The following is a 55,180-nucleotide window of genomic DNA, read 5'->3' as shown; positions in this document are numbered from 1 at the left end:
GACGGCCGCGCGGGCGCGTTGCGGAGGGGCCTCACCCCATACCCGATCCAGTATCTGGTCGGCCGACACGACACGATTGGCCTCGATCAGGAGCACCGCCAGGACGCGGCGTTGCCGTGCGTGGCCGAGATCCACGAGCCGGCCGTCGGCCGCCGCCTCGACCTCGCCGAGCAGCCGGAACTCCACCGGCGGCCCGGCCGGTATCGTGCCCGTCGAGTCCGCCGGAGCGTGCTTCATGGCCATCGGGACCCCCATAGAGCCCCTTCCGACCGGCGGGATCGCGCGTACATTCCCGATCTTCAGGGGACATGGCAACTGACTCCCTGATGATCGCCTCCGGCCCGGCATCGATCCACGTCTATTTACCGGCTGCACCGGACTCGGCGTCGAACCCGGTGGCCCACCGGCCGGGCACTTGACCTGGAGCGCACTCGAGCTTCTAGCGTCATGACACGGGCGCGCCACGGGGGCCGCCGGGATCGCGGGCGTCATCGCCACGAGATCGAGGAAGGACGCGAATCACATGAAGACCGTGCAGCTCGGCCGTACCGGTGAACAGGTCAGCCAACTCGCCCTGGGTTGCATGATCATGGGCACCGCCACGCCGGAGGACGAGGCCGTCGCGATCCTGGACCGGTACGCCGAGGCGGGCGGCGGCTTCCTGGACACCGCCGACTGCTACGCCTGGTGGGAGCGCCGGGGCAGCCGCGGCGGCGAGAGCGAGGAGCTGATCGGCCGCTGGCTGGCCAGGACCGGACGGCGCGAGGACGTGTTCCTGGCCACCAAGGGCAGCGCCGTCCCCCGTGACCTGGACGCGGTCTGGGCCGGCGGCCGGCCGGACTGGGAGGTGGCCTACAGGACGTTCGCCGGGGCCGGGGCGAAGACCCTGCGGGAGGCGATCGACGGCAGCCTGCGCCGGCTCGGCACCGACCACGTCGACCTGTACTACGTCCACGTCGACGACCGGGCCACGCCTCTGGAGGAGACGCTGGAGGCGCTCGCCGGGATCGTCAGGGCCGGCAAGGCCCGCCACATCGGCTGGTCCAACGCGCGGACCTGGCGGCTGGAGCGCATCCGGCAGCTGTGCGCCCGGCATGGCTGGCCGGCGCCGGTCGCGCTCCAGCAGCAGCACTCGTACCTGCGCCGCCGCGCCGGGCTCCGGCACGCGTCGATCGTGGACGACGAGCAGCTGGACTACCTGGAGGCGCATGACGACCTGACCCTGGTGGCGTACTCCCCCATCCTCAAGGGCATCTACGACGACCCGGCCAAGCGCGAGGGCCACGGGGCGATGGAGCCGTACGGCGGCCCGGACGCCGAGGCCCGGCTCGCCGCCGTCGCCGAGGTGGCCGCCGAGGCGGGCGTGACGCCGAACGCGCTGGTCCTCGCGTGGCTGCTGCGCCAGACCTCGCCCACGGTCGTGCCGCTGATCGGGCCGCGCACGCTCCAGCAGTACGAGGCGGCCCTGCCGGCGCTCGACGTCAAGCTCACCGACGAGCAGTTCGCCCGCCTCGACACGGCCGGCGCCTGAGACGAGATCCGCGCCGTCTCCCGCCGCGCCGCCACCCGGGACACCGAGCTCGCCGCCGTCCACCTCGGCGACCACACCGTGGACCTGGTCCGCAAGACCGTGTCAGGCGGCCTGCGGCTGACGCCCACCGAGTGGCACATCCTGGAGATCCTGCTGCGCGACCCCGGCACCTCATCACCGAACCCGGCATGGGCTACCGCTACACCCCGTGAAGGCGGCGCGAAGGCCGCATGAATGTGCGCGGGAATAGCCTGCCCGCTGTTCCCCAGCAGATTTGAAACGGAGGATATAGGTGCGTATCGCCATTATCGGCACCGCGCTCGCGGTCGGTCTCACGCTCTTCACCGGCAGCGCCGCGACAGCCACGGTCGCGAAATGCAACTGGACCCAGGCGAAGCTCAACGTCAGCAAGACGTTGTATCGCACGGCGACGGGATGGACCCCCAAGGGGTCGATTCCCAGCGGCACGGTGATCATTTTTTATTACACGAAATACTCCCGGTTGTCCGTCCCGTCGCGCAACGGCTATATAGCGCCTGGGGGGATGACGGTCATCGACGGGGGCACCTGCCCGTCCTGACGCGCTCGCTTCGCCACCGCCGCCGGCCTCGTCCGCGCGGCGGTCCGCTTTTCCGGGGGTGACGCCTCATGGGCGACTATTAGTCCCTGTTCGAAAGGTTCGAGCGGGCTCGCCGTCCGCTCTAGCGTGTGCCGCGGCTGTTCTCCGGCACTCGCACGAAGGTGATCGTCATGGTGGCGTCGCGTTTCTCGATCTTGGGGTCTCTGTCGGTCACGACCGAGGAGGGCATCCGGACGTCCGTGCCGGGTCAGAAGAACCGGGTCCTGCTCGCCACGCTGCTCCTGCACGCCGACCAGTGCGTCTCCGTGGACCAGCTGGCCAGGCGCCTCTGGGGTGACGGCCTCCCGCGTGACCCGCGCCGCGTGGTGCAGACGTACGTCGTCCGCCTGCGTCGATGGCTGGGCGACGGCGGCCTGGTCCAGACGCGGGACGGCGGCTACGTCATGGAGCTCGACCACGAGCGGCTGGACCTGCTCGAGTTCCGGCGGCTGCTGCGTCTCGCGGCTAAGGCCGGCCGCCCGGAGGACGAGGTGGCGCTCCTGCGCCGGGCGGTGAGCCTCTGGCGCGGCCCGGCGTGCGAGAACGTGGAGTCGGACGTGCTGCACCACCTGGATGTGCCCATCCTCACCGAGCAGTATCAGCACGCCGTCGAGCGGCGCGTCGACCTGGAACTCCGGGCAGGTCCGCCAGGTGAGCTGATCGCGGAGCTGCGGGCTCTCACCCGGGAGCATCCGCTGCGTGAGCGCCACTGGGCCCAGCTGATGACGGCGCTGCGCGGGTGCGGGCGCAGGGCGGAAGCGCTGGACGTCTACAGCTCGGTGTTCCGTACGTTACGTGACGAGCTGGGGATCGAGCCGGGCCGCGAACTGCGCGAGCTGCACGAGGCGATCCTGTCCGGCGACGACGTCACCTTCCCGGGGGTGACGCCGCCACGGGAGCTCCCTCCTGACGTCAGGCACTTCGTGGGCCGCGCCAGGGAACTCCGGCTCCTGGACGACGCCCTGGCCGAGGAGGGTTCCGCGGCCAGGACCGCCGTCGTCGTCGGTCGTGGCGGCGTCGGCAAGACGGCCATGGCGATACGGTGGTGCACCTCCGTGGCCGGGGACTTCCCGGACGGGCAGCTGTATCTCGATCTCCGAGGCTTCGACGCGCGGCCGGCGCTCGAACCCGCCGACGCGCTGCGCGCCCTGCTCCGCGGCCTCGGCGTCGCCCCCGGCGACATACCGGCCGACGAGACGGCGGCGTCCGCCCTCTTCCGGACGCGCACCACCGGCCGCCGCCTGCTCATCCTGCTCGACAACGCTCTCGACACCCGGCAGGTGCGGCCTCTCCTGCCGGGCCGCGGGCCGGTGGTCGTCGTCACCAGCCGCAACCAGCTACGAGGGCTCGTCGCGAGCGGCGCCGCCACACGGGTCGTCCTGCGCCCCCTGTCAGACGACGAGTCGGCCGCCCTGCTCGCGGCCCTGCTCGCCAAGGACCCGGCCTGGCGGGAGACGGACCAGGCGCGCCGCCTCGCGGCCCTGTCCGACGGCCTGCCCCTGGCCCTGCGCGTCATCGGCGAGAGACTCGCGCGTCAGCCCGAGCTGCCGCTCACGGACCTCGTACGGGACATCGACGCCGATCCGGACGCCGTCGCCTCCGGTGACGACGCGGTGCACGCCATGCTGTCCTCCTCCTACGAGCGGCTCGACACGACGACGAAGCGCGTCCTGCGCCTCACCGGCGGTCTCCATCCGGGCCCGGTGCTCGACCCGCGCCCGGTCGCCGCACTCGTCGGGATGCCGGTCGACCGGGTACGGGCCCACCTCGACCACCTGGTGGCGAACCACCTCGCCGAGCAGACCGGCCCCCACCGCTATGAGCTGCACCGCCTGGTCAGGTCGTACGCGGCCGCGGAAATGCGACGCCAGGACACGGCACCGCAGCAGAACGCGGCCCGTGCCGCCCTGCTGCTTCTGCGCGAATACAGACCATCCGCGATCGACGCGGAGGCCCCCGTCCGGTTCTAGCCCTCGGGCGGCGCCGGAGCTGGGGCCATCGGGGCGAGTCCGAGGTCGCGTAGCGTGGCGGCGCCGCGTGAGGCGTGGGCGCCGCCGGCGAGCACCAGGGTTCGCGCGGACTGGTAGCGGCAGCCGGCGGCGTCGAAGGCGGCCGCCAGGGCGGGCAGCGCCTCCCGGTCGCCGTCGAGCAGGGCTCCGGCTCGCTCCACGATGGCGCCGGCGACCGGGTTGCCGGCCACGACGGCCCGCGCCCCGGCCACGCGGTCGCGGGCGTCGGGGCTCCCGGCCAGCACGGCGGCTTCGGCGCGCAGCGCCACGTACCAGTGGAGCCAGATCCAGGTGACCCACTGCCACACCTCGCCCGGCTCGGGCGCCAGCCGCTCCAGCGCCTCCGCCGCCTGCCCGCGGTGGAGGAGCGGCAGCGCGTCGAAGACCGCCCCGTAGCCGCGGGTGTTCCCCGGGGAGTCGTCGAGCCGGCCCAGCACCGCGCTCCACTCGCGCGAGGCGTCCAGGTCGCCGCGCAGGGCGTGCGTCATCGCCACCGCGGCCGCCGGCGGGCCGAGGACCGACCTGGCGGGCCGGCCGGCCCGCTGCCACGCGTCGAGGAACCGCACGCCGCCGCTGAGCACGTCCTCGACGTCGCCCGCCAGCGCGTCGGCCACCAGGAGCCAGCCCGTGGCGCGGTGGCCGACCTCCGCCAGCAACGGATGCTCCGCGAGCCGCCGCGCCCACCGGCGGGCACCCGGCAGGTCGCCGGTGCCGATGCCGGCCTCGGCCGCCTCCCCCAGCGCCTCGATCAGCTCGTGGGTGCCGGCCGGGGTCTCCGGCGCGGACGAGAGCAGCGTGATCCGCCGCCGGGCCGTGCCCGCGGCGGCGAACGTGTCACCGGCCCAGCTCCGGGCGCAGGTGAGCGTGTCGAGCGCGGCGGACTCGGCGAGCGGGTCGCCCGTGCGGCGGGCGAGCTCGACCGCTCGTTCCGCGCGGGCGATCGTCGCCTGGACCGCGTCGTCCAGGCCCTCCTCCGCACCGACCTCGGTGAGCGCCCGCCCGGCCTCGGCCAGCGCCACGGCGGCCTCGGCGGCCGCGTCGCCGCCGGCCAGCTCCCGTGCCCGGGTGATGAGCGCGTCCGTCTCCTCCGGTGGCAGTTCCCGTACGAACTTGCCGGAGAACCGGCAGGCGTTGGCGGCGGCGGTCGCCAGGTCACAGGCGGCGCCGGCGAGGTCGCCTGACCGGCGGGCGGCGTCCGCGGCGGCGCGCTGCAGGCGGTACATGTCGTCGCCGCGCATCCTGCACCCGGCCACGGCGGCGGCCTGCCGGAGCATCGGCGCGGCGGCGTCGTCGGCGAGCGCCGCGGCCTGCTCGTAGCGCTCCTGGGACTCGCCGATCAGGTTGCGGGTGAAGGTCAGCTCCGCCAGGGATCGGGCGAGGCGGTACGCCTCCGCGCGCCGTTCCGGCCGGTCGGCCGCCCACGTCAGGGCCGCGCGCAGGTCGTCCGCCACCGCGTCGAACCCGGCCCGCCAGCCCTCCCGCGCCACCGCCAGCCCGTCGGCCCGCTCCAGGCACCAGCGGACGTGGCGGGATCGGGTGACGGCCAGCTCATCGGCCTCGGACAGCCGTTCCATCCCGTACTGGCGGATGGTCTCCAGCGCCCGGTACCCGGTCCCGCCCGGGGCGGCCGTCACCACGAGCAGGCTCTGTTCGGCCAGCCGGGCCAGCCCTTCGGCGACGATGCCCGCCTCATCGCCCTCTTCGTCCCCGGCCACCTCCGCCGCCGCGGCGGCGGTGAACGGCGCGACGAACACCGACACCCGGCGCAGCAGCGCCCGGTCGGCCGGCTCCAGCAGCGCGTGGCTCCAGTCCAGCGCCCCCCGCACCGAACGATGCCGCTCGTCGGCGCGGGAGCCGCCCGTCAGCATCCGCAGCGGGTGGGACAGGGCGGCGGCGATGCCGTCCAGCCCGAGCGTGGAACACCGGGCGGCGGCCAGCTCGATCGCCAGCGCCATCCCGTCCAGCCGCTCGCAGACGGAGGCGACCTGGTCGCGCAGCGCGGGATCCAGCGGCCGGCCCGCCGCCGCGGCCCGCTCCATGAACAGCGCGACCGCGTCGGACCCTCCGTCGGCGGACAGCGACAGCGGCGGAACCGTGTACACGCGTTCGAACGGCACCATGAGCCGTGCCCGGCTGGTCGCCAGCACCGTCACGCGCGGGCACGCCGCCAGCAGCCGCTCGGTGAACAGCGCCACCCCGTCCAGCACGTGCTCGCAGTTGTCCAGCACCAGCAGCGCGTGGCGGTCGGCCAGCGCGGCGGCCACCGACTCGGTCAGGTCGCGGCCGGGCTCCTCGCCGAGGCCGACGGCCCCGGCGACGGCGGTTGCGACCAGGCCGGGATCGGTGACCGGGACGAGGTCGGCGAACCACACGCCGTCGGCGTACTCGCCGGCCGCCCGCGCGGCCACGGCCAGCGACAGCCGGGTCTTGCCGACTCCGCCTGGACCGACCGCGGTCACCTGGCGGTTCGCCTTGATCAGCTCGGCCAGCTCGGCCCGCTCGCTCGCCCGTCCGACGAACGAGGTCAGCGGGGCCGGCAGGACCGGCGCCGGCGACGGGGCGGCGCCGGCCGGCTCGGGCGCGCGCCGAGCCAGCGCCCGGCGGTCCGGCACCTCCAGCTTGCGCAGCAGCGAGGAGACGTGACTCTCCACCGTGCGCACCGAGATGCACAGCCGTGCCGCGATCTCGGCGTTGCTGAGATGGGCCCCGACCAGGTTCAGCACCTCGGCTTCCCGAGCCGAGATATCCACTTCTGTCGCCACTGTCCCAGTTTGGCGCATCCGCTCCGTACGTGGTCCGTGCCGTCGATCCGTGGCCGGATTCCGTGGTGAGCACGGATGTGGACCGGACGGGCCGGGCGGCAGGCTTTACCCAGCGACGAACCACGAGGAGCGACCATGACCATCTCCATCAAGACCGTGCTGCACCCGGTGACCGACCTGGCCAAGGCCAAGGCCGTGTACGCGGCCCTGCTCGGTGTCGAGCCGCAGACCGACTCGTCCTACTACGTCGGCTTCGAGGCCGGGGGCCAGCACATCGGGCTGGTGCCCGGCGGCGGGCCGCAGGGCATGACCTCGCCGGTGGCGTACTGGCACATGCCCGACATCGAGGCGAAGGTGGCCGAGATGACGGCCGCGGGGGCCACCGTGCGGGAGGCCGCGCACGAGGTCGGCGCCGGCCGCCTGGTGGCCACCGTCACCGACCCCGACGGCAACGTCCTCGGACTGATCCAGGACCGATGAGCCCCCTGATCGACCACGACCCCGACTCTCCCAAAGGAACCGCCATGACCTCCTTCGCATCCGTCACCCTGGAAGTCCCCGACCCCGCCGCCGCGGACGCCTTCTACCGGGCCTTCGGCCTGGACCCGTACGTGCACGTCCGTGCCTCCGACGCGCCGGCGACCGGCTTCCGCGGCTTCGCGCTGTCACTCGTGGCGGCCCAGCCGGGTGACGTCGACGCCCTCATCGGCGCCGCGCTCGACGCCGGCGCCACGACGCTCAAGCCGGCCGCGAAGGGGTTCTGGGGCTACGGCGGCGTCGTACGCGCCCCGGACGGGACGATCTGCAAGATCGCGACCTCGAAGAAGAAGGACACCGGCCCCGCCGCCCGGCGCATCGAGCAGGTCGCCCTCCTGCTGGGAGTGGCGGACGTCAAGGCGAGCAAGCGGTTCTACGTCGAGCGCGGCCTGGCCGTGGCCAAGAGCTTCGGCGGCAAGTACGTCGAGTTCGACACCCCGTCGTCGGCCGTCACGCTGGCGCTCTACCCGCGCCGCGCGCTGGCCAAGGACACCGGAGTCGCCCAGGAGGGCGCCGGGTCGCACCGGCTCGTGATCGGCGGCGACGCCGGGCCCTTCACCGACCCGGACGGGTTCGTCTGGGAGCCCGCGTCCGTCTGAGCCGTTCCGCACATCTTCGAAAGATTCGAAAGAGAGGTCCTGTCATGAGCAGCACGTACGAGGGATTCACGGCCGAGGAGCGGGCCGCGATGAAGGAGCACGCCACCGAGCGGAAGAAGGCGGCACGGCGCGGCACGCACGCGGACAAGGCGGCGGAAGCGGCGCGAGACGTGCTCGCCAAGATCGCCGAGATGCCGGACCAGGACCGGATCATGGCCGAGCGCGTGCACGCCGCCGTCATGACCGGCGCTCCGGCCCTGGCGCCGAGGCTCTGGTACGGCATGCCCGCCTACGCGCTGGACGGCAAGATCGTCTGCCACTTCCAGCCCTCGGGGAAGTTCAAGACCCGCTACGCGACGCTCGGGTTCAGCGACCGGGCGAACCTGGACGACGGCCCCATGTGGCCGGTCGCGTTCGCCCTGACCGAGGTGACGCCCGAGGTCGAGGCGCGGATCAGCGCACTGGTGAAGCAGGCGGCGAGCTGAGGCCCGGCGCACGGTGGCGGTCAGTCTCCGATGTCGGTGGTCACCTTCCCGGGATCGGGCGCCTTGATGGACACCTTGGCGCCCCACCCGGTGAAGCGGCTGTCGATCACGATCGTCTTGCCTTCGTGCTGGTTGGTGTCGAACACGCCCGTGGCCGCGTACGACGACTTCACCCTGCTCACGAGCCCGGCCGAGGTCAGCGTGAGCGTGTAGGAGACCTTCGTGTCGTTGTGCATGCGCAGCGGGATCGACGCGTCGAACCAGCGTGACACCTTCTCCAGCTCCTTGAAGGTGATCTTCCCGGTGAGGCTGCTCCCGCGCAGTCTGCCTTTCTTGACCAGCGCCGCGAGGGTCTTCGGCTCGGCCGGGTTGATGACCTGCCCGTAGAAGCCGCTGCCGCCGCCGAGGATGGCGTTGCCCTTGAGCCAGGTCTTGCCCTCCGGGAAGCGGCCTTCCCACATGCCGCCCGAGGTGTAGCTGACCTTGCCGACGCTGATCGTACGCTCGCGGGGGCGGGTCGGGGAGGTCGCGGTGATGTCGGAGGCCGCCACGCCCCTGGCGTCGAACTGGAAGGTCCCCTTGCGGCTCTGGATCTTCTTCTTGCCGCCGCCGTAGAGCGTGGTCGTCTCGGTGAACCGCACGCCGTGGCCGGAGGCGAGCTTGCTCTTGAGCGCGCGTACGGGGTCCTTGGGGGCGGCCTGAGCGGGCGCGCCCGCCGCCAGCAGGCAGCCGCAGGCCACCAGTGCGGTGATCGTGGTCTTCTTCATGATCGGTGATCTTGCCGCGGGCGGATCACGGCCGAGGATCGGCGGACGATCGGAAGGGCAACGGCTCTCCGGCGCACGCGGGGCCCGGATCGTGGTTCCATGGGGACGGACCCGTTTCGATCGCTCCTCCGATGAGTCCGCCCTCGCCCTCCGAGGCGTACGAACGATCAGGAGTGCCGCGTGTCCCCTTCCTTCTCCCTGACCGGCGCCGATGTGACCACCGAGCGGCTCGTGCTGCGTCCGTGGCCTCCCGGCGACGTCGCCGCCGTCCTCGGCGGCCACCGGCTCGCGCACTGGGCGCCGGACTTCCCCTCCGCCGCCGACCGGCGCATCTCCGGCTTCGTCGCCGAGCGCCCCGAGGCCATGAACGTGTACGGCCAGCGCCAGATCGTCGAGCGGGAGAGCGGTCTCGCGGTCGGCGCGATCGGGCTGTTCTGGCCGCCCGACGACGGTGTCATCGAGATCGGGTACGGGATCGTGGAGTCCCGGCGTGGGCGCGGATACGCCACGGAGGCCACCCGGGCGATGACCGCCTTCGGGCTCACCGCTCCGGGCGTGGACGAGGTGTTCGCCGACGTGGAGCTCGCGAACGCGGCCTCCGTCCGCGTCCTGGAGAAGGCCGGGCTGCGACGCGTGCGCGGCGACGGCGCGACGGCGAGGTTCACCGCCAGGAGGCCGTGAGCCGGGAATCTTGGCACGGACGGGCAACAGGCGTGGCACGCACGGAAAACCGGCGGCTGCGCGCCCGTGCCATGCTCGACCCGGAGCTATCGAACGGGGGAACGAATCGGGTGCCCTCATCCCCTCTGCTTCTTCGTACACAGGCACGCTATCGCGTCGGCACACACGAGATCCGAAGGGAGGTGAACATCCATGACCGAAACGATCATGAGGTTCGGCGACAGACTGCTGGAACGGCTCGTTCCCAGGATGACGGTCCTCGCGTCAGGTCCCTGCCAGTGCGTGCGCACGTGCTGCATCGTCTACAGCGACGGGACCCGCAGGAAGGGAACCTACATCGAGCACTGTTTCAGCGGCTCGGCGTGCACAAGCTGCACGCAGACCTCCGGCACCTGCTAGCGGCGCCGCGGACCCCGGCGCCCGATCCCCCGCACCTGTCCGTACGACACGCGACCGCATCGGCGGCACGCGATCCGGAGGGAGGTGAACACCGGTGACACAAGCGATCATGAGGCTCGGCGACAGGCTGCTGGAGCGGCTCGTCCCCAGGATGACGGCCCTCGCGTCGGGTCCCTGCCAGTGCGTCCGCACATGCTGCATGAAGGACGGCGGGCTGCCCGCCCTGCGCGGAACGTACATCGAACACTGTTTCAGCGGCTCGGCGTGCACGGGCTGCAGACTGACCGGCGGTTACTGCTGACCGGCGGAAGGCACGCGGCCGCCGTGCCCCGCCACGGGCACGGCGGTCCCGGAATCACCGTCCGGCCGGATTCGCGCTGGGAGTACGCGTGGAGTACCTCGCTTTCGGATGTCACTGGCTCGTCGCCCTCGTCTTCGCCGTCTCCTTCGTGAGCAAGCTCAAGGGGAACCGGCGGGAGTTCGCGGAGTCGACGCGGAAACTGCTGGGCGCCCTCCTTCCGTCGGGGAGCGCCCCGGCCGCCGCCGCCAGGCTCGTCGCCCCCCTCGTCGTGGCGGCCGAGGCCGCCGTGGTGGTGCTGATGATCCCGGCGCCCACCGCGGCTCTGGCTCTCGCGGGCGTCCTGGTCACCGCCTTCGGCCTGGCCATCGCGCTGGCGCTGCGCCGGGGCGTGGCCACCGCCTGCCGGTGCTTCGGCGGGTCGGCGCCGCTGAGCGGGTGGCATCTCGTGCGCAACGCGCTGCTCCTCGGCGCGGTGGCCGCGGGGCTGACGTTCGACCCCGGCCCGCTCGGCGCGGCCGGGACCGCGGGGCTGGCGGTCACCGCGGGCGCGGCGCTCGCGGCCGCCCTGGTCGTCGTACGTCTTGAGGAGATCGGCGAACTGTTCGGCCCGAGGCTGTCGTAGCCGCCGGGACGCTCGAAGGGAGCACGCAATGGCTGTGATGTGGGCCGCCATCGTCCTGGTCGGGGCGGTGTGCGCACTGGATCTCGTCCTGACGCTCGGAGTCGTCCGCCGCCTGAAGGAGCACACCGCCCATCTCGAAGGCCTGCTGCGGGCCGGACCGGCGGGGGCGTTCCCCGGCGGGCTGCCGGAGGTGGGGGCCACCGTCGGGGAGTTCACGGCGACCACCCTCGACGGGGAGGAGATCGGCAGGAGTTCCCTGTCGGGTGAGACGCTGGTGGCGTTCTTCAGCTCCGGCTGCGCGCCCTGCGTGGAGAAGCTGCCGGGTTTCCTCGCCCATGCCCGCGAGCGCATCGGGGGCCGGCGGCTGATCCTCGCGGTCGTGGCGCCCGGGGAGCGGGCCGAGACGGCGAAGATGACCGCCGAGCTGCGGCAGGTGGCGACGGTCGTCGTGGACGAGAACTACGCCGGCGGGGTCGCCAGGGCCTTCTCCGTCACCGAGTACCCCGCGTTCTGCCTGGTCGACAGCGAGGGGACGGTCCTCGCGGTCGAGCGTGAGGTCACCAGGCTCGCGGCGCCCGCCGAGAGATGACGACGCCCGACCGCCGCCCGCTGGCGGCCGGGCTGGTCCGGGCGATCGGCCTCGCCTGCCGGTCGGCTCCCTCCGCCATGGCCTGCTACCTGGCCGTCACCGTGCTGACGGCCGCGTTCCCCGTGGCGATCGCCTGGCTGACCAAGCTGACGCTCGACACGGTCGTGACGGCCGGATCCGTCGCGGCGGTCGCCGGGCTGGTGGCCGGTCTCGCGGCGGCCGGCCTGGCGAACGCGGCCGTGCCGTACGCGACGCAGTACCTGCGGGGCGAGATCGACCGCAAGGTGGGGCTCGCGGCCCAGGACGAACTGTTCACCGCGCTCGACCGGGCCGTGGGCGTGAGCCGGCTGGAGGACCCCGCCTTCCTGGACCGGTTGCGGCTCGCCACGCAGAGCGCGAGCTCCCCCGGGCGGCTGGTCGACTGCGTGCTCGGCTTCGTCCGCGGCGTGCTCACCCTCGCCGGGTTCGTCGGGTCGCTCCTGGTGATGAACACGCTGGTCACCGTCATCGTGCTGGCGGCCGCGGTGCCCGCGCTGATGATGTCCGTGCGGCTCTCGCGGCTCAGGGCGGCGGTGCTGCTGTCGATCGGCCCGACCGAGCGCCGCGAGTTCTTCTACGCCGACCTCCTGACCAGCGCGAACGCGGCCAGGGAGGTCCGGCTGTTCGGGCTCGGCGGTTTCCTGCGCGGGCGGATGCTCGCCGACCGCGTGGCCGCCAACGACGCCCGCCGCCGACTCGACCGGCGCGAGCAGCTGGTGCAGGCGGCGCTCGCGACGCTGTCGGCGGCGGTTTCCGGCGCCGGGCTGGCCTGGACCGTGTTCGAGGCGGTCCAGGGGCGGCTCACCGTGGGCGACGTGTCCATGTTCGTGGCCGCCGTGATGGGCGTGCAGGGCGCGCTGGATTCCGTGGTGGACGCGATCGCCGGCGGCCACCAGCAGCTCATGATGTTCGGCCACTACGCGGCGGTGGTGGACGACGGGCCCGACCTGCCCGCCCCGGCCGAACCCCTCGGCAGCCCGGAGCTGCGCCACGGCATCGAGCTGCGCGACGTGTGGTTCCGCTACAGCGACGGGCATCCGTGGGTGCTGCGCGGCGTGGACCTGTTCCTCCCCGCGGGGACGACGCTCGCGCTCGTCGGCCACAACGGCTCGGGCAAGAGCACGATCGTGAAGCTGCTCTGCCGCTTCTACGACCCCACGAAGGGCGCCATCCTGTGGGACGGCGTCGACATCAGGGACATGGACCCCGCCGCGCTGCGCGCCCGCATCGGCGCGGTGTTCCAGGACTTCATGGCCTACGACTTCAGCGCCGCCGACAACGTCGCACTCGGCGACCTATCCGCGCTCGGCGACCGCGGCCGCGTCGAGACGGCGGCCCGCACGGCGGGCGTGCACGAGACCCTCCGCGAGCTGCCCCTCGGCTACGACACTCTGCTGACGCGGATGTTCTTCGGCGACTCAGGCGACGACGACACGCGGACGGGGGTCGTGCTGTCCGGCGGCCAGTGGCAGCGCGTGGCCCTGGCCAGGGCCTTCCTCCGCCGGTCGCGCGACCTCATGATCCTCGACGAGCCGAGCGCGGGCCTCGACGCGGAGGCCGAGCACGACATCCACACCCGGCTCAGGACGATCAGGTCGGGCCGCACCAGCCTGCTCATCTCCCACCGGCTCGGGGCCATCCGCGACGCCGACCGCATCGTCATGCTCGACAGCGGCACCGTGAAGGAGCAGGGCACCCACGGAGAGCTCCTCGCGGCCGGCGGGACGTACGCGCGGATGTTCCGGCTCCAGGCCCAGGGCTACTCCGACACCGCGACGCGCCAGCCGGAGGGATTTCCGCAGTGACCGTCATCGTCGTGGCCCTGGCCGTGTGCGCGGGAGCCGTCCTGTGGCTGCGCCGCCGCTACGTCATGGTCTCCGTCTCCGGCGCGAGCATGGAACCCGCCTATCGATCGGGCGACCGGGTCTGGGTCCGCCGCGCCCCGGTCGGCTCGGTGCGGGCCGGCCAGGTGGTGGTGGTCAGGCTCAGCTATCCCCCGGACTGGCAGCTCGCGGTCAGGGAACCCTGGAGCATCAAACGCGTGACCGCCGCCCCCGGCGACCCGGTGCCCAGGAGCGGCTTCGACGCCCTCGCCCACGTCCCCGAGACGACCGTCCCCGCGGACCGCCTGGTCGTCTGCGGCGACAACACCGCCGACTCCTACGACTCCCGCCACTGCGGTTACGTCCCCGGCGACCGGTTGCTCGGCGTGGTGGTCCGCCGCGCGGCCGGCTGAACGCCTGTCAGCGGCTGTCGGCCGAGCCGTCCGCCCGGGCCTGCCACCGGTAGGCGGCCGGGGTGACGCCGAACGCCGCGCGGAAGGTCCGGCTGAAGTGCGAGTCGTTCGGGAAACCCCACCGGGCGGCGATGGCGTTGATCGGTACGCCCTCCAGCCGGGGGTCGGCCAGGGCGCGGCGGCAGCGTTCCAGCCGCCGCTGCCGGATCCAGCCGCCGACGGTCTGCCCCTCCTGCTGGAACATCCGGTACAGCTGGCGCAGGGAGATGTGGTGGGCGGCGGCGATGACGGCGGGCGACAGGTCGGCCTGTCCCAGCCGCTGCTCGATGAACGCCCGGATCTCCAGGACGAGCGTCCCGCCGGGGTCGGTCAGGGACGGGGTGGGGTCGACCTCCAGCTCGTGGGCGAGCACGGCGATGACGAAGTCCACGATGACGGTGGACAGCCGGCCCACGTCGGCGGCCGACAGCTCGCCGGACCGGATCACGACGCCGCGAAGCAGGTCACCGAGCAGCGCGGCGACGCCCTGCCGGCCCGCGATCCTGGCGGCCAGCAGCCGCCGGATCTCCGGCTCCGGGAACGGCAGGGCGGCGTGCGGGACCTGCAGGATGAGGCCGTCCGAGCCGGCCCCGTGCCGCCCCGTCGCGCTGTCGCGCGGATCGCTCCTCGTCCACGCCTTGAAGGGCAGGGAGGTGTCGGAGAGCATCAGGTCGGTCGGCGTCAGGAGCGTCTCACGGCCCTCCTGCCACATCCCCGAAGTGCCGCGCAAGGTGAGGGAGATCTGGTACGCCTCGGGATCCGAACTCCGGATCCTGCTCATGCTCCGGTGCGCCTCGAAACCGGCGCACCTGACCCGGGACATCTGCACCGAGCGGAGGTCGATCGTCGTCATCTCGGCCCAGAAGTCGGCTGCCCGATCGCTGGCGGCGCTGACCGAGACCACCGACCTGGCCACGGCCTGCCACCAGTAGTCGAACCGTTCGCCTACCGGCACGTCGTCGAGTCGCACCATCGAAGTGATCACCGTCGTTCCCCATTCCGAACGGTCGCCGCCGGGTCTGCCGCGCTACCCCTTGGCACGTACGAAACACGGATATCCGGCCATGTCCACCACCGTCCACCGCCGTGGGTGTCAGGTGAGGGCCGCGCCGTAGCGGTCGACGAGACCGGCCAGCCGGGCGACCTGGCCGGCCTCGGGCGACCAGCAGTAGAGGATGACCTCGTCCGCCCCGAGTTCCTCGAAGCCGCGCAGCGCCGTGCGGATCTGGTCCTCGGTGGTGAGCATGCCCTCGACCATCCAGTGGGAGGCCCCCACGATCGCGTAGCACTCGCTGATCGCCGCCTTGGCCGTGGCCACGGTCTCCGCCGAGCCGAAGGCCACGTTGAGCTGGCCGACGTTGCGCGGGCGCCCGGCCCGGCCGGCCTGCGACCACTCCTTGTCCACGGCGCGGAAGAGGTCGCCGGCCCACGGCGGAGGAGCGGCGCACAGCAGCCCGTGGCCGAACCGGGCCACCCGGGCCAGCGCGGCCGGCGCGAACGCGCCGAACAGGATCTCCGGGCCGCCGGGGGTCAGCGGCGCGGGCCCCACCGGCCCGAGCCCGCCCGCCGTGCGCTCGCCGGCCCACAACTGGCGCATCTCGGACAGCTGGTCGTCGAGCCGTCGTCCTCGCCCCTTGAGCGGCATTCCGGCCGCGGCGAAGTCATCGGTCCGGCTGCCGACCCCCATTCCCAGCGTGAACCGGCCCTGTGCGAGCCGATCGAGGGTGGCCACCTGCTTGGCCAGCAGGGCGGTGTCACGCAGCGGGCCGATCAGCACTTCGGTCTGGACGCGGATCCGGCGGGTGACGGCGGCGATGGCCGCCAGCATCACCAGCGGCTCGGGGTTGCGCCAGATGAAGCGGTCGAGCAGTCCCAGCGTGCTGAACGGTCCCGCGTCCGCCTGCCGGGCCCAGTCGAGCAGGAGGTCCGGTTCGTCACCCGGCAACCCTATTCCGATCTTCATCGGTGTCTCCTTCGCAAGTGCGCCTTCTTATCTGCGGCGATAGACTCGCTCTGGTTCTTCAGTCGCTGATCGAGAGCTGACACACATGACGGACGACCCCCGCGCGATCAGGCTGGACGAGTTCGTGCCCTACCCTCCCGACCGCGTGTGGCGGGCGTTCGTGGAGCCCCGGCTGGTGACGAAATGGCTGGGGCCGGAGGATTTCCAGCCGGTCGTCGGCCACCGGTTCACCATCGTGACGCAGGCCGTGCCGACGACGAAGTTCGACGGTGTGATCCACTGCCAGGTGCTGGCCATCGAGCCCGAGCGGATGCTGCGCATCAGCTGGGACGACCACGGCCCGAGCGGAGCGCGGTGCACGGCGACCTGGCGGCTGGTCGCCGAGGGCCACGGCACCCGCCTGTTCTTCGACCACGAGGGCTTCGACCCGGACGACGAGCTGCAGCAGCGAGCGCGCCGGATCATGGGCGGCGGCTGGCGCTCGTGGTTGTTCAGCCGGTTGGAGACGGTCCTCGCCGGCGACACGGCCGGGCAGGACGCGACCGGCGAAGGGCTCCCCTACCGCCCCCGCTGATCGGCCTCCTCCTCCACCACCGTGTCGCGCAGGAGCCTCAGCCGGTCCTGCCAGTAGACCTCGTACGGGTGCAGCCAGTTGGAGATCTCCTCCAGAGGCGCCCGGCACAGCGAGTAGTGGCGTTCCCTGCCCACTCTCCGCTCGGTCACCAGGCCGGCGTCGCGCAGCACCTTCAGGTGCTCCGACACACTCGGGCGGGCCATGTCGAAGTGCGCCGCGAGGTTGTTGACCGAATGCGGCCCGGCGAGCAGGAGCTGGAGTATGCGGCGCCTGACCGGGTTGGCCAGCGCCGGGAACACGTCGTCGAGCAGGGTGGGGACGCCGTCTGGCGTCGTCGTCTTCCCGCTCCGCGGCATGATGAGCAACCCTTGATCGCACTGTCGCCGGCGGCCCGGTATGCGCCGACCCGCCTACATTATCAGTAGGCGCTATCCTACCTGTCAATGCGGCCGGCGGGAGCGAGGACACGACGGGCGCGCCGGGCCAGGCGAATCCTCCCGCCGGACCGCTCACCACGTCACCGGGAGCGCCTCGGGCCCTCGCACCAGCCGGTCGGCTTTCCAGACGATCTCCTCGGGCTCGACGGCGAGCCGCAGGCCCGGGACCCTGCGCAGCAGACCGCCGACGGCCGCCTCGATCTCCATCTTCGCCAGCGCCGCGCCCATGCACCGGTGCGGGCCGAACCCGAACGTCAGGTGCGGCTCCCGCTCGGCCTCGGCGTCGATCTCGTCCGGCTCGGTGAAGACCTCCGGGTCGCGGTTGGCCGACGACAGCTGGGTGTACACGGCCTCGCCCTTGGCGATGAGGGTTCCGCCGACGACGACGTCCTCGGTGGCGACGCGGGCGAATCCGCCGGGGCTCTCCAGCGGGACGAAGCGCAGCAGCTCCTCGACGAGGCGGGGCAGCGGCGGACCATCGCCCCGCGCCAGCTCGGCGTAGAGGCCGTCGCGGAGCATGACGAACATCATGTCGGCGATCTCGTTGACGGTCGTCTCGTGACCGACCACGAGCAGGGTGACGCCGAACGTGATCAGCTCCTCCTCGCTCATCACCGCCTCGACGTCCCGCGCCCGTACCATGACGCTGAACAGGTCGGCCGCCGGCGCGACGCGGCGCTGCCCGACCAGCCACCGCAGGTATTCGGTGAGGCTCAGGAACGCCGCCTGGATCTCGTCCGGGGTGAACGCCGTGACCGACATGACGATGTCCGACCAGTCGCGGAACTTCTCCCGGTCGGCGAACGGAACGCCCAGGATCTCGCAGATCACCGAAACGGGCAGCGGCAGCGCGAGATCCCGCACGAGGTCCGCGGGCGGCCCCTGCCCGGTCATCCGGTCGAGCAGGCCGTCGACCTGCTCGTCGATCCACGGCCGCAGCTTCTCCACCCTGCGGGGGGTGAACGCGCGGGCGGCCACCTGGCGGACCCGCGTGTGGTCGGGCGGGTCCATGCTCATGATCATGCCGGGGTTCTGGACGATGTGCGGCTGCAGCCGGGGCAGGTCCATCGTCAGGGTGACCGCACGGCTGAACCTCGGGTCGGAGAGCACGAACTTGGTGTCCTCGTACCCGGTGACCAGCCACGCGTCCCCGCCGAAGGGCATGCGGACGCGGGCGACGCGCTCGGATTCCTGCAGCTTGCGGTACTTCCCGTCCAGCTCCAGCCCGGTGGTGGGGCCGAACGGGAATCGGTGCACGGTGCGCTCGTCCATCACGCGCTCCCGGCGGGCGTCGTCCCGGCCGGGGCCAGTTCCAGGATGGCCAGGCCGAAGGAGGTCGGGTGCGAGCCGGTGATGGTCAGCCCGGCCCGCGCGGCGAGCTCGTCGTACTGCGGGCGGCTGCGTTCCTTTCCTCCGCAGAACAGCAGCATCATCATGTCCAGCCGGGCCAGGCTCCGCTGGTCGCCCGCGCCGCCGACGACCGTCTCGACGACCAGGAGGCGGCCGGTGGGCCCGAGGGCTTCGGCGCCGCGCCGCAGCACCCGCACCACCTGGTCGTCGGGCCAGTTGTGCAGCACGTTCATCAGGACATAGGTGTCGGCGCCTGCGGGCCACGGGCCGAAGAAGTCCCCCTCGGCGAAGGCGATGCGGCCGGCGACCGGCGAGCCGGCCAGGTGGGCCCGTGCCGTGGCGACGCCCGCCGGCGTGTCGAACACCGTTCCGCGGGCTTGCGGGGAGATCTTCAGGATGGCCTGCAGCAGCAGCCCATGGCCGCCGCCCACGTCCACCACGTCTCCGCGGGTCCGCCAGTCGACGGCCGCGATGACGCTGTCCAGGGATATGCGGGTCTTGTGGGCCATCGCCTGCTCGAACGACGCCGCCAGCGGCGGGTGCTGGGCGAGGTCCGCCCAGACGTCCCTGCCGAAGATCCGCTCGTACACCGGCTCGCCGGTCCTGATCGCCTCCATCATGAGGGTGGGCGTCTGGTCGAGCCGGCACATCGCGCTGTCCATGCGCCACCAGTCGCGCATGCTGACGGGGCTGTCCTCCGTCATCAGCTCCGACAGCCGCGTCGGGCGGTACAGCTCGGAAGCCGCGTCGTACTCGAAGACACCCAGGGACGCGAGGTAGCGCAGCAGGCGGCGCACCGCTTCCTGATCCACCCTCTCGCCCGCGGCCTCGAGTCCTTTGAGTATCGCGTCAGCAGGGGCGCCGCCGGGCGCGACCAGGTCGGCCAGGCGCAGCGTCGCCGCCACGCGGACGGCCCAGGGCGCGACCGTGTCGGTCAGGGCCAGCATGGTGCCGAACGCGTCGTCGGCCTGGATGTCGGGCATGGCATCGGACACCTTTACTCCGTTCGGGAGCGCGCGGCGGTCAGTTGAGGAACTCGCGTGCCGGATTGGCACGGGGATAGGTGCGCATGTAGTCCAGGAACATCGCCAGGGTCTTGTCACGGGCGGTGAGCAGGCCGGGCTGGAAGTGGATGGTGTCGAAGATGTCGGAGTCATCGGAGTAGAACTGCATCTGCGCCTTGAACACCCGCTGCAGCGCTTCTTCCGCGGCTTCCTCAGTCTCCGACCCGTCCTTGCGGATCCCGTACACGAAGAACGAGTCCGTCCGGCCGGGAGCGGGCAGGCTGGGCGAGGTCATCCAGAAGTACCAGCGCCCGTTGAGCAACCCTGTCTGCAGGAACAGGTTGGGGCCGTGGATGTCGATCCGGACGTCGTACGCGGTGCCGTCGGGCAGCGAGCCCACGAGGTCGTAGCCGTGGCTGTGCTCGGTGCGCCGCACGGTGTCGGCGGGCGGCACCTTCAGGTCGAAGCCGTGCGGCAGGGACAGGTGCTGCAGGTCGAGGGTGTGGGCCGAGACCATCCAGGGCTCCATGGCCAGGTGCCCGAAGCGTCCGCGCCGGGCCCTGATCTCCTCCTCGGGGCAGGGCAGCCCGGGGATCCGGAAGATCGGGTCGGTGCCGTTGAAGGCCCACACGACGCCGAACCTCTCCTCGGTGGGGAACCTGAACAGCCGCGCGCCCTCGGGCACCGCGTCGCCGCTGCCGGTCCGGCGGCACACCCCCTGCTCGTCGTAGGTCCAGCCGTGGAAGCGGCACCTCAGCAGCCCGTCGGCGGCCGTCCCCACGCTGAGGTCGGCCCCGAGGTGCATGCAGTACGCGGACAGCACCGACGGCCGCCCTGACCGGTCGCGGAACGCCACCACGCGCCCGCCCAGGAACTCCGCGCCGACGACCGCGCCCGGCGTCAGATCCTCGGCCATGCAGATGGGGTACCAGCTCTGTGTGTAGAGTCCGTCGTCGCCTTCGTGGGGAAGGTGCGGGCTCGTCGGCCGGGGCACCGGGGCGTCGAGACTGGTCACGGTCACCTCCGCTGGGGGAATAACGCGGTGGCCCAAACGCTAGGTCAGGCCGGTCGCCGGTACTTCTTCGAGCCTGCGCAACGGCCGTCAGGTGCCGACCGTCGAGTCCAGCAGGCTTTCCTGCGCCGCCAGCAGCGGGGAGACGAAGACGATGGGGGGATCGCTCGGCCGGCGCGGGCGCAGGTCGATGACGATGCTGCTCTGGGTGACGTGCCCGCCTCTGACCTGTATGTGCCCGTACGAGCCGACCAGGCAGAGGCCGGGCACGTCGCTGGTCATCAGGTCCTCGACGTCGACGTCCGGCGGGAAGCTCATCGCCAGGGCCATGTAGGAGCCGTCGGGTCCGACCGCCAGATCGGCCTCGCTGGTGCCCCGCGCCATGGCGCAGGCCGCCGGCCAGCCCTGGGGGATGCCGGACTCGAAGAGCCCGATCAGCGCGAAGTCGCCCGGCCGCAGGTTGTTGAGCCGCACCCGGAGCGTCCGGGCCGGCTCCGGCTCCGGTGGCGGGGGCGCCGCGGCGTCGAGCACCGCTTCCCAGGACTGGTCGGCCATCTCGCTGATCAGCCGCCGGAACTTGCGCGGGGACACCCCGACGTGCCGCGCGAACTGGTGGGAGAACGTGCCGAGGCTCGTGTACCCCACCTGCATGCAGATCGTGGTGATGTCCAGGTTCGTGACGGCGAGCAGCCGTTTCGCCTCGGCGATCCGCAGCGCCGCCAGGAACCGCGCGGGGGTGGTGGCGGTGATGCCGCGGAACACGCGCAGGAAGTGGAACGGGCTGAAGCACGCGGTCTGCGCCAGGTCGTCGAGCGAGTGGGTGCGTGACAGGTCACGCCGGATCTTGCTGAGGACCTGTTCGACGGCCCGGAGCCGATGATCGTCTGACATGCCGGGCTTGTCCGTTGCGCTGCTTCCGCGGATCCGCACGCTTACCTCCAGCTCCCAGTAGCATCCGCTGACGGGGTCGGGGTTGTCCACGCCGCCCGGCCGTCGTTCAGGCCGGCCTGGAGGGCTCCGGCCACATCGACGCCCAGCCGCCCTGGGCGCCGTGCGTCTCCCGCAGCAGATCCGGGATCTTGGCGACGTCGAAGACCCCCCAGTGCTCCACGATCTGCCTGCCGTCGAAGCGGAACGTGTTCGATCCGCCGATCGCGAAGGACCGGCCCGTGGCCGGGATGCCCATGAACTCGCCGGTGTGCGCGAAATGCAGCTCGATGGCCTGGGACAGGAACTCCCCCTCGCACACCGAGACCAGGACCTCCACCTTGGTCGTGGTCAGGGCGTCGGCGGCCTGGCCGAACCGGTGCGCGACGCCGTCGCGGCCCGGCGGATCCCACGGAGGCGCGAAGTGGTCCACGAACTCCGGGGCCAGCACCTCCTCTATCGCCGACAGATCCCTGGAGAAGAGGACGGCCCCGCGGAAACGCCGGACGACCTCTTCCCGTTCGGCCTTGACTGTCGCCAGTTCGTCGTTCACACGCCCTCCCAGGTCATGCGGTCGCCTCCAGCAGCTCGCCGTCGATGAGCCCGAGCTGCTCCAGGAGATGGACGGTGTCGGCGACCCCCCAGTGCTCGACCACCTTGCCGCCGACGATGCGCAGCTGGCCCATCAGGGCGCAGCGGACGGACCGGCCGGTGGGTTCGATGTTCAGATAGGGGCCGGAATGGGTGGCCGAGACCGTGAGCCGGGTGCTGACGAGGTCACGCTCGGCGATCATCTCCTCGACGTGGATGTGGATGTCCGGGAACGCGGCGATGAAGCGCTGCATCTCCCCGCCCACCTCACTGGCGGGCATGGCCCCGTCCCGCCCGTGGTGCACCATGTCGGGCGACCAGTACTGCATCATCTGCGAGACGTCGCGGACGTTCCACGCGTCGACGAGCTTCCCCACGACGGCCTTGTTCGCGGCGAGCTGGTCCGTATCGACGTGCACGGTTCCTCCCAGTCGGATGACACCTCCTTAGGCAAACACATGGACGTATGCCGGGTTTCTTCGAGATTGTCGTTCTGACGGGCTCGATTGACCCCGCCGTCAGGCGGCGGTGAGACTGAACGCGATTCAGCTCCCCCGCCAGGAAGGTCGGAACCCGTCATGACGATCACGGACGACGTACGACACCGGCCCCGCTCCGAGCCGATCCCCTCCGAGGGCGAGGACGGGTTGTTCACCCAGACCTGGCACCCGGTGTGCCTGAGCGACGCCCTGCCCGAGACCGGGGGCATCGTGGGCGCCGACCTGCTGGGCGGCAGGGTGGTGGCCGTGCGCTGGCCCTCCGGTGAGGTGGCGGTGTTCAGCTCCTACTGCGTCCACCTCGGCGCCGACCTCGCGGTGGGCAGCCTTGAGAGCGACGCCATCCGCTGCGCCTTCCACGGCTGGCGGTACGGGATGGACGGGCGGTGCGTCTCCGCCGGCGGCACCCCGGTCGATCCGCGGGCGCGGTTGTTCCGCTTCCCCACCGTCGAGGCCCACGGCATCGTCTGGGCGTTCAACGGGTCCGCGCCGCTGTTCGAGCTGCCCCGTGCGGACCCGCCCGTGCCCGGGGCGCGCGTCGCGACCCGGTCCATGGCCTTCGACCAGCAGCTCGCGGTGGATCCGTGGGTGGTCGCGGCGCAGACCATGGATCTGCAGCACTTCGCGCTCCCGCACGAGGGGAAGTTCGTCGAGGACCCCAACGAGTCGGTCACCTGGGACGAGTTCTCCGTGGGCTACCGCTACCACGCGCTGATGCCGGGCGGCGAGGAGTACCGGGTGTGGGCGTCGATCCACGGCAGCAACATCTTCTGGCAGCAGGGCACGCTCGACGGCCGCTGGTTCTACTGGATCACCGGCATGGCGGCGCCCCGGGCGCGGACGACCGCCTCGTTCTTCAGCTGGGGCACCCACGTGCTGCCCGGCGAGCCAGCGGAGAAGGCCGAGGAGTTCCTCACGAAGGCGCAGGCCTTCATGTTCAACCTCCTGGCGGAGGACGCGCCGGTGCTGATGACGATTCACTACACGCCCGGGTTGCTGACCCGCGGCGACGCCGCGCTCGCCGACTTCTTCGCGTACCTGCGCAGGTATCCGCGGGCCAACCCGGCTCGGCACTATCTGCGGTGACCCGTCGTGCCGGGGCCGGGAATCAGGCGTTCTGCTCGTACGCCTGCCGCAACAGCGCCCTGACCTCGTCGTCGACCTGTTCGACGGCGGTCAGGCCGAGCTTGTGGGTGGACTGGCCCGGCGCCGTGGCCTGCTTGAGCCGCTGGTCCGCCGGCGGGTCGGTGAAGCGCAGGCCGAGATCCATCCGGCTGGCGGTGGCCGGCTGGATGGCGGCGAACTGCCGCTTGCGGTTCACCGCGACGAAGCCGGCGCGCACCTCCAGGGTCACGTCACCGCCGAGCCCGGTGGCCGCTTCCACCAGCGCTTCGTAGATCGGCTTCAGCGCCTGCCTGGATCCGTCGTACTGCGCGGCGAGATGATCGTCGGCGGTGGGCTCGGACCAGCCGGCTTCCTTGGCCGCGGCTGTGGCGACCGCCTCCTGCTGCGGTTTGGTCAGCCCGTGCTCGGACTTCAGCCACTGCCGCACGGCGCGCTGGTCGAGCGGGTCGAGTCCGGACTCGCCTACCGAGGCGACCCACTCCTCAAGCGACTTGCCGGTCTTGTCGGATAGAGAGGCCGCCACGCGGACCAGCATCTCCGCTCCTGAGAGCGCCATGGCCAGGTTTCCTTTCACTGGATTGCGGAAGTCAGCCCCAGGCTCCGCCCGGGTCCTGCTCGGGCGCCCGCACGCGGCTCGCGACCACGGCGGCCACCACCATCAGGACGGCGCCCACGATCAGCGCGGTGTTCAGGCCGCTGGTGAAGCTCTGCCCCACCGCCATCTCGATCCGGGCGCCGACCTCGGGTGTCACCTCGCCGACCTGCGGCAGAACGCCCTGGGCCGCCACCGAGGTCTGCTCCACCGCCTTGCCTGCGGCGTCCTGCGGGACCCCGGCCGCCGTGAGGCGCCCGGGAAGGTCGGCGGCGACGCGCAGGCTGATGACGGTGCCGATGATGGCCGTGCCGAGAACCGCGCCCAGCATGAGGGCGGTCTGCTGCATGCCCGACGCCGTCCCCGCGAGGTTGGCGGGGCTGTGGCCGAGGATCACCCCGACGGCCACCGGCACGATCGCGCCGATCCCGACGCCCATCAGCCCCAGCGACGGGCCGAGCAGCGCGTACGAGGAATCGGCCTGCAGCAGCGCGATCCCCACCGAGCCGAGGGCGACCAGGACGGCGCCGAGCATCATTGGCACGCGCGGGCCCCGGTCGCTGCCCAGCTTGCCGCCGACCGCGGCGCCGACGCCGAACAGGACCGTCTGCGGAAGCAGCAGCAATCCGGCGGTCAACGGCGCGTGGCCCTGCACCTGTTCGAGGTAGAGGCCGAAGTAGAAGTAGCTGCCGAAGGCGACGAAGGCGGCCATCGCGATGACCACGACGGCGGCCGAGAGCGACGTGGAGTGGAACAGGCGCAACGGCAGCACCGCGTTCGCCGAGGTCTGCTGCCGCCACAGGAACAGCCCGCCGAACAGCGCGAAGGCCACGAAGAGCAGCCCGGTGAACAGGTCGAGGCCGTCCACGGGGATGCGGACGATCCCCCACACCAGCGCCAGCAGCGCGCCCGACAGCAGGATCACGCCCGGGATGTCGATCGGTGCGACGAGCCGCCGCTCGCGCCCCTTGTCGATCAGCAGCAGGCCGGCGATCACGACGACCACGCAGATCGGCACGTTGAGGAAGAAGATCCCCCGCCAGCCGAACTGACCGACCACCAGGCCTCCGACGAAGGGGCCCGCCGCCATGGCCAGCGCGCCGAACCCGGCCCAGATCCCGATGGCGGTCTTCATGCGATCGTACGGGAACAGGTTCCGGATGATCGCCAGGGAGTTGGGCGCGAGCACCGCGCCGAACAGGCCCTGCGCGACGCGGGCGGCGATGAGCACTTCCACGGAGCCGGCGAGTCCGGCCGCGACGGAGCTGGCGGCGAAGCCGACCATGCCGACGAGGAAGGTGTTGCGGTGGCCGAACCGGTCACCGATCTTCCCGGCCGTGATCAGGAAGACGACCACCGCGAACATGTAGCCGTTGCTGACCCATTGGAGCTGGGTGAGCCGGGTGCCGAGTTCGACGGCGATCATTGGGTTCCCGATCGCCATCACGGTGGAGTCCAGCGCCTCCATCATGGCTCCGAGAGAGACCAGCACCAGGGTGATCCACATCCGGGTCGAGACGGTGCCTGCGGGCGCGTGGTCGTCCGCATCGGATGGTGACCACGTTTCGTCGCGGGGTGGTTGCGTCATGGTTTCTCCCACCTCAGTACGCCCTTCGGGCGAGGCGCGTACCGGGCGCTAGACGATGGGCGGGCCACCACGCGGGCCGGGCCGCGCGGTGGTGACGGTCGGGTCAGGCGCCGCCGCCGTCGGTGATGATGAACGTGTTGCCGTCAGGGTCGGTGATCGTCGCCTGCTTGCCCCAGGGCGTCGGGGTCGGGTCGTCGATGGAGAGACCGGCCCCGCGGAGGGCGGCCACGGCCTCGTCGGTGTTCTTGGTCTCGAGCATGGCGTTCTGGACCTGCGGCGTGTTCGGGATCCAGTTGCACAGCACCAGCGTGGTCTGCCCGCCCTTGGGCGCCACCTCGATCCAGCGCAGGTTGTCGCCCATCGGCATGGGCTGCTCGGTGCGGACCTCGAAGCCGAGTTTGTCGACGTAGAAGGCCTTGGCGGCGTCCTGGTCGGTGACGGGAACGGTGAGTTTCTGAAGATGCGTGATTTCCATGCGGCAATCGTAGGTAGGGAAGATCCTACCCGTCAAGGGTCGGCTGCTTCCTACGCGTCGGCGTCGCGCGCCCGGTACGAGGGGCCGCAATGTGGGAGAAAAGTCGCGTCCTCCTGTCGGGCATGCTCGGAGGATGGACGCGACGAGACGAGGCCGGATCCTCGTGGCGGGCGGCGGCATCGCCGGGCTGGCCCTGGGCATCGCGCTGCGCCACCGCGGGCTGGACGCGGTCGTCCTGGAGCGTTCGGCCGAACCCGAGCGGGCCGGCGGCGGGCTGGTGCTGGCCCCCAACGCCGTCAAGGCGCTGGCCGCGATCGCACCCGATCTCGCCCATCGTGTCCGGGAGGCGGGCCACCCCGCGGGCGCCCGCGGTTCGGCCCCGCACCGCAGCGCGTTCCTCGACCATCGCGGGCGGGTGCTCGGGTGGGTGTCGTTCGACGGGTACGAGGACCGCTGGGGCATGCCCTCGGTCACCGTCCTGCGCGCCGACCTGCACCGGCTGCTCCGGGACGAGGCTCAGGCGGCCGGGGCGGAACTCGTCGAGGGCCGCGCCGCCACCCGTTACCTCCACGGTGACTCGGGCGTCGGCCTGGTCACCGGCACCGAGGACGTCCTGAGCGGGGACGTCCTGGTCGGCGCGGACGGCATCCACTCGGCCGTCCGCGCCCAGTTGCTGGGCGACGGCCCACCGCGCTACCGGGGGTTCACCGCGGTCAGAGGCATCGGGCCGGCGCCCGCCGCGTACCCGGACGGCTTCATCGCCTACGGGCGGGGCCTGGTCCTGTTCACCGCCGCCATCGGCGGCGGCGAGCTCTACTGGGTCGCGTCGATGACCGCCCCGCGCGGCGTCATGCCGTCCCTGCCGGTCGCCGAGGCCCTGTCCCGGGTGCACGAGCGCGTCGGCGGCTGGCACCCGGACCTGCGGAAGGTGACGACCTCGGCGGACCCGGCCGGGTGCGTGGCGCACGACGTCTTCGACCGCCCGCCGCCGCGCACGTGGGCCCGGGGCCGCGTCGTGCTCGCCGGCGACGCCGCGCATCCCATGGTCTACACCCTCGGTCAGGGGGCCGGAATGGCCCTGGAGGACGCCGTCGTGCTGGCCGGCGTGCTGGCCGGGGGCGTCGCGACGACCGCGGCGGTGGAGGCGGCGCTGCGTCGCTACGCGGCGGAACGAGGGCCGCGGGTGCGCAAGGTCGTGCGCCAGTCGCGGATGCTGGGCCGCGTCGCGCACGTGCGCTCGCCGCTGCTGGCCGTCATCCGCGACGCGATGCTGAGGGCGATGACCCGGGGAGGCGATGCCGGCGGGCAGAGCTCCGACCTGTTCGGGTGGGCGCCCCCGTGACCTATCGCCGCCGGTCCGCCAGGTAGGCCGCGCCGCGCGGAGAGATCCGGTAGCCGGTGCCCAGGCTGACGGTGAGCCCGAGGTTCTTGAGCTTCCGCACGTCCAGCTTGAACTGGGCGGCATCGCGGCCCAGCTCTTCCGCCAGGTCGGCGGCCCGTACGGCGGGCCGGCGGCTGATGATCTCCAGGGTCGCCGCCGTCCACGGGCCGGTCTTGCTCGCCCGGTCCAGCAGGGCCAGCCTGGCCTCGACGTCCTCCAGGTCCGCCGCGGTGAGCTCGCCGGAGGCGGCGAGCTCGTCACGGGGATCCGGCTCGTCGACGAACCGGATGCGGAGCCGGTACACGGGGTCGCCGGGGCGCCCGCGAAGGTCGCCGACCACGGCGGCGGCGGACGGGTAGCCGGCCGCCGCCGCGTCGGCGTCCGTGATCTGCTCGGGGGTCACGACGTCGACCGCGTCGACCGCCACCTGCCCCAGCGCCGTGCGGTACACGTTGCCCGCGGTCGCCTGCCGCTGCCGCCAGCGGCGGAACAGGACGGTGATGGCGCCGCGCCGGATGCCGTCGTGCCGTTCCTTCTCGATCAGCATGAGAGGAAGGCTACTTCCCTGCGCCGGTCAGCCCCGGCCGGACGCGGCCGGTTCCAGGAGCCGGTCCGGGTTGGGGCAGACGTGGTCGGGGCCCGGCGTGCTCCCCGTCAGCAGGAAGTCGCAGACCAGCTCGTTCAGTCCGGTGTTGCCGTAGAACGGGAAGACCCGGTGGTGCGCCGTGTCCGCCACGGTCACGAAGGCCGAGCGCTCCCCCAGCACCTCGTGCATCCGCCGGGCGGCCGCCCAGGGAGTGGACATGTCCTCGTCGGCCGCCACCAGCAGGTAGCTGCCGCCGCCGGACTCCGTGCCGAGCCGGGTGGCGGGCTCCGCCGGCGGGACGGGCCAGAACGCCGGCGCCTTGATCCCGTTGAGCGCCGCGCCGGTCCAGGGGAACTCCCCGGCCGCCTTCAGCATGTCCTGCTCGTAGAGCGCCGGGCTGCGGGGCCAGAGCGCGTCGCCGGCCAGGATCGCCAGCTGGGCGACCGTGCCGCTCTCCTCCTTCGGCTCGCCGAACATCCGGGCGAGGAACTCCATGCTGCTCGCGTCCAGGTCCGCCTGGGTGAGCAGGTGGCGGAGGATGTCGGCGAGGACGGGATACGCCTTTTCGCTGTTGAGTATCCCGACGGGGATCAGCCTGGCCAGGGTGCGGTCGAGGGGGAACCCCATCAGCGTGACGGGCTCCCCCCGGTCCACCGCGGCGAGGACGGAGTCGTAGGCGGCCCGGACCTCGGGGCCGGCGGTGCCGAGCCGGTAGGTGGCGTGCTGGGTGGCGGCCCACCTGCACCACCGGTTCAGCGCCCGTTCGCCGTTCGCCGGGAAGTCGGTGAACAGCCCGCGCCACACCCAGTCGGGGCTGCAGATCGCGTCCAGCACCGCGCGGTTCAGGTGCGCGCCGAACATCTCGCCGTAGACGGCGCCGAGATAGGTCCCGTACGAGTACCCCAGGTAGTCGATCCGGTCCGCGCCCAGCACGCCGCGGATGACGTCCATGTCACGGCAGATGTTGCGGGAGTTGGCGTGGGCGAGCAGGTCGAGCGTCCCGGCCGAGCACTTGGCGGCCACCGTGGCCTGGTAGCGCATCTCGGCGTCGAAGGACTCGGGCTGGTGGAAGACCCAGAAGCGTTCCTCGGGTTCGAGGTCGCAGAAGACGGGGGTGCTGGCGCCCATGAACCGGTGGTCGAACCCCACGACGTCGAACGCCTCGGTCAGCCGTTCGGGGAGGCTGCCGAGCAGCGCCGCCAGGAGTGCCAGGCCGCTGTTGCCCAGGTCGTCGCCCGGGCCGACGAGAAGCACCCCCTGGCGGCGGCCCGTCGCACTGTGCCTGGCGATGCCGATCTCGATGTCGCGCTCCCCCGGCCGCCGGTAGTCGAGGGGCACCCGCAGCACCGCCCGGCGGGCGCCGCCCAGCGCGGGGTCCGGCTCGCCCCATGCGACCTGCTGCCGGTAATAGGACGCCGGCTGGTTCATCGACGGGCCTCCCCATCCTCGTAGGAGTCGTCGCCCACGACGACGTCGGCCTCCGGCAGCCGCCCGGTCATCAGGAACTCCTGCGCCACCGCGTCCACCCGGGGGTCGCCGGCGAAGGGGAAGATCCGGTGTTCGATCACGTCCCGCAGCATGACCAGCCGGGACCGGTCGCCCAGCAGGCCGCGCAGCCGTCTCGCCCCGGCGTCGGAGGTGAACATGTCACGCTCCGCCTGGATCAGGAGCACGCCGCCCGTCTCGCGCGGGCCGAACACGGTCGGCGGCTCCAGCGGCTGGACCGGCCAGAAGGCGCCGGCCTTGACGCCGAGCAGCGCCCGGTCCATGAACCCGGACGCGTCCTGAACGGCCGCCTCGTACTCCTCCAGCGCCCGCGGCCAGGCCGCGTCCCCGCACAGGATCGCCAGCTGCGCGGCGGCGGTGCTCGCGTCGCGTGGCACCGCGAACATCGAGCCGATGAGCTGCTGGGTGCCCGCCTGGAGTGGCGCGCCGGACCTCGCCGACCGGACGACGTCCTCCAGGGCCGGATGTGAGCGCCGCGAGCTGAGCAGCATCATCGTCAGCACCCGCAGGAACTGCTCGTCCAGCGGCACCGGCACCCCCGGCAGCGTGACCCCCGCCGCCCCCGCCTTGCGGAGGACCTCGTCGAAGGCGTCGCGCACCTGCTGGGGGGTGTCACCGAGGGGACCCTGCGGGCGGGCGGTCGCCGCGCACCAGTGCCGCAGCGTGGCCTCGCAGTTGCGCGCGAAGTTCGTGAACAGGCCCTGCCACACCCAGTCGGGGCTGAGGACGCTGTCGAGGATCACCCGGTCGGCGCGGTCGCCGAACAGCTCGCAGTAGACGGCGGCGACGTAGGAGCCGTAGTTGTGCCCGAGCAGGCAGACGCGCTCCTCGCCGAGGGCACGCCGGACGACGTCGAGATCCCTGGCGATGGCGCGGGTGGTGATGTGCGGCAGCACGTCGACGGAGTGGCCGGCGGCCTTGGCGGCGAGCTCGGCCTGGAACCGGACCTCTTCGGCGAACGACTCCGACTCGTGGAACACCCAGAAGATCTCGCGCTGGTCCAGCCCCCACCGCAGCGGCGCGCTCTCGCCGCTGAAGCGGTGGTCGAACCCGATCACGTCGAAGGCGGCGGCGACGGACGGCGCCAGCGCCGCCCTCACCTGCGTGGCCATCGCGATGCCGGAGCTGCCCGGGTCGTCGGGGGTGACGACCAGGACGCCCCGCCGGGCTCCGGGCCCGGCGGCGGGGTAGCGGACCAGGGCGAGGTCGATCGCCGGCCCATCCGGGTCGCGGTGGTCGACGGGTACGGGCACGCGGGCCCGCTGTGAGCCGTCGCCCGCCTCGGACCAGCGGATCGGCGCGGGCGGTGCGGGGACGTCGCCGGCCGTACGGGCTCCGCTCATGATGCCTTCCTGATCTCGTAGAGGACGTTGAAGGGGGTGGGGGCGGCGATCCGCCGGGGAGCCGTCAGACCGGCGTCGGCGCACAGGCGGGTGAGCACCGGCTGCGGGAGCCCCAGCATGCCCGCCACCACCGGCCCCGTCCGGGAGAGCGGCACCGAGTACAAGGTGCTGGTGCCGTAGAGGAAGGCGGCGACGTCCCCCACGTTCTCGTGCGGGTCGGTCGAGCAGTCCGTCTCCAGCAGCAGGAAGACGCCGGTCTCCGTCAGCGCGCGGGCCACGTCGCGCAGGACGTCGCCGGGGTCGGCCGCGAGGTGGAGCGAGTCGAAGGCCATGACCAGCTCGTACGGTCCGGACAGGCCGTCCGCGAACCCCGTCACCCGGGTGAGCGTCACCCGGTCCGCGACGCCGTACTCGGCGATCTCGCCGCGGGCCCGCTCGACGTTGAGTTCGTGCCGGTCGACCCCCGTGCAGCGCGAGGCCGGGAAGCGCCGGGCGAGCAGGGCGAGCGCGGTGCCCGACCCGCAGGCCAGGTGGGCGACCTCGGCGCCGGCCGTCAGCTTCTCCTCCAGGCCGGGGACGAGCGGCAGCCACTGGTCGAGCAGCATCGCTTCGAGCCACTTGGCGCTCATCCGCCAGGTGGCCTGGTACATCGCCGGCGGATAGTCGCCCGGCGTCAGCCCCTCGCCGCTGCGGAAGCAGCCCGCCACCCGCTCGACCATCGCGGCCAGAGGAGGGACCAGGCGGGCGATCCCGCCGACGTAGAAGGGAGAGCCGGGGTCGGCCAGGAGCGCCGTGTACGCGGGCGGGAGGCGGAACTCCTCGCCGGAGCGGTCCAGCTCCAGATAGCCGGCCGCGGCCAGTGTACGCGCCCATTCGCGCACGTAACGGGCGTCGGTGCCGGCCTGCTTCGCGATGTCGTCCGCGCTGTGGCCTTCGCCGTCGGCCAGCGCCGCGAACAGGCCCAGCTGGTCCCCGACGGCGCACGACAGCACCACCATGGCGCGGCTCAGATCCGTCATGAACCGCGCGCCGGCCGCCATGGCCTCTTCGATGTCGGATGTACGGTCGAAAACGCCGGGATCGCCCATGTGCGCCACCTGTCGTCGTTTCCTGTCCAGTTCCGTCAGCGTAGGCATCGGCTCAGCCGGGCGGCTTCTTCCAGATTGCGGCCGCGGGCCGAGGCGATGAAAGAAACCGGCACGCCGGTCCGCGTCGGTGCGCGGGGATCGGCGTGCCGGGTGTCTGGCCGGGTCGTCGAGGCGACTAGGCGGTCTCGCGCCGGGTGAACCAGACCGGCAGCTCGGCGAGGCCGCGGAGCACACCGGTCTCGCGGTACTCCAGCTTCTCGACCGGGCAGGCGAGGGTGATGTCGGAGAACTCGTTCAGCAACGACGTGAACGCGATCTCGGTCTCCAGCCGGGACAGCGGCGCCCCGATGCAGTAGTGGATGCCGTAGCCGAACCCCAGGTGGTTGCGGTCGCCGCGGCTCACGTCGAGCCGCTCGCCGTCCTCGAACCTGCTCTCGTCGCGGTTGGCCGCGGCGTTGGCGATCGTCACCAGCCCGCCGGCCGGGATCGTGACGTCGCCGATCGTGACGGGCTCGGTGGCCACGCGCAGCATCGCGCGCTCCACGGGGCCGTCGTAGCGGGCCAGCTCCTCGACCGCCGACGTCATCAGGGACGGGTCCCGGCGCAGTCGCTCGATCTCGCCCGGGTGCTGCAGCAACGCCAGCATGCCGTTGCCGATCAGGTTCACGGTGGTCTTGTAGCCCGCGATCAGGAGCAGGCCCGCCGTGGACACGACCTCCTTCTCGCTGAACGTGTTGCCCGAGTCCGACGCCACGACCAGCGCGCTGAGCAGGTCGGGCTGCTCCTCCTCGCGCCCCGAGCCGGGCTTGAGCTCGGCGCGCTTGCGGGCGACCAGGTCGACGAAGTAGTCGCGCAGCAGCCGGTTGGCCTCGTACGGGCGGATCCGCTCGCCCGTGACGTAGGTGGGGGTGAGGGCCGCGAGCACCCAGTTGGTGAAGCTCACGGCGTCCTGGTACGGCACGCCCAGCAGCGTGCAGATGACCTTGATCGGCATCGGCGCCGCGAACTCGCGCATGAAGTCGACCTGCTTGGAGGTGTCGATCCCGGCGAGCAGCTCATCGGTGATCTGCTGGATGCCCGGGCGCAGCCGCTCCACCCGCTCGGCGGTGAACGCCTTGTTGGCCAGCTGGCGGAGCCGGGTGTGCTCGGGCGGGTCGGCGTTGAGCATGTGCGGCTCGGAGTCCTCTTCGCCCTCGTCGTAGAGTTCCGTCTGCCGCATGACCTCCCACATGTTCCGGGGATCGCGGGAGAGCCGCCGGTCCGCGAGCGCGGCCCGCGCCTCCTCGTACCGGGTGATCACCCAGTGCTCGATGCCGCGCGGCTCCTTGACGAGCTGGACGGGTCCCTCCTCCCGCATGCTCGCGTAGATCGGGAAGGGGTTGTTGCGAAGATGCGGCTGGTACAGCGGGTGAACCTCGTCCTCGGCGTGTCCCATGTCGCCGGTCCTTCCGTTGTGTGTTCGTGCGATGACTTGCGCGGGCTCACATCATCCGGGGATGCCGTCCGGCATGTCCGGTGGCGCGGACGCGCGCCGGATGAGAGTGCCGAGACGGTCGAAGGCCGAAGCCCAGAACCGCGTGAGCAGGGTGCGGTCGTGCGGGGCGGTCTCCGTCGAGCCGAACATCTCCCAGCCGTAGTGGAAGACCTGCAGCAGGCTGCCGCCCAGGTGCGCCGGCTCGATCCACAGATGGCCGGAGAGGTGATCCGGCCATCCGCCGCGGTCGAGCCTGAAGTTCAGGCTCGGCAGGTAGGACGGGAACCGCTGCCCGGCCTCCAGGTGCTCGGTGACCGTCAGCACGCAGCTTCCGCTGGCGTCGCCGATCACGAACGCCATCGGGTCGTCGACGTTCAGCGAGCCGGAGGTGCGTCCCGTCCAGTACTGCAGCGCCGGGACGGCGGTGAGCGCCGCCCACGCCTCGTAGGCCGGCAGGGGCAGCTCGGTCTGGACGTACGGCCCCATGCGCCGCCAGGTCCAGCGCACGTCCCGTCCGGTCTGCACGTGGTCGGAGAGCTGGTCGAGGATGCCCGGCCAGCCGGTGCCGTTCCAGCTCCGCCAGTCCGACGGCCCGTTCGAGCTGATCTCCGTGACGGTCACGGTGGTGGCCGCGCCCATGGCGGTGAGCTGCCACGTCACGCGGGTGGCCGGGCCCACGCCGACCCAGCGCCAGCGATAGCTCAGCGTGGCCGTGTGACCGTCCGGGCCGGGCGGCCGCACCTCGTCGGTGTGGCACCAGAAGAACTCGCCGTCGCGGAAGTCGAGCATGCTCCGCTCGCCCTCGCGCGCCCAGGACTCACCCGTGCGCGCCAGCCAGAGCCCGATCCGCCCGGGATCGGCCAGCGCCGTCCACACCGCGTCCAGATCTGCCGGTACGGTCACCGTCGTGATCAGCCTTTCCCACCGGTCGTGGGCGACCGGCTGGGCCGTCGCGCGGAAGGGAGGGAAGGGTGACGGCTCGGTCAGCGGAACGGTGAGCTCGTCGGGCAGTGGTGAGACAGTGGTCATGGCGTCCTCGGCTCGTTCAGAGGTGCTGGGAAACCGTTCAGGCGATCTTCTCCGGGGCCAGGTAGCCGCCCATGTTGAAGCGCAGGCTGGTCAGGTAGCCGACCGGCTCGGCGTCGGGGTTCTTGAGGTCGTGCAGCGGCAGCATCCGGTAGATCTGGCCCTTGCCCGGGGCGCCCGCCGGCGGGATCGAGCGGACGTCGTCGATCGTCAGGATGACGGGTTCCTTGTTGAACAGCGTCTTGCCCAGCTTGGGGATGTCGAACAGGCATCCGACGGCCATCCGGCACGCCTTGGCCGAAGGGCCCTCTCCCGCGTAGGGATCGAAGGGGTTGCGGATCTGGCCGGCGGACAGGCAGGTCGGGTTGAGGGTGACGGTGATGGTCCCCAGTTCCTCCGACGTGCCGGTCATCTTCATCTCGATGAGGTTGGTGTACACCTCGGCGTCGGCCCACTCGTTCTCCGTGGGCTCGGACCGGACCACCCGTACGTAACCGTCGAACTCGACGTCGAACTCGCCGACTCCGGGGATGGCGAAGGTGTCCCAGGAGTGGATGCCGAGGTTGTCGATGCCGGCCTCGGGCGTGGCCCAGCGGACGACCTGCGTGCCCTCGTACAGGTTGGGCACCCCGTCCGTCTGGACCGGCCGGCCGTAGACGGTGGTCTTCTCGGGATTGGTGATCATGGCTCTTCCTTTCAGGGGGTGTGTGATCGGCCTGTGGCCGGGATCAGAGGCCCACGGCGCGGTAGTCGCAGCAGGTGCGCCCGGGCTCGTCGGCGATGCCGTCCTGGTTGCTGTCGATCTCGCCGTCGACGGTGCTGTAGACGTCCCTGGAGTTGAGGTCGATGCGGCCGTCGCCGTCCCAGTCGTTCAGCTTCCCCTTGAAGGTGCCGAGGATGAACACGTTGGTCAGGTCCCTGACCTCGGGGTCGTGCATGGTCGACAGGATGCCGTTGCCCGGCTGCAGGATCTCCTCGAGTGACTTGCCGGCGACGCTCTCGACGTTCGTGTAGCCCCAGCCCTGGAACCGGCCGCGGACGTACCTGATGGCGTCCTCGCCGCGGACCTTCAGCGTGGGGTCGAGGTGCCAGGTGCCGTAGCGGGCGAAGCCGATGCGGGTGTCGTGGGTGCCCTGCGAGGGGTCGTCCGCGCGGCCGGACTTGAAGAACGTCCGCGGGACCTGCGACTCGAAGAAGAAGTTGCCGCGGTCGCGCCTGCTGCGCTCGGTGAAGCCGCGGAACAGGTAGTTGTCCATGTGCGGTGAGCCGTCGACGTGCAGGCCGCTGATCGTCTTGGCCATCAGCAGCTGCTTCTCGCGGGTCGCGACGTTCGGGCACGCGTGCGCCTGGCCGTAGACGCGCGCCAGGCCGAGCGGGCCCAGCGAGACCTTGCCCCAGTGCTGGTTGGTGCCGTCGAGGCGGACGTAGAGGTCGCAGTGGATGAGCAGGTAGATCGTCTCGTCGAAGGTCCTGCCCTCGGTGAAGACGCCGCCGCGGCCGTCGAACGCGGGGTCGCCGGTGGTGAGCTCGCTGGCGAACAGCTTCGACCACTCGGCGATCTCCGGGTCGGAGTCCTTCGCGAAGCGGCGCAGCGCGGCGATGGCGTGCGGGCCGCCGAGCTTCTCCATGGCCCAGAGGGTGTCCCAGCGGACCTCGCGGTTCTTGTCGTGCCGGATGACCTCGGCGAGCAGCTCGAACGCGTCGGGCAGGTCCCGGTCGGCGTACTCGAAGACGGCCTGCTCGCGCATGACCGGGTCGGGGTGGTGCAGCGCGTCGTGCTGGAGCTCCTCGTCGGTCCGGTTGTCGACCCGGACGGCGGCCCTGTTCAGGGCGTAGCCGAAATCGCTGCACCAGGCGGCCGGGTCGCCGGCCACGAAGCGCGGGTCCATGCTGAGCGTCGTGCGGTAGGCGAAGTTGAGCGCGTCCCGCTGCTCGTCGCGGAGCGACTCGAGCGGCGGAGCCTCGACCGGAAGCGATGACTCAGGACCGGGGTTACCCACTGATTCCGGGGACTTATTGCATAGATCGATTGCCATCTGTTGCCTCCGAAGGGCGAAGTTGTGGCTACAGCAGTCACGCTAGGAGGGAGCGGATGACAAAACTTCTCCCACGTTGCCTACCGAGGCCGGGCACGGTGTTCGCGCCTGGCAGGAGAAAAAGTGATCGGATACTGTCGGCGTGACCTCAGAAAGCCGATCAGCCGGTCGAGGTGATCCATGGAAGGGTCGCGATGGGCAATCTGATCGCACCGAACACGGATTTGACGTTCGTCCCCGGCCCCTGCCCGCCACGGCCGTGCGCGCTCCCGGAAACGCGGCATTCCGGATCACGTGTGCTCGCGGACGACGACGGGATCCTCGTCGAACTCGGCGCTCGCTGGCGCCCGGGTGACGCCGCTCTGCTCCTCGGCGGGATCAGGCGAGCCGCGGAGCGCGGCCTGCCACTCACGCTCGCCCACCGCGGCGCCGGCGGCGGCAGCCTGCTCCGGGCGGCGTCGCGCGAGTGGCCGCACCTGCGTCACCGCGAGATCGTGCGCGACGGCCGGGAGTCCTTCCGTACGCGTCCGCCACGGTGGATGCGGTACCGCCTGCCCGCGCCCACCGGTGCCGGCGCCGAGCCCGCCGGGGTGGCGATCAGCGGCGGGCTCGGCGGGATCGGCCTGGCCCTGGCCGCGCGGCTGGCCGCCGCGGGGCACCCGCTGTGGCTGCTCGACCGGCGCCCGGCGGGCGGCCTGCCGGCGGCCGACCGGCGGCGGCTCGCCGCCACGATCGCGCGCACCCGCGTGGTCGTCGATCAGGCGGACGTCACCGCGGCCGTTCCCGCGGCCCCCTTCCCGATCACGCACCTGGTGCACGCCGCGGGCGAGCTGGATCTGGCGCCGCTGGCCGACCTGGCCGCCGACGACCTGGAACGGCTGGCGGGCGGCAAGGCCTCGGCCCTGCGCACCCTGGTGGAGGCCCTGGTGCCCGCCGGGCTGCGGTCGGTGGTGGCGTTCGGGTCGACCGAGTCCCGCCATCCGCATCGGCTGTTCGGCGGGTACGCGCTGGCCAACGAGCTGCTGCGGCGGGAGGCGGCGCGGCTGCGGGAGGAACGTCCGGAGGTGCGCGTCGTCACGGCCGAGTGGTCGCTCTGGTCGGCGGTGGGGATGGGGGCGGCCAGCGCCGGGATGGCGGGCCGGGCGGGGTTCGCGGTCGTGCCGCCGGAGTGGGGCGTCCAGGTCACCGAGAGACTGCTGGACCGGCGGCCGATGCCGGAGGAGATCGTGCTCGGCGGGCCCCAGCCCACGCCCGAGCGCCCGGTGGCGGCGATCTCCGGGATCGGCGGCAGCTCCCTCGTGGTGGACGACGCGTCGGTGCGGCGCCTGGTGAGGCTCTGCCTCCCGGGCGGGACCGCGCGGCATCGGGAGGTCGGTCCGCGGGATCGGATCGTCCGCGCCCAGGTCGCGGACGACACCGTCTACACGTGGGGTTCCGGCCACCGTGACTGGAACACCCGCGCGCCGGGGAGGCAGAGGTGAACGGTTCCGTCGTCGAGCACTCCGTCCGGCTGCCGTGCGACGCCGCGGCCGCGTGGCGGATGATCGTGGACGCCCGGCGCGCCCAGGCCTGGTGGGGGCGGCTGGAGGCGGACATCACCCACGTCGCCCAGGAGCTGACCGTCGCGACGGGCACGTCCTCGGTGTACCGCCTCTGGGTCGAGACGATCCTCCCGGAGCGGGTCCTCGCGTTCACCAGCGCCTATCTCGGGGTCAGCCCCGTCACCGCCGTCCGGTTCGACGTCCTCGGGTCCGGGCCGGTGCTGCTGCGCGTCAGTGAGACGCTGGAGTCGGCGGACCCGGCGACCGTCCACCAGGCCAGGCGGCTGTGGCAGCACCGGCTCGATCGCCTGGCGGCGTCGCTGCCGGGCGCTCCCCCGGCCCCCGGCGAGACGGACGACGGACTCGCCGACATCACCGAGCGCAGGACGCTCGACAGGCCGGGCTGGCGCCCGCTGCACCGGGCCGTCCTGAGCGAGTGGCTGCCGCTCTCCGGTCCCGCGTGGCCGCCGCGCTGGTTCTACGTGATCGACTCCGAGGGGCCCCGGCCATTTCCCGTCGTCCGCTGGCGCACGCACTTCGACGACCTGGTCGCGCTCGGGATCGAAGCCGTGCCCGGGTGCCCGCCCACCGAGGCCGAGGTGGCCGTCGCGGCCACCTCGACCGGGCTGGAGCTGCGGGTGCGGCACACGGGATGGGCGGCGCTGGACCTGGACGCCGAGACGCGGGAGGTGCTGCGGGACCGGTTCCTGGCCACCTGGCGGCACACCCTCCAGCGGGCGGTCCACGCCTGAGCCCGCCCCGGGCTCACCGGACTCCGGTGGCCGCGGGGATCTGCAGGCCGGGCCACCAGCGCCGGAGCGTCCCCTCCACGATCATCAGGGACATCAGGGGGAACGCGAAGTCGGCCGGCGGGTGGACGCCGTAGCTGTTCTGGTGCTCGAAGACGCGGGGGCCGAAGTCGGTCATGTCGAACCGCCCTCCCGGCTCCGTCGTCGCCCGTACGAGCCCGGCGATCTCGCGGGCGAACGCGCGCCTGCGCGCCGGGGTGTGCCCGGCGGGCGGCCCCGAGGGGAACGCCGAGTCGTACATGATCTCCCCGCACCGCTGCCCGTTGCGGAGCGCCAGGTTGATGAAGAAGTCCCGGAGTGCGTCCCGGACCCTCCCCGGCATCTCCACGCAGTAGCCGGCGTCCAGGATCACGACGGTGCCGTCCGGCCGGATGTAGATGTTGCCCGGATGGAGATCGCAGTGGACGAAGCCGTCCTTGAAGATCATCGAGCCGACGGCTTCGAGCACCCGCGACGCGACGCGGTCGCGCCCGGCCAGGTCCGCGGCCGGAACGTCGTCGGCGAGCCCCGGGACGAGGTCGGTCACCAGGGCCACGGGGCAGGTGTAGTCCTCGTGCACCCGCGGCACGATGATCTCCTCGTACCGGGCCAGGTTCGCGGCGAGCCGGCGCAGGTGGCCGGCCTCGCGGAAGAAGTCGATCTGGCCGTAGAGCGCCCGGGACATGTAGCCGACGAGGTCGGCCATGGGCGCGCCGCCCGCCGCGGGCAGCTTCTCGGCCACCCGGGTGAGCGCGGTCAGCAGGGTGAGGTCGGTCGACATCGACTCCGCGACGCCCTCCCGCTGCAGCTTGACGGCCAGCAGGCGGCCGTCCGGGTCGATGGCCTCGTACACGCAGGCGATGCTGCCGCTGCCGACGCAGCGATCCGTCACGTTGAGCCGGCTCAGCCGCGGCTCCTGACGCGTGGCGAGGGCCAGTTGACGGCCGAACTCCGCGGCGCCCATCGGGGTGACGTCGTCGTGCAGGGCGGCCAGCTGCTCGGTGACATGGGCGGGGAACAGGTCGGCGCGGCTGGCCAGCATCTGCCCGAACTTGACGTAGGTGGGGCCCATGCGTTCGACATGCCGCACGAGCCGCCTGGTGCCGCGCGTCTGCGCCCGCGTCCTGCCGCGGAGCAGCCGGTCGACCAGCCACGCCGACACCACGTGCGGCGCCGCGGCGCCCACCTGGCCGGTCAGCCGCACCGCGCGGCCGGCCAGGCGGAGCCCGCGCACGCGTGGCAGGTGGTCCGGGCCGGCCGCGCTCTCCCGCGCGGGCTCGCCGGGTCCGGCATCGCCGGGCGCCCGCTCGGCCGTCCGGCCGAACGCGTGCGCCGCCACCATGGGATGCACGGCGGGCAGCGTCGTGACCGGCGAGAGCCCGGCCTCGGCGGCGGCGGCGACCAGGGTCTCGGGCGTCAGCCCCAGGGTGCCCAGCGGCCGGCCGCCCCGCGCGGCGGTGGCCGGGACGCAGTACAGCACGCTGGTCGCCAGCAGCATCGCCGCCGCCGGTCCGGTCAGCGGCGGAGACTCCACGACCAGCAGGGTGCCGCCGGGGCGCAGGGCGGAGGCCGCGGCGCGCAGCATGCCGGACAGGTCGCTCACGTCGTGGAGCACGCTGAGCGCGAGTATCAGGTCGTACCCGCCGCTCAGCGCCGTCGTGGCGTCCAGGTGGCACAGCGAGACGCGCCCGGTCAGGCCGCGCGCCGCCAGCCGGGCGTTGCCCGCGCTGGTCAGCCGTTCGTCGAGGTCGAAGCCCTGAGCCGTGATCCGGGGGAAGGCCGTCGCCAGGGTCTCCAGCGTCTCACCGGACGCGCAGCCGATCTCCGCCACCCTGCCGCCGGCCCGCAGGGTGTCGGTGAGCCCGGGGACGGCGGGCAACCAGATGTCCGGAAGGATGACCCCGGTCCACTGGGCGCTCATCCGCTGCATCGCCTCGGCGAGCTCCTGCGGATAGCTCGCGTCGTCGAGGGCTCCCCCGGTGTGGTAGGCCTCGGCGATCGCGGGGACGCACCGGGTCAGCGCGCCGAACAACGCCACCCCCGGCTGCACGTCCATCATCCCGCCGATGAACGGCCGGACCTCGGGCGACCACGCGTAGCCCGCCTCGTCGTGGGAGACCAGCCCGGCGGCGGCCAGGCCGCGCAGCCACTCCTCGGCGAGGCGCGCGTCGCCGCCGGTGGCCCGGGCGAGCCCGGCCGCCTGAGCGGGGCCGGCGGCCAGCGCGGCGCTCAGCCCGGTCCGCGAGCCGAACTCCAGCATCGTGGCGACCATCGCGGTGGCCACGACGGTCATCGGCCGCGGCAGCTCCGGCCCGTCGCCGATCTCGTGTCGGGTCGTCCCGGCAATTCCCTCACCCATGGAAAGACACCCTTTTGGCACGACAGCAAATGTACGAATTATAGTCAGGCCTTTCCGGGGCGGCTTCTTCGAAATTGCGGTGTGCTTTCCTGCGGAATTCGGCGACCGGCCCGTTCCGCCGGTGATTTGCGCGTGCTAACGTGACGCCATGTCCGTGGACAGAGATTCGTCCGCCGTTTCCATCCACCGGCATTTCGACTGCGCTTTCCCCGAGTTATGGCTGTCGGTGACCGCGCCCGAGTCGATCTCCGCCTGGTTCACGCCGTGCGTCCGGGGCTCTGACGGACGCTACCGGCTGCGGTTCACGGAGGACTCCGGTGAGTCCTACGTCAAACACGCGACGGTGCTCCGCTACCGCCTCCGGGAGGACGCGGGCGAGTATCGGTTCCTGCTGGAGGACCCAGGTCACCACGACAGCGTGGTGGAGGTGAGCGTCAGCGGGGCGCCGGGCGGCGCCGTCCTGACGCTGCGGCACCTCGATCCTCCCGCGGAGCTGGCCGACGGGTACGCCCGCGGCTGGGCCGACTACCTGGACTCCCTGGAGCGGCACCTGGCGGCCTCCCGCCAGGACGCGATCCGGCGTCCGGAGGGCGGGAGATGAGCTCCGCGGCCCGGTCGGCCGTGCGGATCGCGCAGGTCGCCGTCGTGGTGTGCGCCACGGCGGCTTCGCTGGCCTGGGCCGTGGTGCGGCACGGCCGGCGGGAGGGGACGCTCAGGAGGGCGGGCGCCGTGGTGAGCGCGGCCCTGTGGCGGCTGGGCCCGGCGTTCATCAAGGTCGGGCAGATGCTGTCGAGCCGCAGGGACATCCTCCCCGCCGCGTTCTGCGAGGAGCTGGAGGAGGGCCTGGCGCGCGGGCGGGCCGGCGCCGGCGGGGCGGACGTGGAGATCGGATCCGTGGCCACCGTGGAGCGGCGCCAGGTGGACGGCGCCGACGTGGCGGTGAAGACGGTCCACCCCACGGCCGCCGAACAGCTGCGGATCGATCTCGGCCTCATCACCGCCATGGCCCGGGTCGCGGGCGTCCTGCTCCGGCGCTCGGGGCCCACGCTGGAACGGGTCGTGCACGAGATGTGCGAGTCGGTCCGCGGGCAGACCGACCTGGTGGCGGAGGCGGCCACCCTCAGCCGGCTCGAAGACCTCGAACTCGTCCTGCCGGTGGTCTTCCCCCGGGTGCTGCCCGGGCAGAGCGGGCCGGGCGTGCTGACGATGACGTGGATACCGGGGCAGGCCGGCGGCCGGCGGTTCCGCGATCCCCGGCGCACCGCCAAGCGGCTCGTCCTGACGGTGTACGAGATGCTCTTCATCACCGGCGTCGTCCACTGCGATCTGCACCCGGGCAACTGGTGGGAGCTGCCCGACGGCCGGCTGGCGATCGTGGACGCCGGGTTCACCTACGAGCTGGACGAGGAGATGCGGACGCATTTCACCGAGTTCTTCCTCGGGATGTCCAGCGGGAACGCCGAGATCTGCGCCACGCACGCGCTGGCGGCCGCGGCCCGGCCGGTGCCGCCCGAGGCCGAGAAGGCGTTCCGCCGCGACATGGAGGGCCTCATCGGCTCCGTCACGGGGCTGACGGCGGGGGCCTTCTCCCTGGCGGGGTTCGCCGCCCGCTTCTTCGCCGTGCAGCGGCGGCACCAGGCGTTCTCACGGGCCGAGTTCATCTTTCCTCTCATGGCCCTTCTGGCCATAGAAGGGCAGGTCAAGCAGCTGGATCCGGGAATCAACTTCCAATCTCTGGCGGGCCCCGTCGTGTTGCGCTCCATCGTCGCGCGGGCCCGCGCCGAGCGCGTCCGCTGAGCCCTGCCACGCGCTCACCTCGCCGGCGACGGCTTCCCGAGGCATCGCCGGAGCATCGCTATACACTTTCTTAGTATGGTGAACGAGTCGGTGGCCCGCGCCGGCGAACGCAGACGTTACGGGCAATACTGCGGTCTGGCCGCGTGCCTCGACGTGATCGGCGAGCGGTGGACCCTGCTGATCATCCGAGAGCTCCTCGTCGGCCCTCAGCGATACAACGAGCTGCTTCACAATCTTCCAGGCATCGGCACCAACCTCCTCGCCGAACGGCTCCGGTGGCTGACCCGCCAGGGCGTCGTCCGGCAGCACCCGCGGCTGAGCGGCAGGGGGCACACCTACGAGCTGACGTCCTTCGGTGAGGAGCTCCGCGAGCCGGTGCTCGGCCTGGCCCGGTGGGGGCTGAACGTCCCCCACTCCTTCAGCGCGGAAGACGAGGTGCGGCCGCAGTGGGGTGTCCTGGCCGTCGAGGCGCTGATCAGGAAGGACCAGATCCCCGACGTCGACGAGTCCTACGAGTTCCTCGTCGACGACCAGGTGTTCCACATCGCGGTGCGGGGCCGGCAGATCTCGGTCGTCCAGCAGGGCGCCGAGGACGCGGTCCTGCGGGTCTCGACCGACGCCAAGACGTTCGTGGACATCGGTTCCGGCCGGCTCTCGCCCTTCGAGGCCGTGGTGACCAAACGGCTGAGCCTGGAGGGTGACCAGGAAGCCCTCACCCGCTGTTCCCGTCTGCTGGGGCTGCTTCCCGGCCCCCGCCCGACCGCGATCTGAGCGTCTCCAGGTACGCGTCTATGTCCGCGGCCAGCGGGGGAAGGTCGACCGCCGGATTCGGCGACCGGGCGAGCAGCATGCCGCCTTCGCAGATCAGCGAGAAGACGAGCTGCGCGCGAGCGGCCACCGTCTCCGGCGCTCCCCCGCCGGCCAGGCGCAGACCGGCCAGCAGGACCCGCAGGGTGTGGCCGTGCTCCAGCTCCCGCACGGCCTCCCAGCCCATCAACGACGGGGCGTCGAGCAGCACGATCTGCCGGAAACCCGGATCCAGGCAGTGCTCCAGGAAGGTGCGGACGCCGTTGTGCAGGGCTTCCCACGGGTCGTCCTCCTCGGCGGCGGCGTACTCCAGTCTCGCCGCGATCTTCTGCTGCTCGCGGATGAAGACGGCGCGGAACAGCTCGATCTTGCTACCGAAATGGTGGTAGACGGCGCCCTTGGTGACCCCCGCCGCCGCGGAGATCGTGTCGATCGAGGTCGCGGCATAGCCGTTGCCGCCGAACAGCTCGTGCGCGGCGCCGACCAGCCGGGCCGTCGTCACGTCCGAGCGCTCGGCCTGCGTTCGCCTGGCCATGCTTCTCCTCATCAGCTCCGGTTACCGGCCCGCCCGTCGTCCGGGCGGCCCGTCACCAGGGGATCACCGGGTACCAGGGGATGAGCTCGCGTCTGGCCAGCAGCCGTACGTCCCAGTACAGGAAGGTGAAGACCCCGACGACGATGAAGGCCGCTCCCGTGATGAGGGCGAGCCGGCCGGGCCGGGCGGCGAACCAGCCCTGCACCCGGCCGCCCATGACCACCGCGAGCAGGACGAAGAGCACCGTGAGGATCACGATGTTCCCCACGGACTGCAGCATGAACGCCAGCGCCCCGTAGAGCGGGTTGTGGCTCTCGGCGGCGTCCCGGAACAGCTGCCGGAACAGTCCGTACGGCCGTCCGATGAGGAAGCCGCCGATGAGCGCTCCCATGACCACCATGGGCGCGTTGGGGAAGCGCCGGGTGAGCCGGGCGAGCGGGTCGCGCACGATGCCGAGCGCGGCCAGCCCGAGCCAGACGAACGCCAGCCCGATCACGCCGAACGCCACCATCGACTGGACGCTCCTGGCCGACAGCTCCCCCGGGAGGGTGGGGGCGGTCGAGAACTGCGGCATGGCGGTCCCGACGATCCCGACCACGGCTCCGTACACGCCGGAGACCGTGAGCATGCCCACGGTCAGCCACGCGAGGGGCTTGAAGACGGCCCCCACGCGGTCGGACAGCGAGCGCGGCTGTCCGACGATCGGGCAGAGCGCGCCGAGGACGGCGATGTTGCAGGCGGTGAAGGTGCCGCCCAGCCCGGTGGCGAAGGCGAAGACGATGCCGGGCAGGATGCCGTCGAGGACCGTGGCCTCCGGCTCCTGGCCGAGCACGGTGCCGGCGACGTTCTCCCCGATGACCGAGTCGACGAACTCCGCTGACCAGACGACGGTGAGCAGGAATCCGATCAGCGAGCTGATCAGGACGGCCCGCCAGGGATGGCGGATCCCGGCCCGCTCGGCGGGGCGCTGTTCGGTGAGTGCCATGTGGGTCTCCTCTTCGTACCGGCGCGACCGGCGCGCCGGTCGGATCATGGACGTTCGAGGTGCTGGACACGGCTGCGCCGCAGGTGCTGCCTGCTGCCGCGCGGCGCGGCGAAACCTCCGGGACCCGCATGGGCAGCGGCCGATCACGGTTCCCGGGAGGTGGAGCGGTGTGCGGCAGGGCTCAGCGGCCGGCCCAGAGGCCCACGTGGTTGCCTTCCGGGTCGCGGAAGACAGCGCAGTGGCCGTGGTTCCCGCCGATGTCCATCTTCGGCCGGTCCACCTTGCCGCCGGCCTTCAGGACGGCGTCGAGCGTGCCGTCGATGTCGTCCACGAGCAGGTAGACGACGGTGGACTCGCCGGTGGGCGGGGTCCGGCGCGCCGACTGGGCGAGCCCTCCGACGGGCGGCCCGCCCGCCCCGGTGACGATCATGGAGTACGCGCCCAGAGGGAACTCGGGGATCTCCTCGTAGGTCCAGCCGAACACTTCCGTGTAGAACGTACGCATTCGTCCTATGTCGTTGACGTGGATCTCGAACCAGGCGACCGCGTCTGACAGGGACACGTGACTCCTCCTCGGCTGGCTAGGGTGTGGCGGCGAACGTGATCGGCAGGCTGACCACCCCGCGGAACATCGTGCTGCGCCGGTAGACGAGCTCACCGGTGGGAACGGCCTGCCGCAGCTCGGCCAGACCGGCGAGCTGCCCCAGCGCCGCCTTCAGCTCCATGCGGGCGAGCAGGGCCCCGAGGCAGAAGCGCATGCCGGCGCCGAAGGACATGGGCGGTCGCTCCGAGCGGCGGATGTCGAACCTGTCCGGATCCGTGAACTGCGCCGGGTCGCGGTTCGCCGCCCCCGCGAGGGCGACGACGAAGGCGCCCTCGGGCAACTTCGTGCCGGAGAGGTCGAGGTCCGCCGAGATCTGCCGGCTGTTGGACTGGACCGACGAGTCGTAGCGCAGGCACTCCTCGACGGCGCCCGCCAGCCGGTCCGGTTCGGCGCGCAGCAGTTCCAGCTGCCGAGGATGGCGCAGGAAGGCGAGGACGCCGTTGCCTATCTGGTTGGTCACGGTGTCGTGGCCGGCGAAGACCAGCGCCACGGCCGTGCCGATCAGGGCGTTGGTGGTGATGGGCCGCTGCCCGCCGGTGGCCTCGATCATGGCGCTGATGAGGTCGTCCCCCGGGCTCCTGCGCCGTTCGGCGATCAGCTCGGTGAGGTACTCGGCGAACTGTCCCATGGCGGCCTGGCCCCGGGCGATCTCCTCCGGACTGGCCAGGAGGTCGAGCGTGGGGGCGATGTCGACCGACCAGGCGCGCAGCGCGTCACGGTCGCGGGCCGGCATGCCGAGCAGCGTGGAGATCGTGGCGAGCGCGAGCGGGTAGGCGAAGTCGTCGACCAGGTCCATCTCGCCCCGCCTCCGCAGCGGCCGGAGCAGGTCGCGTGCGGTCTGCTCGATCTCCGCGCCCATCCTCCGGATCAGCCGGGGAGTGAACGCCGGGCCGATCAGGGAGCGGAGCCGCTCGTGGTCGGGGTCGTCCTGGAAGAAGATCGTGTGACGCAGCACCTCGCTGAGCGGGCCGGGGCCGACCAGCGAGGCCCAGAAGTCGCGGATGCCGGCCCGGCCGAACCGGGCCTCGCCCAGGACAGTCCGGACGTCGTCGTACCGGGTGACGTACCAGATGCCGTTCGCGCCGCGATGGACCGGATCGTGGCGCAGCAGCCAGGCGTAGTAGGGGTACGGATCGCGCAGGACCGCGGGGTCCACGGGATCGAACCCGGCGCCGATGGGGACCGTCATCCGGACCGCCCTCCCTCCGTAGCTTTAAACAGCTATACCAAATGTCCCGATATAGGTCTAGATCTGACCATTGTTCGAGGTGAATAGCTATGGTTTATTGAAGTGAAGCCGAAAGCGAGGTGGCGAGAATGTCCGTCGACGCCCGGCCGGCCCGGTTCGATCGTGCCGACCCGCTGATCATCCCGGGCAGCACGCATCACGTGGGGCTGGCCATACGAGGCGAGCTGAAGCTCTTCTTCGCCGACGGGGAGACCCTCGACTGCGACGACGTGCAGGGCATGAGCGCGGTCCGAAGCTCGGACACGGTCACCACGACCCCGGACGGGCGCCCGACCGTCGAGGTGACCCGGCTCATGACCCACTTCCACTCCAACGTCACCGGGCTGCTGATCCAGCAGAACCCCAGCCGGCTCAACCTGGGCCGGCTGACCGGGATCGCGCCAGGTGGGCCGGAGCGGCTGCTGCCCGCCGACGTCACCTTCGACCAGTACCTGATCCTCGCGCTGCGCGGCCGACTCCACATCAACATCGACCCGCTGGTGATGGAGGCCAAGGAGATCACCGTGTTCCCGCCGATCGGCACCACGTTCCTGTCGCAGGGGGCCACGCTCTTCTACGACGTGGCGGACCTGCCCGGCGGGATCTCCCAGCGGGAGCCGGGGAACGCGACGCCCAGCCTGGCGCTGGCCTCCCAGAGCGTCTGCGGCAGCCACCTCACCCACTACATCGACATGCCTTCCGCGGATGGATGAGGGCGCCGCCACGTGACCTGCTGCCGCTGGTCGTCCGGGCGGCGCGGATCGGCGGGATCCTGGGGCTGGCCCTCCTGCGGGCGGTCACCGACGTGCGCGGGCTCTTGTCCGGGGTCCCGCCGGCGGCGATCGCCGGGGATCGGCTGGCCTGGGCCTGCGAGCGTCTCGGGCCGGCGTTCGTCAAGATCGGCCAACTGCTGAGCACCAGGGTCGACGTGATCCCTCCGGCGGCGTGCCGGGCGCTGGCCCGGCTACGGGACCGCCTCACCCCGCTCCCGGTCGCGGAGGCGGCTCCGGCCTTGCCCGCCGGTCTCGCCGGGCGCCTCGCGGAGCCGCTCACACCGGTCGCGGCCGGCGCGGTGGCGTGCGTCTACCGCGCCAGGCTGGAGGACGGCCGGCGGATCGCCGTCAAGGTGCGCAGGCCGGGCGTCGACCGGGTGATCGCCCGTGATCTGGCGCTGTTCGGGCTCGGCGCCCGGCTGCTCCAGCGGCTGCCGGGGCTGCGGGGCGCGCCGTTCGCGGACGTGGTGGACCAGCTGGGCGACGCGCTGACGGGGCAGCTCGACTTCCTCGCCGAGGCGGAGGCGTTGCGCAGGCTCCGGGCCGGCCTCCGGCACCATCGGGCCGTCCGGGTGCCGGAGGTGCTGACCGAGTTCTGCCGCCGGGACGTGCTGGTGATGGAGTACATGCCGGGCCTCGACCGGTCCGGCCGGGGACCGGGCAGGCGGGTGGCCGTGGTGAACGCGCTGCGGGCGATCTACCACATGCTGTTCATCGACGGGTTCGTCCACTGCGACCTGCATCCCGGCAACCTGCACCCGATGCCGGACGGCTCGGTGGTGATCGTCGACGCGGGGTTCCACCGGCAGCTGGCCGACTCGGACCGGCTCGCGTTCGCGGCGTTCTTCTACCGCATGAGCCGGGGGGAAGGGGCGGAGTGCGCCTCGATCGTGCTGTCCACGGTGCTCGGCGGCGCCGCCGGCCACGACGCCTCGGGGTTCCGCGCCGACATGGAGGAGCTGGTGCGCAGCAGCACGGGCGCGCGGATCGCGGAGTTCGATCTGGTGGCTTTCGCCGTACGGCTCTTCGCCATCCAGCGCAGGCACGGCTATTACGCCGATCCGCACTTCGTGTTCCCGCTCCTGTCGCTGATCGTCATGGAGGGGACGTTGCGCGAAGCGTGCCCGGAGGTGGATTTCCAGATGGAGGCGCTGCCCTTCGTGCTGCGCGGGCTCATGCGGCCGGGCGGGGCGTAGGGGGTCGCTCACCCCTCCGCCGCGGCGACCTCCGCGAGCCGGGGCAGAACCGTGCCCTGCCAGCCCTTGCCCATCCGCTCGAACGCCGCGCGGTCGCGCTTGTCGTCGAGGTCGAAGCCCGAATGTTCGAGAAGCAGGCGGGTGCCCTTGCCCTCGACGACCAGGCGCCAGGTGAGGGTCCAGGTGGTGTTGAAGGTGTAGACGAGCCGCTCGTACGGCTCCGCCTCCAGCACCTCGCACGGCACCGAGCCCCAGCCGGGCATCTGCAGGTGGAACCGGTGGCCGACGACCGCGCTGACGTCGCCGGGCGCCCACCAGCGGGCCAGCAGTTCGGGTTTGGTCAGCGCGTCCCACACCTTGGCAGGCGGCGCGGGGATGAACTGGTCGACCGAGATGGACGCGTGGCGGGTGTCGGGCACGGTGCTCCTTGTGCATCGGAGAGCGACCCACCAGATCCTAGGACATCGAAGACACCCTCACCATCAGTGACACAGCTTGAACAGGATGTGCCTCTGTCTCATCAGTGACAATCGCCGAGCCCTTTCGTCGTGCGGCTCTGAACCTGGAGACAGTTGAGCCACTTCGCCCCACTCGGAAACGTGGGCAATTGACTATGACTGGTCGCATTACGGACAGCCGATTATCAAAGTCAACCACGCTCCTATCCGCCGGACCTGGCGCCCGACATGCCAGGTCATCTACCGATATCGGCATTTATAGTTCAAGATTCACATGCCAACCGTACGTGAATTCATGAATCTTCAATTGTCTGGATTTTGGCGTATCTGCCGACCCTTGACCCTTCGCTTGAAAATTGCTTAGTGTCTCCCCCGGAAGGTCATCCAGATCAGACGGGGGACAGCCATGGCGCTCACCCGGCTATTTCGCCTGCCCGAACGCAGACTGACGGGGTTCGTACCAAACTCCAGCCCGGCGAAAAGGCAACTCCTGGAGATTGTCGCCGCCTTTGGAGAAGGGTATAACCGGGCGCTCGACAAAGTTCCCGATGTCACCGATTTACCGCGTCATCTGCACGGATTCGCGATCGAGGGCGCGGCCATGAGCTGCACCCTGCTGGACACGATCACTTTCAGGGGAAACCGCCTGCGCGCCCTCATGGAGAACACCGGAGGCCGGTACACCCACCTGATCCATGTCGGCGCCGGTTGGGCTCTGGCACGCCTGCGCCGCACCCGGTGGCCGGGCCTGGGCGACGAGATGCTCCGCTGGCTGGCCTGGGACGGCTGGGGATTTCACCAGGCGTACTTCATGCCCCGCAAGGTCTTCCACAACCACTGGATCGAGGTGGGGGCGCGCGGCGCCACCCGCCCGATCAGAGACCAGGGAACGGGCCGTGCCCTATGGTTCTACACCGGCTCCGACCCCGAGCTGATCGCCCGGCTCATCGGCACGTATCCGCCGCACCGCAGGAGCGATCTGTGGGCGGGCATCGGCCTGGCCGCCGCCTACACCGGCGTGTCCGGCGGGACGGACGACCTGCTCGCCGTCGGCGCGGGCCACCGGGAGCATCTGGCCCAGGGCGCCGCCTTCGCCGCCAAGGCGCACGTGCTCAGCGGGCACGTCCCGCCCGGGTCGGCGAAAGCCGTCGAGACGCTGACCGGGGTCACACCCGACGTGGCCGCCGGGTGGACGGATCAGGCTCTCGCCCGGATACCCCGGCCCGGCTCCCCCGCGGACTACGAACTCTGGCGCGCCGGGATCCGGAAGACCTTCCACCAACACACCGAGGGTGTCCTGTGATGATCAATTGGTCGGCCCACGCGGTCAAGATCGGCGCCTTCCTCACGATGCTCGCCACAGGCTGGGCTGCGGCGCTGCCCGGCGACCTCCCCGCCGAGGTGGAGCGGGCCGCCGCCGCGTTCTCCTTCGCCCGGCAACCGCTCAACGCCGCCGACGGCGGTCGCGGCGTGCGCGAGGTCGCCCCCGCCTACCAGGACATCCGGCACTGGATCTCCTCGGTCGGGGCCGCGGTCGCGCTCTCCGACCTGGACGGCAACTCCCGCTCCGACGACGTGTGCCTGGTCGATCCGAGAACCGACACCGTCACGCTCCAGCCGGCTCCCCAGACGCAGGACCGGTATCCGCCGATCTCCCTGGTCCCTTCGGGCCTGCCCTACGACCCGACGATGGCGCCGATGGGCTGCGTGCCCGCGGACTACGACGACGACGGGGCCACCGACGTCCTGGTCTACTACTGGGGCCGCTCCCCCGTGCTGTTCCTGCGCGGCGACGGGCCGCTCACCGGCCCGGCCGCGTTCGCCCCGCGGGAGCTGGTCCAGCCCTTCCAGGTGTGGAACACCAACGCCCTGTCGCTGGCCGACGTGGACGGCGACGGCCGTACGGACCTGATCGTCGGCAACTACTTCCCCGACGGCGCGCGCGTCCTGGACCCGGCCGCCCGCTCCGGGCCCGAGCTGCGGATGCAGGCGTCCATGTCGAACGCCACCAACGGCGGCTCGAACCGTGTCCTGCTGTCGCGCGGCGGCGGGACGTACGCCGAGGCCGCGGGCGCCTTCGACCAGGAGGTGGCGGACGGCTGGACCCTGGCGATCGGCGCCCAGGACCTCGACGGCGACGGGCTGCCGGAGCTCTACATCGCCAACGACTTCGCCCCGGACCACCTGCTGCGCAACCGGTCCCGTCCCGGCGAGGTCTCCTTCGAGGTCACGCGAGGACCCCGCCACGTCACCACCCCGAAGTCCAAGGTGCTGGGCCAGGACTCCTTCAAGGGCATGGGCGTCGCCTTCGCGGACCTGAACGGCGACGAGGTCTCCGACATCCTGGTCAGCAACATCACCCAGGAGTACGGCCTGCTGGAGAGCAACTTCGCGTGGGTCAGCGGCCGGGGGCGCGTCTTCGACGACGCGGGCACCGCCTTCTACACCGATGAGAGCGAGGCGCTCGGGCTGTCGCGCAGCGGCTGGGGCTGGGACATCAAGGCCGGCGACTTCAACGGTGACGGCGTCAACGAGATCCTCCAGGCCACCGGATTCCTGCGCGGCACGGTCAACCGCTGGGCGGATCTGCAGGAACTCGCCATGACCAACGACGACCTCCTGGCGAATCCCGCCATGTGGCCCGATTTCCATCCGGACGCCGACATCTCCGGGGACAACGTCAACCCCTTCTTCGTCCGCCTCCCCGGCGGGCGCTACGCCGACGTCGGCCAGGCCGTCGGCGTGGCGGATCCGGGCGCGTCGCGCGGCATCGCCACGGCGGACGTCGACCATGACGGCCGGCTGGACTTCGCCGTCGCCAACCAATGGCGGCAGAGCCACTTCTATCGCAACACCGGACCGGGGCGCCCGCCCTTCCTGGGACTTCAGCTGATGCGCCCGGCGGGCGGCTGCTCCAGCAACGCCGAAGCCCTCTCCCCCGCCATCGGCGCGACCGTCCGGCTGGCTGCGGGCGCCCAGGGCACGCGCACCGGCCAGGTCTACCCCGCGAACGGACACGCCGGCGTCGCCGCCGCGGAGCTGATGTTCGCGCTCCGCGCGGGCACCACGTCCGTGCCGGTCGAGGTGACCTGGCGCGACACCTGCGGCCGGGCCCGCACCGCCGCCGTCGACCTCGCGCCCGGCTGGCATCGCCTCCGCCTCGGCGACGACCGCTCGATCACCCCTGTCACGGAGGGAACACCATGACCTCTGCCCAGCGCGATCCGAGAACGGCGGCGCTTCGCAGATTCGCCCTGTCCATCACCGTGTTCAACCTCCTCGGGCACCTCTGGCTCGGCTTCGAGCAGGCGTACATCACCCCGATCGTGGCCGTGGCGTTCGCCTACGCGCTCGACCTCGCGCTGGAGACCGCGGAGGCGAGCGCCGAGAAGCGGACGCCCAAGTACCGGAAAGAAGGCCTGCTGGACTTCCTCCTGCCCGCCCACATCTCCGGTCTGGCCTGCGCCATGCTGCTGTACGCCAACGACCGGCTCTGGCCGGTGCTGTTCGCCGTGGCCGTCGCCATCGGCGGCAAGTACATCGTCCGGGTGCGCGTCGCCGGGAAGAAGCGGCACATACTCAACCCGTCGAACGCCGGCATCGCGATCACCCTGCTGGTGTTCCCCTGGGTCGGCATCGCGCCGCCGTACCACTTCACCGAGTGGGTCAGCGGTCCGATCGACTGGATCATCCCCGCCTTCATCCTCGTCGCCGGGACCATGCTCAACGCCAAGCTCACGGGGAAGATGCCGCTCATCCTGGGCTGGGCCGGGGCGTTCCTCGCCCAGGCCGTGATCCGCACGTGGGTCGACGGCACCGCGACGACGAGCGCGCTGGTGGTCATGACGGGCGTCGCCTTCATCCTGTTCACCAACTACATGATCACCGATCCCGGCACGACACCGGTCAAGCCGCGTAACCAGGTCGTCTTCGGAGCGTCCACGGCGGTGGTCTACGGCCTGCTCGTGCACTTCCACATCGTGTACGGCCTGTTCTTCGCGCTGGTCATCGTGTGCGTCGCCCGGGGCGTGCTGCTCGCGGCGCTGTCCGCCCGGGAGGCGCGCCTCCAGCAGAGCGCCGTGCCGGTCCCCGCCACCTCGGTGGCCGTCCCCAGTTCCAGGTGACCGCCATGACAGACGTCGCCATCGTCGGCATGGGCTGCCGCTATCCCGACGCGGCCGGCCCGGACCGCCTGTGGGAGCTGGTCATGGCCCGCAGGCGGGCGTTCCGGCCCATCCCCGCGACCCGGCTGAACCTCGCCGACTACGACACCGGCGACCCCGACTCGACCTATGTCCGGTACGCGGCGCTCCTGGAGGGCTGGTCGTTCGACCGGGCCCGGCACCGCATCCCGGGAACCACCTACCGTGTCACCGATCCGGCGCACTGGCTGGCCCTGGACGTGGCCGCCGACACCCTCGCGGCGGCGGGCTTCGCCGACGCGTCCGGACTCGACCGCGACAGGGTCGGCGTGGTCCTGGGCAACACGCTGACCGGCGAGTTCACCAGGGCCACCGCCATGCGGCTGCGATGGCCGTACGTGCGCCGCGTCCTGCAAGAGGCCATGGCCGGCGAGGACCTCGGCGAGTCCGTCCGCGACCAGCTCGTCAAGCGGGCCGAGGAGCTGTTCAAGGCGCCGTTCCCCGAGCCCACGGACGAGAGCCTCGCCGGAGCGCTGTCCAACACCATCGCCGGGCGCGTGTGCAATCACTTCGACCTGCACGGCGGGGGTTTCACCGTGGACGGCGCGTGCGCCTCGTCGCTGCTCGCGGTGATCCACGCCTGCGTGGCCCTGACCTCCGGGGATCTGGACTTCGCCCTCGCCGGAGGCGTGGACCTGAGCCTCGACCCGTTCGAGCTGGTCGGGTTCGCCAGGACCGGGGCCCTCGCGCGTACGGACATGCGGGTCTACGACGCCTCTCCCACCGGCTTCTGGCCGGGCGAGGGGTGCGGCATGGTCGCGCTGATGCGCGCCGAGGACGCGCTGGCGCTGGGGCGGCGGCCGCTCGCGCTGATCCGCGGATGGGGGGTGTCCTCCGACGGGCGCGGCGGGATCAGCAGGCCCGAGCCCGGCGGGCAGCTGCTCGCCCTGCGGCGCGCCTACGAACGCGCCGGGTTCGGCGCGGACACGGTCGGCTACTTCGAGGGGCACGGCACCGGGACGGCGGTCGGCGACCACGCCGAGCTCCAGGCCATGCGGGCCGTGCGCGGGCAGGGCCGCCGCCCGGCCTTCGTCGGGTCGATCAAGGCCAACATCGGGCACACCAAGGCGGCGGCCGGCGTGGCCGGACTGATCAAGGCGACGCTGGCCGTGCACCA

General features: G+C 71.8%; 56 protein-coding genes (2 of these 56 cut by a window edge). 27 read left to right on the top strand and 29 right to left on the bottom strand.

What is annotated here, in order from left to right; all coding sequences use genetic code 11:
* On the bottom strand, window positions 1-243 hold the start of the coding sequence (locus ACZ6YG_RS21370) for an AfsR/SARP family transcriptional regulator (protein WP_466018986.1). It extends 2,622 nt beyond the left edge of the window; 243 of the gene's 2,865 nt are visible here — the first part of the coding sequence; its start codon is at window positions 241-243; the stop codon falls past the left edge of the window.
* Between the two features lie 280 nt (window positions 244-523).
* On the opposite strand from ACZ6YG_RS21370, the gene ACZ6YG_RS21365 reads away from it, so the two are divergent.
* From ACZ6YG_RS21365 to ACZ6YG_RS21355, 3 genes are all read left to right on the top strand, one after another.
* Entirely contained in the window at window positions 524-1,531 is a 1,008-nt protein-coding gene (locus tag ACZ6YG_RS21365; RefSeq protein WP_466018985.1) for an aldo/keto reductase, read from the top strand.
* Window positions 1,532-1,823: 292 nt separating this feature from the next.
* Window positions 1,824-2,111: a hypothetical protein gene (locus tag ACZ6YG_RS21360; RefSeq protein ID WP_466018984.1), complete on the top strand. Its 288-nt coding sequence runs from the start codon at window positions 1,824-1,826 to the stop codon at window positions 2,109-2,111.
* 170 nt (window positions 2,112-2,281) lie between these two features.
* Entirely contained in the window at window positions 2,282-4,120 is a 1,839-nt protein-coding gene (locus ACZ6YG_RS21355; protein WP_466018983.1) for an AfsR/SARP family transcriptional regulator, read from the top strand.
* On the opposite strand, the gene ACZ6YG_RS21350 is transcribed toward ACZ6YG_RS21355, so the two are convergent.
* Entirely contained in the window at window positions 4,117-6,921 is a 2,805-nt protein-coding gene (locus tag ACZ6YG_RS21350) for an ATP-binding protein (protein WP_466018982.1), read from the bottom strand. The two genes, ACZ6YG_RS21355 and ACZ6YG_RS21350, sit on opposite strands and share 4 nt — an antisense overlap.
* A gap of 135 nt (window positions 6,922-7,056) precedes the next feature.
* On the opposite strand from ACZ6YG_RS21350, the gene ACZ6YG_RS21345 reads away from it, so the two are divergent.
* From ACZ6YG_RS21345 to ACZ6YG_RS21335, 3 genes are read left to right on the top strand one after another with little or no spacing between them, the layout of a single operon-like run.
* A complete protein-coding gene (locus ACZ6YG_RS21345; RefSeq protein ID WP_466018981.1) occupies window positions 7,057-7,401 on the top strand; it encodes a VOC family protein in 345 nt (114 codons plus the stop codon).
* 44 nt (window positions 7,402-7,445) lie between these two features.
* On the top strand, window positions 7,446-8,057 hold the full coding sequence (locus tag ACZ6YG_RS21340) for a VOC family protein (RefSeq protein ID WP_148031030.1): 612 nt from the start codon (window positions 7,446-7,448) through the stop codon (window positions 8,055-8,057).
* 44 nt (window positions 8,058-8,101) lie between these two features.
* Window positions 8,102-8,542, top strand: coding sequence for an iron chaperone (locus ACZ6YG_RS21335; protein WP_466018980.1), 441 nt, complete (start codon window positions 8,102-8,104; stop codon window positions 8,540-8,542).
* A 20-nt stretch (window positions 8,543-8,562) separates the two neighbouring features.
* Here the strand turns inward: ACZ6YG_RS21335 and ACZ6YG_RS21330 are convergent, their stop codons facing one another.
* Window positions 8,563-9,309 carry a hypothetical protein gene (locus ACZ6YG_RS21330; RefSeq protein WP_466018979.1) on the bottom strand — a complete coding sequence of 249 codons (747 nt, stop codon included), beginning with the start codon at window positions 9,307-9,309 and terminating at the stop codon, window positions 8,563-8,565.
* Between the two features lie 180 nt (window positions 9,310-9,489).
* Here ACZ6YG_RS21330 and ACZ6YG_RS21325 point away from each other — a divergent pair, with 180 nt between their 5' ends.
* The 7 genes from ACZ6YG_RS21325 (at window position 9,490) to ACZ6YG_RS21295 (ending at window position 14,176) form a co-directional block, all read left to right on the top strand.
* On the top strand, window positions 9,490-9,990 hold the full coding sequence (locus tag ACZ6YG_RS21325; protein ID WP_466018978.1) for a GNAT family N-acetyltransferase: 501 nt from the start codon (window positions 9,490-9,492) through the stop codon (window positions 9,988-9,990).
* Window positions 9,991-10,182: 192 nt separating this feature from the next.
* Window positions 10,183-10,389 carry a hypothetical protein gene (locus tag ACZ6YG_RS21320; protein WP_148031027.1) on the top strand — a complete coding sequence of 69 codons (207 nt, stop codon included), beginning with the start codon at window positions 10,183-10,185 and terminating at the stop codon, window positions 10,387-10,389.
* Between the two features lie 94 nt (window positions 10,390-10,483).
* Complete coding sequence (locus ACZ6YG_RS21315; protein ID WP_466018977.1) at window positions 10,484-10,690, top strand: hypothetical protein; 207 nt, start codon at window positions 10,484-10,486, stop codon at window positions 10,688-10,690.
* Window positions 10,691-10,778: 88 nt separating this feature from the next.
* The gene (locus tag ACZ6YG_RS21310) at window positions 10,779-11,312 is read left to right on the top strand and encodes a MauE/DoxX family redox-associated membrane protein (RefSeq protein ID WP_466018976.1); all 534 of its coding nucleotides are present in this window, start codon (window positions 10,779-10,781) and stop codon (window positions 11,310-11,312) included.
* 28 nt (window positions 11,313-11,340) lie between these two features.
* Complete coding sequence (locus tag ACZ6YG_RS21305; protein ID WP_148031024.1) at window positions 11,341-11,901, top strand: TlpA disulfide reductase family protein; 561 nt, start codon at window positions 11,341-11,343, stop codon at window positions 11,899-11,901.
* Window positions 11,898-13,745, top strand: coding sequence for an ABC transporter ATP-binding protein (locus ACZ6YG_RS21300; protein ID WP_466018975.1), 1,848 nt, complete (start codon window positions 11,898-11,900; stop codon window positions 13,743-13,745). The genes ACZ6YG_RS21305 and ACZ6YG_RS21300 overlap by 4 nt, the downstream gene beginning before the upstream one ends.
* Window positions 13,742-14,176, top strand: coding sequence for a S26 family signal peptidase (locus ACZ6YG_RS21295; RefSeq protein ID WP_222708905.1), 435 nt, complete (start codon window positions 13,742-13,744; stop codon window positions 14,174-14,176). Before ACZ6YG_RS21300 ends, ACZ6YG_RS21295 begins: the two co-directional genes overlap by 4 nt.
* A gap of 7 nt (window positions 14,177-14,183) precedes the next feature.
* Here ACZ6YG_RS21295 and ACZ6YG_RS21290 read toward each other — a convergent pair whose 3' ends face one another.
* Both ACZ6YG_RS21290 and ACZ6YG_RS21285 read right to left on the bottom strand, forming a co-directional pair.
* On the bottom strand, window positions 14,184-15,200 hold the full coding sequence (locus tag ACZ6YG_RS21290; protein WP_466018974.1) for a helix-turn-helix domain-containing protein: 1,017 nt from the start codon (window positions 15,198-15,200) through the stop codon (window positions 14,184-14,186).
* Between the two features lie 108 nt (window positions 15,201-15,308).
* Window positions 15,309-16,178 (bottom strand): LLM class flavin-dependent oxidoreductase, encoded by an 870-nt coding sequence (locus ACZ6YG_RS21285; RefSeq protein WP_219548053.1) that lies wholly within the window; start codon window positions 16,176-16,178, stop codon window positions 15,309-15,311.
* Between the two features lie 85 nt (window positions 16,179-16,263).
* Here ACZ6YG_RS21285 and ACZ6YG_RS21280 point away from each other — a divergent pair, with 85 nt between their 5' ends.
* Window positions 16,264-16,752 (top strand): SRPBCC family protein, encoded by a 489-nt coding sequence (locus tag ACZ6YG_RS21280; RefSeq protein WP_219548055.1) that lies wholly within the window; start codon window positions 16,264-16,266, stop codon window positions 16,750-16,752.
* Here the strand turns inward: ACZ6YG_RS21280 and ACZ6YG_RS21275 are convergent.
* The 7 genes from ACZ6YG_RS21275 to ACZ6YG_RS21245 all read right to left on the bottom strand — a co-directional run bounded on the left by ACZ6YG_RS21275 (window position 16,737) and on the right by ACZ6YG_RS21245 (window position 22,492).
* A complete protein-coding gene (locus ACZ6YG_RS21275; protein WP_148031019.1) occupies window positions 16,737-17,108 on the bottom strand; it encodes an ArsR/SmtB family transcription factor in 372 nt (123 codons plus the stop codon). The two genes, ACZ6YG_RS21280 and ACZ6YG_RS21275, sit on opposite strands and share 16 nt — an antisense overlap.
* 153 nt (window positions 17,109-17,261) lie before the next feature.
* The gene (locus tag ACZ6YG_RS21270; protein ID WP_466018973.1) at window positions 17,262-18,461 is read right to left on the bottom strand and encodes a cytochrome P450; all 1,200 of its coding nucleotides are present in this window, start codon (window positions 18,459-18,461) and stop codon (window positions 17,262-17,264) included.
* Window positions 18,461-19,522 (bottom strand): methyltransferase, encoded by a 1,062-nt coding sequence (locus tag ACZ6YG_RS21265; protein ID WP_364236722.1) that lies wholly within the window; start codon window positions 19,520-19,522, stop codon window positions 18,461-18,463. Before ACZ6YG_RS21265 ends, ACZ6YG_RS21270 begins: the two co-directional genes overlap by 1 nt.
* Window positions 19,523-19,562: 40 nt before the next feature.
* Complete coding sequence (locus ACZ6YG_RS21260; protein WP_466018972.1) at window positions 19,563-20,558, bottom strand: aromatic ring-hydroxylating oxygenase subunit alpha; 996 nt, start codon at window positions 20,556-20,558, stop codon at window positions 19,563-19,565.
* A gap of 87 nt (window positions 20,559-20,645) precedes the next feature.
* On the bottom strand, window positions 20,646-21,446 hold the full coding sequence (locus ACZ6YG_RS21255; RefSeq protein ID WP_148031015.1) for a helix-turn-helix domain-containing protein: 801 nt from the start codon (window positions 21,444-21,446) through the stop codon (window positions 20,646-20,648).
* A gap of 106 nt (window positions 21,447-21,552) precedes the next feature.
* On the bottom strand, window positions 21,553-22,035 hold the full coding sequence (locus tag ACZ6YG_RS21250) for an ester cyclase (RefSeq protein ID WP_187281108.1): 483 nt from the start codon (window positions 22,033-22,035) through the stop codon (window positions 21,553-21,555).
* A 13-nt stretch (window positions 22,036-22,048) separates the two neighbouring features.
* Entirely contained in the window at window positions 22,049-22,492 is a 444-nt protein-coding gene (locus tag ACZ6YG_RS21245) for an ester cyclase (RefSeq protein ID WP_219548063.1), read from the bottom strand.
* 159 nt (window positions 22,493-22,651) lie between these two features.
* On the opposite strand from ACZ6YG_RS21245, the gene ACZ6YG_RS21240 reads away from it, so the two are divergent.
* Window positions 22,652-23,656 (top strand): aromatic ring-hydroxylating oxygenase subunit alpha, encoded by a 1,005-nt coding sequence (locus ACZ6YG_RS21240; RefSeq protein ID WP_466018971.1) that lies wholly within the window; start codon window positions 22,652-22,654, stop codon window positions 23,654-23,656.
* Between the two features lie 22 nt (window positions 23,657-23,678).
* On the opposite strand, the gene ACZ6YG_RS21235 is transcribed toward ACZ6YG_RS21240, so the two are convergent.
* The 3 genes from ACZ6YG_RS21235 to ACZ6YG_RS21225 form a co-directional block, all read right to left on the bottom strand.
* The gene (locus ACZ6YG_RS21235) at window positions 23,679-24,251 is read right to left on the bottom strand and encodes a DUF5655 domain-containing protein (RefSeq protein ID WP_222708904.1); all 573 of its coding nucleotides are present in this window, start codon (window positions 24,249-24,251) and stop codon (window positions 23,679-23,681) included.
* Window positions 24,252-24,282: 31 nt separating this feature from the next.
* On the bottom strand, window positions 24,283-25,875 hold the full coding sequence (locus tag ACZ6YG_RS21230; protein WP_466018970.1) for an MFS transporter: 1,593 nt from the start codon (window positions 25,873-25,875) through the stop codon (window positions 24,283-24,285).
* A 103-nt stretch (window positions 25,876-25,978) separates the two neighbouring features.
* Window positions 25,979-26,350: a VOC family protein gene (locus ACZ6YG_RS21225; protein WP_187281106.1), complete on the bottom strand. Its 372-nt coding sequence runs from the start codon at window positions 26,348-26,350 to the stop codon at window positions 25,979-25,981.
* Between the two features lie 133 nt (window positions 26,351-26,483).
* Here ACZ6YG_RS21225 and ACZ6YG_RS21220 point away from each other — a divergent pair, with 133 nt between their 5' ends.
* Window positions 26,484-27,692 carry an FAD-dependent monooxygenase gene (locus tag ACZ6YG_RS21220; RefSeq protein WP_466018969.1) on the top strand — a complete coding sequence of 403 codons (1,209 nt, stop codon included), beginning with the start codon at window positions 26,484-26,486 and terminating at the stop codon, window positions 27,690-27,692.
* Between the two features lies 1 nt (window position 27,693).
* On the opposite strand, the gene ACZ6YG_RS21215 is transcribed toward ACZ6YG_RS21220, so the two are convergent.
* From ACZ6YG_RS21215 to ACZ6YG_RS21180, 8 genes are all read right to left on the bottom strand, one after another.
* On the bottom strand, window positions 27,694-28,278 hold the full coding sequence (locus ACZ6YG_RS21215) for a hypothetical protein (protein ID WP_466018968.1): 585 nt from the start codon (window positions 28,276-28,278) through the stop codon (window positions 27,694-27,696).
* A gap of 27 nt (window positions 28,279-28,305) precedes the next feature.
* Window positions 28,306-29,745: an alpha/beta fold hydrolase gene (locus tag ACZ6YG_RS21210; protein WP_466018967.1), complete on the bottom strand. Its 1,440-nt coding sequence runs from the start codon at window positions 29,743-29,745 to the stop codon at window positions 28,306-28,308.
* The gene (locus ACZ6YG_RS21205; protein WP_148031006.1) at window positions 29,742-31,166 is read right to left on the bottom strand and encodes an alpha/beta fold hydrolase; all 1,425 of its coding nucleotides are present in this window, start codon (window positions 31,164-31,166) and stop codon (window positions 29,742-29,744) included. Before ACZ6YG_RS21205 ends, ACZ6YG_RS21210 begins: the two co-directional genes overlap by 4 nt.
* A complete protein-coding gene (locus ACZ6YG_RS21200) occupies window positions 31,163-32,254 on the bottom strand; it encodes a class I SAM-dependent methyltransferase (RefSeq protein ID WP_466018966.1) in 1,092 nt (363 codons plus the stop codon). The genes ACZ6YG_RS21205 and ACZ6YG_RS21200 overlap by 4 nt, the downstream gene beginning before the upstream one ends.
* Before the next feature lie 175 nt (window positions 32,255-32,429).
* Window positions 32,430-33,689 carry a cytochrome P450 family protein gene (locus ACZ6YG_RS21195; RefSeq protein WP_271277981.1) on the bottom strand — a complete coding sequence of 420 codons (1,260 nt, stop codon included), beginning with the start codon at window positions 33,687-33,689 and terminating at the stop codon, window positions 32,430-32,432.
* Window positions 33,690-33,740: 51 nt separating this feature from the next.
* Complete coding sequence (locus ACZ6YG_RS21190; protein ID WP_219548081.1) at window positions 33,741-34,757, bottom strand: SRPBCC family protein; 1,017 nt, start codon at window positions 34,755-34,757, stop codon at window positions 33,741-33,743.
* Between the two features lie 37 nt (window positions 34,758-34,794).
* Entirely contained in the window at window positions 34,795-35,439 is a 645-nt protein-coding gene (locus ACZ6YG_RS21185; protein WP_148031002.1) for a DUF6073 family protein, read from the bottom strand.
* 43 nt (window positions 35,440-35,482) lie between these two features.
* Entirely contained in the window at window positions 35,483-36,754 is a 1,272-nt protein-coding gene (locus ACZ6YG_RS21180; protein ID WP_219548083.1) for a HEAT repeat domain-containing protein, read from the bottom strand.
* 332 nt (window positions 36,755-37,086) lie between these two features.
* Between ACZ6YG_RS21180 and ACZ6YG_RS21175 the strand changes: the two genes are divergently transcribed.
* Together ACZ6YG_RS21175 and ACZ6YG_RS21170 are read left to right on the top strand one after the other, a co-directional pair.
* On the top strand, window positions 37,087-38,271 hold the full coding sequence (locus ACZ6YG_RS21175; protein WP_466018965.1) for a KR domain-containing protein: 1,185 nt from the start codon (window positions 37,087-37,089) through the stop codon (window positions 38,269-38,271).
* A complete protein-coding gene (locus tag ACZ6YG_RS21170) occupies window positions 38,268-39,083 on the top strand; it encodes a hypothetical protein (RefSeq protein WP_466018964.1) in 816 nt (271 codons plus the stop codon). The genes ACZ6YG_RS21175 and ACZ6YG_RS21170 overlap by 4 nt, the downstream gene beginning before the upstream one ends.
* Window positions 39,084-39,096: 13 nt before the next feature.
* On the opposite strand, the gene ACZ6YG_RS21165 is transcribed toward ACZ6YG_RS21170, so the two are convergent.
* Window positions 39,097-41,478, bottom strand: a complete 2,382-nt coding sequence (locus tag ACZ6YG_RS21165; protein WP_466018963.1) for an AarF/UbiB family protein — start codon at window positions 41,476-41,478, stop codon at window positions 39,097-39,099.
* 148 nt (window positions 41,479-41,626) lie between these two features.
* On the opposite strand from ACZ6YG_RS21165, the gene ACZ6YG_RS21160 reads away from it, so the two are divergent.
* From ACZ6YG_RS21160 to ACZ6YG_RS21150, 3 genes are all read left to right on the top strand, one after another.
* A complete protein-coding gene (locus ACZ6YG_RS21160) occupies window positions 41,627-42,079 on the top strand; it encodes an SRPBCC family protein (RefSeq protein WP_466018962.1) in 453 nt (150 codons plus the stop codon).
* Window positions 42,076-43,275, top strand: a complete 1,200-nt coding sequence (locus tag ACZ6YG_RS21155; RefSeq protein WP_148030996.1) for an AarF/UbiB family protein — start codon at window positions 42,076-42,078, stop codon at window positions 43,273-43,275. The genes ACZ6YG_RS21160 and ACZ6YG_RS21155 overlap by 4 nt, the downstream gene beginning before the upstream one ends.
* A 75-nt stretch (window positions 43,276-43,350) precedes the next feature.
* A complete protein-coding gene (locus ACZ6YG_RS21150) occupies window positions 43,351-44,046 on the top strand; it encodes a winged helix-turn-helix transcriptional regulator (RefSeq protein WP_148030995.1) in 696 nt (231 codons plus the stop codon).
* Here ACZ6YG_RS21150 and ACZ6YG_RS21145 read toward each other — a convergent pair.
* From ACZ6YG_RS21145 to ACZ6YG_RS21130, 4 genes are all read right to left on the bottom strand, one after another.
* Window positions 43,988-44,617, bottom strand: coding sequence for a TetR/AcrR family transcriptional regulator (locus tag ACZ6YG_RS21145; RefSeq protein ID WP_187281103.1), 630 nt, complete (start codon window positions 44,615-44,617; stop codon window positions 43,988-43,990). The genes ACZ6YG_RS21150 and ACZ6YG_RS21145 overlap by 59 nt on opposite strands.
* A gap of 52 nt (window positions 44,618-44,669) precedes the next feature.
* Window positions 44,670-45,602: a hypothetical protein gene (locus ACZ6YG_RS21140; RefSeq protein ID WP_148030993.1), complete on the bottom strand. Its 933-nt coding sequence runs from the start codon at window positions 45,600-45,602 to the stop codon at window positions 44,670-44,672.
* A gap of 181 nt (window positions 45,603-45,783) precedes the next feature.
* Window positions 45,784-46,164 (bottom strand): VOC family protein, encoded by a 381-nt coding sequence (locus ACZ6YG_RS21135; protein WP_271278822.1) that lies wholly within the window; start codon window positions 46,162-46,164, stop codon window positions 45,784-45,786.
* 19 nt (window positions 46,165-46,183) lie between these two features.
* Entirely contained in the window at window positions 46,184-47,395 is a 1,212-nt protein-coding gene (locus ACZ6YG_RS21130; RefSeq protein WP_271278821.1) for a cytochrome P450, read from the bottom strand.
* A 128-nt stretch (window positions 47,396-47,523) separates the two neighbouring features.
* Between ACZ6YG_RS21130 and ACZ6YG_RS21125 the strand changes: the two genes are divergently transcribed.
* A complete protein-coding gene (locus tag ACZ6YG_RS21125; protein ID WP_466018961.1) occupies window positions 47,524-48,147 on the top strand; it encodes a hypothetical protein in 624 nt (207 codons plus the stop codon).
* The gene (locus ACZ6YG_RS21120) at window positions 48,144-49,403 is read left to right on the top strand and encodes an ABC1 kinase family protein (protein ID WP_466018960.1); all 1,260 of its coding nucleotides are present in this window, start codon (window positions 48,144-48,146) and stop codon (window positions 49,401-49,403) included. The genes ACZ6YG_RS21125 and ACZ6YG_RS21120 overlap by 4 nt, the downstream gene beginning before the upstream one ends.
* Before the next feature lie 8 nt (window positions 49,404-49,411).
* Here ACZ6YG_RS21120 and ACZ6YG_RS21115 read toward each other — a convergent pair whose 3' ends face one another.
* A complete protein-coding gene (locus tag ACZ6YG_RS21115) occupies window positions 49,412-49,822 on the bottom strand; it encodes an SRPBCC family protein (RefSeq protein WP_148030988.1) in 411 nt (136 codons plus the stop codon).
* A gap of 445 nt (window positions 49,823-50,267) precedes the next feature.
* Between ACZ6YG_RS21115 and ACZ6YG_RS21110 the strand changes: the two genes are divergently transcribed.
* The 4 genes in view from ACZ6YG_RS21110 to ACZ6YG_RS21095 are tightly spaced (at most 5 nt apart) and all read left to right on the top strand, a layout consistent with a single transcriptional unit that may run on beyond the window.
* Window positions 50,268-51,164 (top strand): DUF1702 family protein, encoded by an 897-nt coding sequence (locus tag ACZ6YG_RS21110; protein WP_466018959.1) that lies wholly within the window; start codon window positions 50,268-50,270, stop codon window positions 51,162-51,164.
* Complete coding sequence (locus ACZ6YG_RS21105; RefSeq protein WP_466018958.1) at window positions 51,164-53,068, top strand: CRTAC1 family protein; 1,905 nt, start codon at window positions 51,164-51,166, stop codon at window positions 53,066-53,068. Before ACZ6YG_RS21110 ends, ACZ6YG_RS21105 begins: the two co-directional genes overlap by 1 nt.
* Window positions 53,065-53,985: an RnfABCDGE type electron transport complex subunit D gene (locus ACZ6YG_RS21100; RefSeq protein ID WP_148030985.1), complete on the top strand. Its 921-nt coding sequence runs from the start codon at window positions 53,065-53,067 to the stop codon at window positions 53,983-53,985. Before ACZ6YG_RS21105 ends, ACZ6YG_RS21100 begins: the two co-directional genes overlap by 4 nt.
* Before the next feature lie 5 nt (window positions 53,986-53,990).
* Window positions 53,991-55,180 carry the beginning of a type I polyketide synthase gene (locus tag ACZ6YG_RS21095; RefSeq protein ID WP_466018957.1) on the top strand. 4,018 nt of this gene lie beyond the right edge of the window, so the window shows 1,190 of its 5,208 coding nt (coding positions 1-1,190); it begins with the start codon at window positions 53,991-53,993; its stop codon lies off the right edge, out of view.

It is taken from the genome of Nonomuraea sp. NPDC054003, from assembly GCF_055585125.1.
This window is presented reverse-complemented; position numbering and strand designations above follow the sequence as displayed.

Coding starts and splice junctions, on each gene's coding strand:
- ACZ6YG_RS21365 (WP_466018985.1), top strand. CDS start 524: ATGAAGACCGTGCAGCTCGGCCGTACCGGTGAACAGGTCAGCCAACTC.
- ACZ6YG_RS21355 (WP_466018983.1), top strand. CDS start 2,282: ATGGTGGCGTCGCGTTTCTCGATCTTGGGGTCTCTGTCGGTCACGACC.
- ACZ6YG_RS21345 (WP_466018981.1), top strand. CDS start 7,057: ATGACCATCTCCATCAAGACCGTGCTGCACCCGGTGACCGACCTGGCC.
- ACZ6YG_RS21340 (WP_148031030.1), top strand. CDS start 7,446: ATGACCTCCTTCGCATCCGTCACCCTGGAAGTCCCCGACCCCGCCGCC.
- ACZ6YG_RS21335 (WP_466018980.1), top strand. CDS start 8,102: ATGAGCAGCACGTACGAGGGATTCACGGCCGAGGAGCGGGCCGCGATG.
- ACZ6YG_RS21330 (WP_466018979.1), bottom strand. CDS start 9,309: ATGAAGAAGACCACGATCACCGCACTGGTGGCCTGCGGCTGCCTGCTG.
- ACZ6YG_RS21320 (WP_148031027.1), top strand. CDS start 10,183: ATGACCGAAACGATCATGAGGTTCGGCGACAGACTGCTGGAACGGCTC.
- ACZ6YG_RS21305 (WP_148031024.1), top strand. CDS start 11,341: ATGGCTGTGATGTGGGCCGCCATCGTCCTGGTCGGGGCGGTGTGCGCA.
- ACZ6YG_RS21300 (WP_466018975.1), top strand. CDS start 11,898: ATGACGACGCCCGACCGCCGCCCGCTGGCGGCCGGGCTGGTCCGGGCG.
- ACZ6YG_RS21285 (WP_219548053.1), bottom strand. CDS start 16,178: ATGAAGATCGGAATAGGGTTGCCGGGTGACGAACCGGACCTCCTGCTC.
- ACZ6YG_RS21280 (WP_219548055.1), top strand. CDS start 16,264: ATGACGGACGACCCCCGCGCGATCAGGCTGGACGAGTTCGTGCCCTAC.
- ACZ6YG_RS21275 (WP_148031019.1), bottom strand. CDS start 17,108: ATGCCGCGGAGCGGGAAGACGACGACGCCAGACGGCGTCCCCACCCTG.
- ACZ6YG_RS21270 (WP_466018973.1), bottom strand. CDS start 18,461: ATGGACGAGCGCACCGTGCACCGATTCCCGTTCGGCCCCACCACCGGG.
- ACZ6YG_RS21265 (WP_364236722.1), bottom strand. CDS start 19,522: ATGCCCGACATCCAGGCCGACGACGCGTTCGGCACCATGCTGGCCCTG.
- ACZ6YG_RS21255 (WP_148031015.1), bottom strand. CDS start 21,446: ATGTCAGACGATCATCGGCTCCGGGCCGTCGAACAGGTCCTCAGCAAG.
- ACZ6YG_RS21240 (WP_466018971.1), top strand. CDS start 22,652: ATGACGATCACGGACGACGTACGACACCGGCCCCGCTCCGAGCCGATC.
- ACZ6YG_RS21235 (WP_222708904.1), bottom strand. CDS start 24,251: ATGGCGCTCTCAGGAGCGGAGATGCTGGTCCGCGTGGCGGCCTCTCTA.
- ACZ6YG_RS21230 (WP_466018970.1), bottom strand. CDS start 25,875: ATGACGCAACCACCCCGCGACGAAACGTGGTCACCATCCGATGCGGAC.
- ACZ6YG_RS21225 (WP_187281106.1), bottom strand. CDS start 26,350: ATGGAAATCACGCATCTTCAGAAACTCACCGTTCCCGTCACCGACCAG.
- ACZ6YG_RS21220 (WP_466018969.1), top strand. CDS start 26,484: ATGGACGCGACGAGACGAGGCCGGATCCTCGTGGCGGGCGGCGGCATC.
- ACZ6YG_RS21215 (WP_466018968.1), bottom strand. CDS start 28,278: ATGCTGATCGAGAAGGAACGGCACGACGGCATCCGGCGCGGCGCCATC.
- ACZ6YG_RS21210 (WP_466018967.1), bottom strand. CDS start 29,745: ATGAACCAGCCGGCGTCCTATTACCGGCAGCAGGTCGCATGGGGCGAG.
- ACZ6YG_RS21205 (WP_148031006.1), bottom strand. CDS start 31,166: ATGAGCGGAGCCCGTACGGCCGGCGACGTCCCCGCACCGCCCGCGCCG.
- ACZ6YG_RS21200 (WP_466018966.1), bottom strand. CDS start 32,254: ATGGGCGATCCCGGCGTTTTCGACCGTACATCCGACATCGAAGAGGCC.
- ACZ6YG_RS21195 (WP_271277981.1), bottom strand. CDS start 33,689: ATGGGACACGCCGAGGACGAGGTTCACCCGCTGTACCAGCCGCATCTT.
- ACZ6YG_RS21190 (WP_219548081.1), bottom strand. CDS start 34,757: ATGACCACTGTCTCACCACTGCCCGACGAGCTCACCGTTCCGCTGACC.
- ACZ6YG_RS21185 (WP_148031002.1), bottom strand. CDS start 35,439: ATGATCACCAATCCCGAGAAGACCACCGTCTACGGCCGGCCGGTCCAG.
- ACZ6YG_RS21165 (WP_466018963.1), bottom strand. CDS start 41,478: ATGGGTGAGGGAATTGCCGGGACGACCCGACACGAGATCGGCGACGGG.
- ACZ6YG_RS21160 (WP_466018962.1), top strand. CDS start 41,627: ATGTCCGTGGACAGAGATTCGTCCGCCGTTTCCATCCACCGGCATTTC.
- ACZ6YG_RS21155 (WP_148030996.1), top strand. CDS start 42,076: ATGAGCTCCGCGGCCCGGTCGGCCGTGCGGATCGCGCAGGTCGCCGTC.
- ACZ6YG_RS21150 (WP_148030995.1), top strand. CDS start 43,351: ATGGTGAACGAGTCGGTGGCCCGCGCCGGCGAACGCAGACGTTACGGG.
- ACZ6YG_RS21145 (WP_187281103.1), bottom strand. CDS start 44,617: ATGGCCAGGCGAACGCAGGCCGAGCGCTCGGACGTGACGACGGCCCGG.
- ACZ6YG_RS21140 (WP_148030993.1), bottom strand. CDS start 45,602: ATGGCACTCACCGAACAGCGCCCCGCCGAGCGGGCCGGGATCCGCCAT.
- ACZ6YG_RS21130 (WP_271278821.1), bottom strand. CDS start 47,395: ATGACGGTCCCCATCGGCGCCGGGTTCGATCCCGTGGACCCCGCGGTC.
- ACZ6YG_RS21125 (WP_466018961.1), top strand. CDS start 47,524: ATGTCCGTCGACGCCCGGCCGGCCCGGTTCGATCGTGCCGACCCGCTG.
- ACZ6YG_RS21120 (WP_466018960.1), top strand. CDS start 48,144: ATGAGGGCGCCGCCACGTGACCTGCTGCCGCTGGTCGTCCGGGCGGCG.
- ACZ6YG_RS21110 (WP_466018959.1), top strand. CDS start 50,268: ATGGCGCTCACCCGGCTATTTCGCCTGCCCGAACGCAGACTGACGGGG.
- ACZ6YG_RS21105 (WP_466018958.1), top strand. CDS start 51,164: ATGATCAATTGGTCGGCCCACGCGGTCAAGATCGGCGCCTTCCTCACG.
- ACZ6YG_RS21100 (WP_148030985.1), top strand. CDS start 53,065: ATGACCTCTGCCCAGCGCGATCCGAGAACGGCGGCGCTTCGCAGATTC.